59 protein-coding genes and 1 pseudogene (1 of these 60 running past the window's edge) are annotated in these 57,671 nt (G+C 30.3%); 33 read left to right on the plus strand and 27 right to left on the minus strand.

The features are described 5' to 3' along the window. Positions 1–37: 37 nt before the first annotated feature. The 9 genes from G9F70_RS24610 to G9F70_RS24650 form a co-directional block, all read right to left on the minus strand. Entirely contained in the window at positions 38–181 is a 144-nt protein-coding gene (locus tag G9F70_RS24610; protein ID WP_224617911.1) for a hypothetical protein, read from the minus strand. Between the two features lie 866 nt (positions 182–1,047). After that, the gene (locus tag G9F70_RS24615; RefSeq protein WP_164947220.1) at positions 1,048–2,181 is read right to left on the minus strand and encodes an ABC transporter permease subunit; all 1,134 of its coding nucleotides are present in this window, start codon (positions 2,179–2,181) and stop codon (positions 1,048–1,050) included. 2 nt (positions 2,182–2,183) lie between these two features. Beyond that, complete coding sequence (locus G9F70_RS24620) at positions 2,184–2,921, minus strand: ABC transporter ATP-binding protein (RefSeq protein ID WP_164947219.1); 738 nt, start codon at positions 2,919–2,921, stop codon at positions 2,184–2,186. After that, positions 2,918–4,267 (minus strand): B12-binding domain-containing radical SAM protein, encoded by a 1,350-nt coding sequence (locus G9F70_RS24625; protein ID WP_164947218.1) that lies wholly within the window; start codon positions 4,265–4,267, stop codon positions 2,918–2,920. Before G9F70_RS24625 ends, G9F70_RS24620 begins: the two co-directional genes overlap by 4 nt. Before the next feature lie 57 nt (positions 4,268–4,324). After that, the gene (locus tag G9F70_RS24630) at positions 4,325–5,272 is read right to left on the minus strand and encodes a S8 family peptidase (RefSeq protein ID WP_164947217.1); all 948 of its coding nucleotides are present in this window, start codon (positions 5,270–5,272) and stop codon (positions 4,325–4,327) included. A 7-nt stretch (positions 5,273–5,279) separates the two neighbouring features. Continuing rightward, the gene (locus G9F70_RS24635) at positions 5,280–6,662 is read right to left on the minus strand and encodes a radical SAM/SPASM domain-containing protein (protein WP_164947216.1); all 1,383 of its coding nucleotides are present in this window, start codon (positions 6,660–6,662) and stop codon (positions 5,280–5,282) included. Next, positions 6,649–8,004 carry a B12-binding domain-containing radical SAM protein gene (locus G9F70_RS24640; RefSeq protein WP_164947215.1) on the minus strand — a complete coding sequence of 452 codons (1,356 nt, stop codon included), beginning with the start codon at positions 8,002–8,004 and terminating at the stop codon, positions 6,649–6,651. Before G9F70_RS24640 ends, G9F70_RS24635 begins: the two co-directional genes overlap by 14 nt. 32 nt (positions 8,005–8,036) lie before the next feature. Beyond that, positions 8,037–8,327 (minus strand): hypothetical protein, encoded by a 291-nt coding sequence (locus G9F70_RS24645; RefSeq protein ID WP_164947214.1) that lies wholly within the window; start codon positions 8,325–8,327, stop codon positions 8,037–8,039. A 121-nt stretch (positions 8,328–8,448) separates the two neighbouring features. After that, positions 8,449–8,619, minus strand: coding sequence for a hypothetical protein (locus G9F70_RS24650; RefSeq protein ID WP_164947213.1), 171 nt, complete (start codon positions 8,617–8,619; stop codon positions 8,449–8,451). Between the two features lie 562 nt (positions 8,620–9,181). Here G9F70_RS24650 and G9F70_RS24655 point away from each other — a divergent pair. From G9F70_RS24655 to G9F70_RS24690, 8 genes are all read left to right on the plus strand, one after another. Beyond that, a complete protein-coding gene (locus G9F70_RS24655; protein ID WP_164947212.1) occupies positions 9,182–9,775 on the plus strand; it encodes a GNAT family N-acetyltransferase in 594 nt (197 codons plus the stop codon). 261 nt (positions 9,776–10,036) lie between these two features. Continuing rightward, positions 10,037–11,671 carry an ABC transporter ATP-binding protein gene (locus G9F70_RS24660; RefSeq protein ID WP_164947211.1) on the plus strand — a complete coding sequence of 545 codons (1,635 nt, stop codon included), beginning with the start codon at positions 10,037–10,039 and terminating at the stop codon, positions 11,669–11,671. A 697-nt stretch (positions 11,672–12,368) separates the two neighbouring features. Beyond that, the gene (locus tag G9F70_RS24665) at positions 12,369–12,656 is read left to right on the plus strand and encodes a hypothetical protein (protein WP_164947210.1); all 288 of its coding nucleotides are present in this window, start codon (positions 12,369–12,371) and stop codon (positions 12,654–12,656) included. After that, positions 12,656–14,875 carry a hypothetical protein gene (locus tag G9F70_RS24670; RefSeq protein WP_164947209.1) on the plus strand — a complete coding sequence of 740 codons (2,220 nt, stop codon included), beginning with the start codon at positions 12,656–12,658 and terminating at the stop codon, positions 14,873–14,875. Before G9F70_RS24665 ends, G9F70_RS24670 begins: the two co-directional genes overlap by 1 nt. A gap of 4 nt (positions 14,876–14,879) precedes the next feature. Continuing rightward, positions 14,880–15,530, plus strand: a complete 651-nt coding sequence (locus G9F70_RS24675; RefSeq protein WP_164947208.1) for an ABC transporter ATP-binding protein — start codon at positions 14,880–14,882, stop codon at positions 15,528–15,530. Between the two features lie 911 nt (positions 15,531–16,441). After that, positions 16,442–16,918 carry a hypothetical protein gene (locus G9F70_RS24680; RefSeq protein ID WP_164947207.1) on the plus strand — a complete coding sequence of 159 codons (477 nt, stop codon included), beginning with the start codon at positions 16,442–16,444 and terminating at the stop codon, positions 16,916–16,918. A gap of 74 nt (positions 16,919–16,992) precedes the next feature. After that, positions 16,993–17,481 carry a hypothetical protein gene (locus G9F70_RS24685; protein WP_164947206.1) on the plus strand — a complete coding sequence of 163 codons (489 nt, stop codon included), beginning with the start codon at positions 16,993–16,995 and terminating at the stop codon, positions 17,479–17,481. Positions 17,482–17,685: 204 nt separating this feature from the next. Beyond that, entirely contained in the window at positions 17,686–18,036 is a 351-nt protein-coding gene (locus G9F70_RS24690) for a hypothetical protein (RefSeq protein ID WP_224617912.1), read from the plus strand. Positions 18,037–18,243: 207 nt separating this feature from the next. Here the strand turns inward: G9F70_RS24690 and G9F70_RS24695 are convergent, their stop codons facing one another. The 5 genes from G9F70_RS24695 to G9F70_RS24715 form a co-directional block, all read right to left on the minus strand. Continuing rightward, entirely contained in the window at positions 18,244–18,798 is a 555-nt protein-coding gene (locus G9F70_RS24695; RefSeq protein ID WP_164947204.1) for a hypothetical protein, read from the minus strand. A gap of 241 nt (positions 18,799–19,039) precedes the next feature. Further along, positions 19,040–19,198 carry a CopG family transcriptional regulator gene (locus G9F70_RS24700; protein WP_164947203.1) on the minus strand — a complete coding sequence of 53 codons (159 nt, stop codon included), beginning with the start codon at positions 19,196–19,198 and terminating at the stop codon, positions 19,040–19,042. A gap of 239 nt (positions 19,199–19,437) precedes the next feature. Further along, complete coding sequence (locus tag G9F70_RS24705; RefSeq protein ID WP_164947202.1) at positions 19,438–19,764, minus strand: FtsX-like permease family protein; 327 nt, start codon at positions 19,762–19,764, stop codon at positions 19,438–19,440. Between the two features lie 12 nt (positions 19,765–19,776). Continuing rightward, positions 19,777–20,112, minus strand: coding sequence for a hypothetical protein (locus G9F70_RS24710; protein ID WP_164947201.1), 336 nt, complete (start codon positions 20,110–20,112; stop codon positions 19,777–19,779). 104 nt (positions 20,113–20,216) lie between these two features. Next, positions 20,217–20,702 carry an ATP-binding protein gene (locus G9F70_RS24715; RefSeq protein ID WP_164947200.1) on the minus strand — a complete coding sequence of 162 codons (486 nt, stop codon included), beginning with the start codon at positions 20,700–20,702 and terminating at the stop codon, positions 20,217–20,219. 361 nt (positions 20,703–21,063) lie between these two features. On the opposite strand from G9F70_RS24715, the gene G9F70_RS24720 reads away from it, so the two are divergent. The 4 genes from G9F70_RS24720 (at position 21,064) to G9F70_RS24735 (ending at position 23,280) form a co-directional block, all read left to right on the plus strand. Beyond that, positions 21,064–22,167: a hypothetical protein gene (locus G9F70_RS24720; RefSeq protein WP_164947199.1), complete on the plus strand. Its 1,104-nt coding sequence runs from the start codon at positions 21,064–21,066 to the stop codon at positions 22,165–22,167. A gap of 266 nt (positions 22,168–22,433) precedes the next feature. Beyond that, entirely contained in the window at positions 22,434–22,748 is a 315-nt protein-coding gene (locus G9F70_RS24725) for a hypothetical protein (RefSeq protein ID WP_164947198.1), read from the plus strand. Positions 22,749–22,905: 157 nt separating this feature from the next. After that, positions 22,906–23,052 carry a Tn3 family transposase gene (locus G9F70_RS27555; protein WP_164947225.1) on the plus strand — a complete coding sequence of 49 codons (147 nt, stop codon included), beginning with the start codon at positions 22,906–22,908 and terminating at the stop codon, positions 23,050–23,052. 6 nt (positions 23,053–23,058) lie between these two features. Beyond that, positions 23,059–23,280 carry a Tn3 family transposase gene (locus G9F70_RS24735; protein WP_164947197.1) on the plus strand — a complete coding sequence of 74 codons (222 nt, stop codon included), beginning with the start codon at positions 23,059–23,061 and terminating at the stop codon, positions 23,278–23,280. 225 nt (positions 23,281–23,505) lie between these two features. Here G9F70_RS24735 and G9F70_RS24740 read toward each other — a convergent pair whose 3' ends face one another. The 4 genes from G9F70_RS24740 to G9F70_RS24755 all read right to left on the minus strand — a co-directional run bounded on the left by G9F70_RS24740 (position 23,506) and on the right by G9F70_RS24755 (position 28,163). Continuing rightward, the gene (locus tag G9F70_RS24740; RefSeq protein ID WP_164947196.1) at positions 23,506–24,525 is read right to left on the minus strand and encodes a sensor histidine kinase; all 1,020 of its coding nucleotides are present in this window, start codon (positions 24,523–24,525) and stop codon (positions 23,506–23,508) included. Then, a complete protein-coding gene (locus G9F70_RS24745; protein ID WP_164947195.1) occupies positions 24,522–25,193 on the minus strand; it encodes a response regulator transcription factor in 672 nt (223 codons plus the stop codon). Before G9F70_RS24745 ends, G9F70_RS24740 begins: the two co-directional genes overlap by 4 nt. A gap of 272 nt (positions 25,194–25,465) precedes the next feature. Continuing rightward, positions 25,466–27,409 carry an FtsX-like permease family protein gene (locus tag G9F70_RS24750; RefSeq protein WP_164947194.1) on the minus strand — a complete coding sequence of 648 codons (1,944 nt, stop codon included), beginning with the start codon at positions 27,407–27,409 and terminating at the stop codon, positions 25,466–25,468. Further along, positions 27,384–28,163 carry an ABC transporter ATP-binding protein gene (locus G9F70_RS24755; RefSeq protein ID WP_164947193.1) on the minus strand — a complete coding sequence of 260 codons (780 nt, stop codon included), beginning with the start codon at positions 28,161–28,163 and terminating at the stop codon, positions 27,384–27,386. The genes G9F70_RS24750 and G9F70_RS24755 overlap by 26 nt, the downstream gene beginning before the upstream one ends. A gap of 747 nt (positions 28,164–28,910) precedes the next feature. Here G9F70_RS24755 and G9F70_RS24760 point away from each other — a divergent pair. After that, the gene (locus G9F70_RS24760; protein ID WP_164947192.1) at positions 28,911–29,345 is read left to right on the plus strand and encodes a DUF3795 domain-containing protein; all 435 of its coding nucleotides are present in this window, start codon (positions 28,911–28,913) and stop codon (positions 29,343–29,345) included. Between the two features lie 575 nt (positions 29,346–29,920). On the opposite strand, the gene G9F70_RS24765 is transcribed toward G9F70_RS24760, so the two are convergent. From G9F70_RS24765 to G9F70_RS24775, 3 genes are all read right to left on the minus strand, one after another. Then, a complete protein-coding gene (locus G9F70_RS24765; RefSeq protein ID WP_164947191.1) occupies positions 29,921–30,436 on the minus strand; it encodes a protease inhibitor I42 family protein in 516 nt (171 codons plus the stop codon). A gap of 76 nt (positions 30,437–30,512) precedes the next feature. Further along, positions 30,513–31,382 carry a papain-like cysteine protease family protein gene (locus tag G9F70_RS24770; protein ID WP_164947190.1) on the minus strand — a complete coding sequence of 290 codons (870 nt, stop codon included), beginning with the start codon at positions 31,380–31,382 and terminating at the stop codon, positions 30,513–30,515. A gap of 81 nt (positions 31,383–31,463) precedes the next feature. Next, complete coding sequence (locus tag G9F70_RS24775) at positions 31,464–31,712, minus strand: hypothetical protein (protein ID WP_164947189.1); 249 nt, start codon at positions 31,710–31,712, stop codon at positions 31,464–31,466. A gap of 544 nt (positions 31,713–32,256) precedes the next feature. On the opposite strand from G9F70_RS24775, the gene G9F70_RS24780 reads away from it, so the two are divergent. From G9F70_RS24780 to G9F70_RS24790, 3 genes and pseudogenes are all read left to right on the plus strand, one after another. After that, entirely contained in the window at positions 32,257–32,811 is a 555-nt protein-coding gene (locus G9F70_RS24780; RefSeq protein WP_164948133.1) for a recombinase family protein, read from the plus strand. A 45-nt stretch (positions 32,812–32,856) separates the two neighbouring features. Next, positions 32,857–33,321: pseudogene (locus G9F70_RS24785) on the plus strand (DUF4158 domain-containing protein); the annotation flags it as partial. Positions 33,322–33,834: 513 nt separating this feature from the next. Beyond that, positions 33,835–35,142, plus strand: coding sequence for a Tn3 family transposase (locus G9F70_RS24790; protein ID WP_224617941.1), 1,308 nt, complete (start codon positions 33,835–33,837; stop codon positions 35,140–35,142). Positions 35,143–35,741: 599 nt separating this feature from the next. On the opposite strand, the gene G9F70_RS24795 is transcribed toward G9F70_RS24790, so the two are convergent. Both G9F70_RS24795 and G9F70_RS24800 read right to left on the minus strand, forming a co-directional pair. Continuing rightward, complete coding sequence (locus G9F70_RS24795) at positions 35,742–35,981, minus strand: nitroreductase family protein (RefSeq protein ID WP_202882671.1); 240 nt, start codon at positions 35,979–35,981, stop codon at positions 35,742–35,744. A gap of 32 nt (positions 35,982–36,013) precedes the next feature. Next, positions 36,014–36,907: a hypothetical protein gene (locus G9F70_RS24800; protein ID WP_164947970.1), complete on the minus strand. Its 894-nt coding sequence runs from the start codon at positions 36,905–36,907 to the stop codon at positions 36,014–36,016. A 653-nt stretch (positions 36,908–37,560) separates the two neighbouring features. Here G9F70_RS24800 and G9F70_RS24805 point away from each other — a divergent pair. From G9F70_RS24805 to tnpC, 7 genes are all read left to right on the plus strand, one after another. Further along, positions 37,561–38,058, plus strand: coding sequence for a hypothetical protein (locus G9F70_RS24805; protein WP_224617915.1), 498 nt, complete (start codon positions 37,561–37,563; stop codon positions 38,056–38,058). A 433-nt stretch (positions 38,059–38,491) separates the two neighbouring features. Beyond that, complete coding sequence (locus G9F70_RS24810) at positions 38,492–38,980, plus strand: RNA polymerase sigma factor (protein WP_164947972.1); 489 nt, start codon at positions 38,492–38,494, stop codon at positions 38,978–38,980. Continuing rightward, complete coding sequence (locus G9F70_RS24815; RefSeq protein ID WP_164947973.1) at positions 38,967–39,737, plus strand: hypothetical protein; 771 nt, start codon at positions 38,967–38,969, stop codon at positions 39,735–39,737. Before G9F70_RS24810 ends, G9F70_RS24815 begins: the two co-directional genes overlap by 14 nt. A 589-nt stretch (positions 39,738–40,326) precedes the next feature. Next, positions 40,327–40,704: a hypothetical protein gene (locus G9F70_RS24820; RefSeq protein ID WP_224617917.1), complete on the plus strand. Its 378-nt coding sequence runs from the start codon at positions 40,327–40,329 to the stop codon at positions 40,702–40,704. Between the two features lie 99 nt (positions 40,705–40,803). Further along, positions 40,804–41,130: an IS66 family insertion sequence element accessory protein TnpA gene (gene tnpA, locus G9F70_RS24825; RefSeq protein ID WP_164948085.1), complete on the plus strand. Its 327-nt coding sequence runs from the start codon at positions 40,804–40,806 to the stop codon at positions 41,128–41,130. Then, positions 41,124–41,474 (plus strand): IS66 family insertion sequence element accessory protein TnpB, encoded by a 351-nt coding sequence (tnpB, locus tag G9F70_RS24830; RefSeq protein ID WP_164948086.1) that lies wholly within the window; start codon positions 41,124–41,126, stop codon positions 41,472–41,474. Before tnpA ends, tnpB begins: the two co-directional genes overlap by 7 nt. An 88-nt stretch (positions 41,475–41,562) precedes the next feature. Beyond that, positions 41,563–43,191, plus strand: a complete 1,629-nt coding sequence (gene tnpC / locus G9F70_RS24835) for an IS66 family transposase (protein WP_164948087.1) — start codon at positions 41,563–41,565, stop codon at positions 43,189–43,191. Positions 43,192–43,526: 335 nt separating this feature from the next. On the opposite strand, the gene ltrA is transcribed toward tnpC, so the two are convergent. The 3 genes from ltrA to G9F70_RS27560 all read right to left on the minus strand — a co-directional run bounded on the left by ltrA (position 43,527) and on the right by G9F70_RS27560 (position 46,184). Then, positions 43,527–44,771 carry a group II intron reverse transcriptase/maturase gene (ltrA, locus tag G9F70_RS24845; protein WP_224617366.1) on the minus strand — a complete coding sequence of 415 codons (1,245 nt, stop codon included), beginning with the start codon at positions 44,769–44,771 and terminating at the stop codon, positions 43,527–43,529. 507 nt (positions 44,772–45,278) lie between these two features. Then, positions 45,279–45,902 carry a reverse transcriptase domain-containing protein gene (locus tag G9F70_RS24850; RefSeq protein ID WP_411956029.1) on the minus strand — a complete coding sequence of 208 codons (624 nt, stop codon included), beginning with the start codon at positions 45,900–45,902 and terminating at the stop codon, positions 45,279–45,281. Positions 45,903–45,965: 63 nt separating this feature from the next. Beyond that, entirely contained in the window at positions 45,966–46,184 is a 219-nt protein-coding gene (locus G9F70_RS27560) for a reverse transcriptase N-terminal domain-containing protein (RefSeq protein WP_263577381.1), read from the minus strand. Positions 46,185–47,288: 1,104 nt separating this feature from the next. Between G9F70_RS27560 and G9F70_RS24855 the strand changes: the two genes are divergently transcribed. From G9F70_RS24855 to G9F70_RS24880, 6 genes are all read left to right on the plus strand, one after another. Then, positions 47,289–47,981 (plus strand): response regulator transcription factor, encoded by a 693-nt coding sequence (locus G9F70_RS24855; protein WP_164947946.1) that lies wholly within the window; start codon positions 47,289–47,291, stop codon positions 47,979–47,981. Continuing rightward, the gene (locus tag G9F70_RS24860; RefSeq protein ID WP_164947945.1) at positions 47,971–49,080 is read left to right on the plus strand and encodes a sensor histidine kinase; all 1,110 of its coding nucleotides are present in this window, start codon (positions 47,971–47,973) and stop codon (positions 49,078–49,080) included. The genes G9F70_RS24855 and G9F70_RS24860 overlap by 11 nt, the downstream gene beginning before the upstream one ends. Before the next feature lie 115 nt (positions 49,081–49,195). Then, a complete protein-coding gene (locus G9F70_RS24865) occupies positions 49,196–50,059 on the plus strand; it encodes an ATP-binding cassette domain-containing protein (RefSeq protein ID WP_164947944.1) in 864 nt (287 codons plus the stop codon). Between the two features lie 2 nt (positions 50,060–50,061). Then, the gene (locus G9F70_RS24870) at positions 50,062–51,279 is read left to right on the plus strand and encodes an ABC transporter permease subunit (protein ID WP_164947943.1); all 1,218 of its coding nucleotides are present in this window, start codon (positions 50,062–50,064) and stop codon (positions 51,277–51,279) included. 4 nt (positions 51,280–51,283) lie between these two features. Continuing rightward, positions 51,284–52,399, plus strand: a complete 1,116-nt coding sequence (locus tag G9F70_RS24875) for a hypothetical protein (protein WP_164947942.1) — start codon at positions 51,284–51,286, stop codon at positions 52,397–52,399. Positions 52,400–52,751: 352 nt separating this feature from the next. Beyond that, complete coding sequence (locus G9F70_RS24880) at positions 52,752–53,117, plus strand: hypothetical protein (RefSeq protein ID WP_164947941.1); 366 nt, start codon at positions 52,752–52,754, stop codon at positions 53,115–53,117. A 426-nt stretch (positions 53,118–53,543) separates the two neighbouring features. Here the strand turns inward: G9F70_RS24880 and G9F70_RS24885 are convergent, their stop codons facing one another. Beyond that, the gene (locus G9F70_RS24885) at positions 53,544–53,981 is read right to left on the minus strand and encodes a hypothetical protein (protein WP_164947940.1); all 438 of its coding nucleotides are present in this window, start codon (positions 53,979–53,981) and stop codon (positions 53,544–53,546) included. A 306-nt stretch (positions 53,982–54,287) separates the two neighbouring features. Between G9F70_RS24885 and G9F70_RS24890 the strand changes: the two genes are divergently transcribed. The 4 genes from G9F70_RS24890 to G9F70_RS24905 all read left to right on the plus strand — a co-directional run. Beyond that, positions 54,288–54,875 (plus strand): DUF6431 domain-containing protein, encoded by a 588-nt coding sequence (locus G9F70_RS24890; RefSeq protein WP_224617393.1) that lies wholly within the window; start codon positions 54,288–54,290, stop codon positions 54,873–54,875. A 106-nt stretch (positions 54,876–54,981) separates the two neighbouring features. Beyond that, positions 54,982–55,584 carry an integrase gene (locus G9F70_RS24895; RefSeq protein WP_224617919.1) on the plus strand — a complete coding sequence of 201 codons (603 nt, stop codon included), beginning with the start codon at positions 54,982–54,984 and terminating at the stop codon, positions 55,582–55,584. Between the two features lie 119 nt (positions 55,585–55,703). Then, positions 55,704–57,074, plus strand: a complete 1,371-nt coding sequence (locus G9F70_RS24900; RefSeq protein ID WP_164948111.1) for an ISNCY family transposase — start codon at positions 55,704–55,706, stop codon at positions 57,072–57,074. Positions 57,075–57,476: 402 nt separating this feature from the next. Next, positions 57,477–57,671, plus strand: the start of a protein-coding gene (locus tag G9F70_RS24905; RefSeq protein ID WP_224617921.1) for a Mu transposase C-terminal domain-containing protein. 504 nt of this gene lie beyond the right edge of the window; 195 of the gene's 699 nt are visible here — the first part of the coding sequence; its start codon is at positions 57,477–57,479; its stop codon lies off the right edge, out of view.

Genomic DNA, 57,671 nt, shown 5'->3' on the forward strand with positions numbered 1-57,671 from the left:
ACTTGATGGCTATGTTGCCGTACCCCATATATGAATATTATTCATTCGGTTCTGATGTCCAATCTTTAATACTATTGTTAATATTAAAAACCAATTTTTCATCTTTTATATAAATCACATTTTCATCAGGATATGTAATAATATCATCTTTTTCACGAGTTCCTATATCAAGTATCTGCAATATTTCTCAAGGTTGCCGTACCCCAATAATATATGCACCATCAACTCATAACTTAGGGGGCAGGCCTTAGAGTATAAAAAATAGGGGTTTTATGGTTTTTAAATCCTTAGAGTATAATTTCCGCGTTATGATGCCTGCTCCCCATCATATGGCTAAAACATTTTTTTACACGAATCGTTTCCATACCCCGAGGTGTCCAAGTTTAATAAGTAAACTTTACATAGCTTGTCCCATTAGGGGTAGTGCTGACAAAACGCGGAATATATATCTAGGGTTTACTCACTAAATGATAAGCTCTTATTTTTTTGCTCATAACAAGTTAGTTAAAGTACGATTATAGTATTGATAACGCTAACTAAAATAATAATAAAAATATTTATTAGCTAATAGGGTAGTTTTGCCTATCCCGCCAAAAAGGTATATTAGTAGATTTTATAGTAGGGCGATTGCCTATCCCACCTCCTAACCACCTACCTGTACCCCGAGTACCATAAACGGTCGTTTATGGGAGAGAGATTTTAATAAAAAGGTCTGAATTGTTACATAAAATGGGAAGTGGCCCATTTTTACATGAATGGTTTCCGTATGCCAATATCTAATTTAAATAATTCGTAACATTATTATTAAAAAAACATCATTTACATTTTAATTATTACTTTAAAATATAAATGATGTTTTTTCTATTATTTTTTCATTCGATTCTTTTTTATTAGCAATCCAACAAATGCTCCAATAATAGCACATACCACAATAGTTATTGGCATAATATAATTTTCCATACATCATCCTCCAATTGTATATTGATTTTATCTAACATTTTAATAGAACTATATTAATTTACATCTGCATATATAAAATACTAAAATTCAATCTTTGAAAAATAAAATTTTCTCCTCTTTCAATGCCCTAACCAAAATAGTAAGAAAAGCTATAATAACTAAAATATTAGTTGTAGTTATTAACAGCATCTTTCTTATATTAAAAATTGAAAGAATGCTCATCTGTATTAAGTCATAAAAATTAATAATAGGAATAAAATCAAGCCAATAGATACTATTTTTGTATACACTCAATAATTTTATATCACTTGCAAAACATACCGTTAGAGGTAAACATAGTAACAAAGGTATATATACAAGATATAGTTGCGCTTTCTTCGCACTTTCAGCTGCAAATCCTAATACAAGCTGTACTAGAGAAAACACTGCTGCAAACCCAAACAAAACTAAAAGCAGTATTGGTATTTTACTCAATAAATTGAGTTCTAATTTAAAAACTGTCTGAAATAATAAAATAAACCCTAAATAAAGTGGTAAAAAAATTATAATTGTTATTGAATAACAAGAAACAAAGTTCGATATCCATTTTCCAAGAGCTATATCTAAACTTCTTAACGGTGTCATCAGCAATACTTCTAAAGTCCCAGAAGACTTTTCTTTTGTAGTTAAATAATAGGCATTAGCATTATTGATTCTCATTACTAAAAGTATCATAACATACGAACAGATTACAGATATAGCTTTCAAGACTATTGTTGTGTAATTTTTCGCTACTGTTATATATGCTGTCTCAACAATTGGCAATTGTATCTTGGAACTTAACGATATCTGTAAAGCTTTTAATATATCATCCTTTAGAATGCTATTATAGGGATTTTCCTCATTATCTTTACTTTCAATAAATGTTATTTTCTGCTTTGATTTATCCCAAATAATTCCGAGATTAGCCTTGTTTTCCTTAATATCTTCAAGCATATCCTTTTGGGACTTTTGTACAAACATATATGATTTTGATAACTTAAGCAGAGGTTGTTTTATAAATGCAGCATTTGCCTCTATAGTAACCTTCGTATCGTGTTTTTTTGCAGTAACGCCTACAATAGCTGAAATACTAGCTATTGCAATAATCATAATTAATGGGAATAAAATATTTAATATAAGATTTTTTTTATCCCTAAATAGTTCCTTAATCTCTTTGAACGCGATATGAAGATATAGCATTTCTACATCTCCTTCTTTTGTAAATTATTTTGAATGGAAATATAAACCTGTTCAAAATCATCTACACCGTATTTTTTTTTCAAATTATTAATCGTATCATCCTCGTTCACACTTCCTTTATTTAAAATCACTACTTTATCACATAATTTTTCTATATCTTCAACTATATGTGAAGTAATGATAACTGTTTTCCCCTCTTCTTTTAGTTTCATAGTATATTCACGTATTGTATTTCTTGAAATAATATCTAATCCACTGGTTGGTTCATCCATTAATATAACTTGTGGATCTGTTACCAGCGCTCGAATAAAAGATATTTTTTGCTTCATTCCCTTTGAATAAGTTTCCACCCTTTGATTTTGAAAATCTACTTCTAACCCACTATAAAAATTTTTCGCTCTTGCCATTGCAGTATTTTTACTTATCCCAGACAACTTAGCAAAATATAAAACATTTTCTTCACCTGTTAATTGGTCATACAAACGAGGCGTTTCAAATACAATGGACAATATTTTGCGAATATCTATTGATTCTTTCACAGTATCATATTGTCCTATTTTCAAGTTTCCTTTATCGGGATGATACAACGTTGCTAGTAGTTTCATCATTGTTGATTTTCCGGCACCATTGTGTCCTAGCAAACCGCATATAGTGTGTTTTTTCACATTAAAACTTATATCAGATACACTATAAAATTCATTTCCATTATATTGCTTAAATACATGACTTACTTCTATCATAAAACACTTCCACTTTTTATAGTAATAGTAGGTGCAACAAACGTCCTACTCTTTCCCAGGAGAACATTAACAAATCGCTGATAATATTCCCTTAAGTCAAGGGCGGTTAAATGTTTTGTGTTGATTATGGCATTGTCCATAGTGAATTTATCCCAATCCTTTGTCAATATTTTAATACCATATTCTTCTGCATTATTATATAATTGAGTCCCAGGATAAGGTGTTAAAATGCTTCCAAATACATTTGCCTTATACATTTCTCTAAGTTTTAATGCAAATATTATAGTTTGCTGTACCGTTTCATGGGTATCAAACGGATGTCCCATTATAAATGAAACATTAATATCAAAGCCTATTTGGGATGCTATTTTCACTGCATTTTCAATTTGTTCAACAGTTACGTGTTTCCCAATTTTCCTCAATATTTCATTGTTCGCGCTTTCCATACCGAACTGTATCTTTCTACAACCTGCATCATATAAACTTTGTAAGAGTATTTCGCTAGCTACATCAGCTCTTGATTCACAGCCCCATATGAACTTCTTATTTGTGGCTTTGAGTAAATCACAAAATTCCATTGCCCTCTTTACATTCATAGTAAACGCATCATCAATTATAAAAAACATGTTAATACTATACTCTTTCTCAACCTGCAAAATTTCGTTTAAAATATTTTGGGGTGATCTAAAATATATTTCTTTTCCCCAAAAAGATTTTGAAGAACAAAATATACATTCTCCTGGACATCCTCTTGAGGTTGATATGGTAATAGGATATACATATTTTTTTAAATCAATTAAATTTCTACTTGGAATCTCTAATTGATCTAGCTCCTTAATTCTTTCCTTATTTTCTGTTAAGTGTATATTTCCTTCTATTAAATAAGAAATTCCTTTTACTTTTCTTATATCCATTTGCTTTTTAATTAAAGCATCACATAAATCTGCAAAAGCATATTCTCCTTCTCCAAAAATCACATAATCATATTTAAACTCTTTTAAAAGTTGCTCATAACAAAAGGTAGCACAGGCTCCCCCTCCAACAATAACCACATTCGGCAAAGCTTGTTTTATTGAATCTCCCAGTACTTTCATAGCAGACCAAGACTCAACAAAAGTTGAAATACCAACTATTTTAGGATTTTTGTCTTTTAAAATAGTTATGAACTCCTCTTTTTTATAAAAATCTACAGCCATATCCATAATTTCAACTTTATATCCTGATTTTTTAATATGAGAAGCTAAATACAGCACCCCTAAAGGTGGCATTGAAATTACGTCAGCTAACTCTTTCTTATATCCTCTATTGGTTGGAACATTTATTAATAAAACATCTATATTTTTCATACTCTTTCCTTCTCCTATCCAAAATCCATATTATATTGGTTTTAAGAATTATATCGATTAAATAGTTTTTAATGCATTAAATGCTTTATCCACATTTAAAAATTTAATACTCTTATTACCAATTTCTATGGTATTTGCATTTTCAAGTAACATTAAATGAATTTGCGTTGATGTCAATTTTATTCTTTTCGCTTTTAATAATGAAACTGCACCAGTTATAAATCCACATGCCATTGAGCTTCCAAAGTCATAGCTATATTTATTTCCTACATCAGTTGTAAAAATATATTCTCCTGGGGCATATATAGTATTTCCATTGCATTTATTATTTTTAGTCGCACAATACAATGTGAAGGGCTTTGAGCAAATCCCACACGAGGCAACAGAAATTACACCAGGGTACGCAGCAGGATACTGCATAGCTTTTCCATATCCATTTCCTACAGAACTTACTACAGTAATATTGTTTTTTAAAGCTCTTTCAATTAATTCTTGCTCCTTATAATAATAAATAGAATTTTTATTTGTTAGAATATCTATTTCATTTCTTTGATATCCTATGCTTAAATTTATAATATCTACTTGATTTTCTATACACCATTCCAATGCCCTTACTACATTTTTTATATCCCCTCTACCTCGTCCATCAATAACCTTTAAAGGAATTAGCTTTACACCACTAGCTACCCCGGCAATTCCTATTCCATTATTTCTTTCCGCTCCGATAATACCTGCAATTCTGGTTCCATGTCCAAAATTGTCCTGTGTATTTGTTGTATTATCAATGAAATTATATCCTTTATGAACCATATTTCTTAAATCTTCATGTTCAGAATCTATTCCTGAATCTACTATGGCAACTTTTACCTTAGAAAGTTCCTCTTGAGTTATGTTTTCCCATGTATCTTCTATATTAATAAGCCGAAGTCCCCATAATAATTCTTTATGAGTGTCATTCATTAAATCATATACAGTTTTTTTATTCTTTAAAATAAAATTTTTCATAAAACTATCATTTCTTCTTTATTGGTTGAAGGGGACTCCATAATATTTCTTCACAATTTGCTTTTTCGTATTCACAAAGTGGATATCTGCCATCTACTTTTTTAGTGTGAAAAAGAGATTGCGCTCTACAGCCACCTAAACAAAAAATTTTATATGAACATTCACCACAACTTTCTACATCATCCGTTTTCACAAATTCTTTTTTGTTTACTGGATAATTTTGAATGTTTCCAATGGAATACTTTTTTATGTGTAAGGCATGGCAGGGATATATATTTCCTGATGTATCTATGCTTAATTCATTTATTCCTGCACCACAGCTTAATTTAGGTATAACACTGAATACGTTATTCATGCATCTTTGTGTATCTTTAACAAAAACTATATTAGACTTATCATTCTTCTCATGCTTTAATTTGTTATTTTTCCATGAATTAATGATTGCTACTCTTTTTCCTAAATGTAATTGCTTGCTTTTTAATTCACTTAAGCTATAGTCGAAATGTTCTGATAAATCTTCTCCATTTTTTCCGATATGTATGGGTTCATTTAACATAAATCCTAATGCTCCAATGCTATGAGCAAAGGTTAGAATTTGCTCTAAATTGTTTATATTGTATTTTGTTGGAGTAGCTACAATTATAAAAGGTATAGATTTTTTAGTACAAATTTCAGCTGCACGCACAGCACCATCATATGCTCCTATTCCACGAATTTTATCATTTTTTTCTTTCTCAAATTCATCCACTGAAATCATTATATAATCACAGTATTCCTTTATTATGTCTGCTTTTTTCTCATCTAATAAAATCCCATTAGTCCATAAAACAATTCTGCAATTATAAGAACGTATAAGTTTGAATATTTCTTCCAAGTTATCATGAAGCAAAGGTTCACCACCAGTAACATTTACCAATATATCTACTCCCTTAGATAACGGTGTAGTTTTATCTAAGATTTCCGTAAGTGTTTCAATTCTTATAAATTCAACTTTATCTGCATCTTTGGAAGAACTTTTATTACAATATATGCACTTTAAATTACATGCATTAGTTATATCTATGAATAAAAACTTTAATCTATCATCAAATTCAGTATCCACACTTTGATTTTTTTCTTCAAAAATAATTTTATTTTCTATGCCAGTTTCACAAAAATTTACAATATCCTTTTCTATCATTTCTTGTGGCATCATATACTCTTCTGCGATCTCTTCTATTACTTCCTCTAGAACCTTTTCACCATCTAATTTTTTTAGTACATCCTGCCCTGTCATACTGGTTTTTACCCATAAAAAATATTTATTTGAAAAGAAAAGACAAAATCCACCTTTTTCTCTTGTAATAAAATTATCTTTATCAAAATATAACTTCTTCTTAAGCATTTGCATATGTTTCATCCTCCACAATATTTGCATCATTTATTGAATTATTCTGCATCATAACATTAATAATCATTTCATGATAATAACGTAATTTTTCTATTGAAATATTTTCAGTACTAATTATAGGATTATCTAATTTGTAATTGTCCCATTTTTTTGTAAATATCTTTATACCTAACTCTTCAGCTCTTTCGTATTGCTCTGTTCCTGGAAATGGAGTATTTACACTTCCCATAACATAAGCTCCATATTTGCTTTGAATATATTTTGCAAATTCAATTGTTTTTTCAATAGTTCCATTAGTATCAAAAGCATGTCCTATAATAAAGGATGCAGAGATGTGCATTCCATATTTATGGGCCAGTTTAATACCATTTTCAATCTGTTCTATGGTAACCAGCTTCTTAAGCTTTCTTAAAATTTCATTATCTGCACTTTCTAATCCGATTTGAAGTTTTTTACATCCAGAATCTGATAATTCTTTCATTAATTCCTCAGTTATTATATCTGCTCTTGACTCACAGCCCCAAACAAAATTTATTTTTGTTTCTTTAATCATTTTACAAAACTCAAAAACTCTTTTTGAAGAAGCAGTAAAAGTATCGTCTGTAATATAAAAAACTGTAGCTCCATATTTGTCATACAAATACATTAATTCATTAAAAACACTTTTGGCTGAACGAATATAAACTTTTTTTCCCCAGAAAGCTCTTGAAGAGCAAAATATACAAGCTCCAGGACACCCTCTAGCAGTACTAATTGTGTAGGGTAATAAATATTTTTCTATATCCACAAGCTCTCTATCGGGAAAAGGTAACTGATCTAAATCTTCTATTCTTTTCATATTTTCATTTATGCATATCTCATTATCCATTTTTTTATATACAATACCTGATACACTCATTATATTTAATTGTGCCTTGCCAAAAATAATGTTACATAAATCTAAAACTGGATATTCTCCTTCTCCACGAATAACATAGTCAGTCTCACTCTCATTTAGTATATCCTCATAGCAAAACGTTGCAAATGCACCGCCTGCAAAAATTTTCACTTCAGGAAGTACTTGTTTTATTAAACTGCATATGATTTTCTGTGCTTTCCAGGATTCATTATAAGTACTCATTCCTATTACTTTAGGATTTGTTTTTTTTAAAGTAGCAATGAAAGACTCTTTCAAAAAATTTTCTACAGCAAAATCTATAATTTTAACTGTATAGTTATTCTTTTTTAACACTGTTCCTATATACAAAAGGCCTAATGGCGGCATACTATTACTTTTAGCAAATTTATCTTTATACCAACTTGTTGTTGGTAGATTTAGCATCAAAACATCAATTTCATTCATTATATTAACTCCTTTGTTTAAGTAAAATTTTCCTAACCAAAAATTGAGTCAAACTCATTTTCTACATCGACCAATTGCACTAAATTGTATAAATGCAATTGCTCCACGGCACTTGACAATTCTTCCCAAGATACTATAGACCTAACTTTATTCCAAAGTTCTTCTATTGAAGTTTCATAATCTATGCTTATCCATATTTTCGCAATAGTTTTATTTAAAATTACATTTCCTCCATTTTGAGTGCATATCTGAATAAAATTATCTTCTCTTAAATACCAATTATTACATTCCCATTTGATAACTTGATTTTTATCTAATATCATAACAACCCCCCTATCAATAATAATTTATAAAATATATTATGAAAAAGCGCTAGTTTTTTATATAACTGAGATACTGCCCTCAATACAAAGGCAGTATTCCTTCAGTATTTAAGTATTGAGCTTAGCCTGGAACTGCTGGTCCTGGAATTGAATCAGCAACAATTGCACCCACAACTCCGCTTGAAACTCCACTGGCAACAGAACCAACTACAGTTTCTAACCAAGAAGCTGGAGTGTACATTTCTGTATCTGCATTGGATGTAACTAGCTCAGGATTCATGTAAATTTTCATATAATCCCATCCTCCCTTTTATAAATCTTATATTCCAATAAGCGTTCATTTATCATTAGAACCCTTATAATGAAAATCTTACTACTTTTTCAAAAAAAAAGCAACAAGAATACAAAAAAAGGTAAATTATTTCAACATAATAATCCTATTTTCAGACTCTTTCTCATATTGTGTGGATTCCTTATACGGGTACAGCCGACATACGTGTAAAAATAGGCCACATGGTGGAATTAATATCCAACATGTGGCTATATATAGTTTTATAGGTGTTGCACCAAGTCTATTTATATTTGAAACATTCTATATATCCTTTTTATAACCCCAGTGAAACATATTCTGATAGTGTCATTAGGGTATACCTTATTACGACAGTTTTCATATATAGTCCATATTAGTAGAATCTATAAAAATAGTATATTATGGTATAATATTGCTAAGTAGTAAATTATATTGGTAGCTTCGGATGAATTTTCCTAATTAAAAAGCAAAACTGAAGGGGTGGGGTTAACAGCAGGTAAGAAGTACAAGCAAGTACACTAGATATAAAGAGGAGTGATACTAAATGATAAATAGTAATGTTACGCAGGAAATGAAAATCAACAAATCTTATTTTGACATATTTCCAGAATTAGAATCTGAAAGAGTGATATATAGGGAAGTAACGCTAGAGGATGTAGAAGATATATTTAAAATTTATAGTGATCCTCAAGTTGCTAAATATGATTGGTACAAACCAATGGCTACTAAAGAGGATGCACTTTCCAAAATAAATCAGTACAAAGAGGAATTTCAAAATAAAGAAGAGATTACCTGGGGAATTGCAAGGAAGAATGATGATAAGATTATTGGATATTGCTGCTTCTTTGCTTTTGATAATGATTCAAGAAGAAGTGAGATTGGGTATGGCTTTAATCGTGATGAATGGAATAAAGGCTATGCAACTGAAGCTATAAAGATTTTAGTGAAATTTGGATTTGAGGTTATGAACCTTAATAGGGTAGAAGCTACTGTAACCCTCGGTAATGATGCTTCTGTAAAAGCTTTAAAGAAGGCTAACTTTCTTCAAGAGGGTATTGTTAGAGAAAGAAGCATTATGAAAGGCAAGTTTGAGGATGATGTTATATTAGCTATAATAAAAAAAGATTATAAACTATAAGTGACAATGGCAATAGCCCCAATGTGAAAGTAACACAATTACACTTGTGTTACTTTCGGAATATCAATAATAGGAATGAGTCATTGCAAAATGAGTTGAATTGTCAACATTATAATCTACCTGTAAAAATTGAGTAATTATTTTTGAAAATTTGAAATGTATGTGGTTATTCTGTATGATTCAATATGTATATAATGTAAATTAGTTTCAGTTCAGAAAAAAGATTAATTTGATTTTATTGTTATTTAAAGGAGAGATATTATGGGCAAAATAAGTAGTTTATTAAAGTTAACACCGTTTATAAAAAAACATAGGTTGATTTTTATAGCAGGAATTATAGGTATGTTATTAGGTTCAATTATTGCTACCCCAATTCCATATATAATAGGAATTATTATGGATAAGGTGCTCGTAGCGAAAAAGGGATATAATCAACTCTATAATTATATTGGTATAATAGCTGTATTATATGTTTTGCGTTATTTTATTTCAATCTTTTCAAACTACATGTTTGTAAAGATTAACAATTTAGTGGTTAATGAGCTTAGATGTACTGTAATGGATAAAGTTATGGACCTACCTATGAGTTATCTTGCAAATACTGAGAAAGGATATGTTCAGAGTCGAATAGCAGAATGTAGTACTGTTGGTAGTATATTTTCACCATCTTATGTTGGTATAGTTTTAAGCCTAACCGATGCTGTGCTTGCATTGGTAACAATGTTTGCTATAAATTATAAACTATCTATAGTAATACTCATATTGACACCATTATTTTTCTTTTCTTCTAAGATGTCCATGGGGAATTTCATGAAGAATACAAGAGAAATGCTAGAATATAATGCAACTCTAAATGGAGAATGTTTTGAAATAATCAATGGAATTGAAGACATAAAGATACTGAATGGAAAAAGTAATCATCTTAAAAAGTTTAATGATAAACTATCTAAATTTGTAAAGAGTAGCTTAAAGCAAAGCAAATCTATGATTATATTCATGGGTAATATAACGTTTATTAATAATTTTGGTTCTCTTTTGGTATTACTTTTTGCAGGAATCTTGATTTTAAAGGGAGAATTTACAGTAGGACTATATACATCTTTTTCTTTATATATAACTAAGGTTTTTAGTAGCCTTCAAGGAATAGGTACTGTGGGAACTATGATAAAGCCAGTATGTCTCAGTATTGAGAGGGTTTACGAACTTTTAGATATGGATGATGAAAATAGTGGTAAAAATCAAAACTTAAATGAAGAAATTAAGAGTATTAAACTTGAAAATGTAGCTTTTAAATATAAAAACAATATAGAAAATGTGCTTAATAATATAAATTTTGAAATAATTAAAGGCGAAAAAGTTCTTATTAAAGGTGAAAATGGTTCGGGTAAATCTACAATTATAAAATTACTGCTAGGATTGTATAATCCAGTAGAGGGTAGGATATTGTGCAACAATATAGATTTTTCTATAATTAATACCAAAAGTTTAAGAGAAAGAATAGGAATTGTTTCTCAGAGTATATTTTTATTTAAGGGAACTGTTTTAGATAATATATTGTATGGACAAACTAAAAAGAAACTTAAAGATGTGGAAGAACTTATAAAAAAATTAGGACTTCAGGAATATATCAATAGATTACCTAAAGGGTTGTTTACTGAAATAACCCAGAACAATTCTGGAATTTCAGGTGGACAAGCACAGGTTATAGCTTTCATAAGAGTTATTCTTTCTAATAAGGAGGCAATCATTTTAGATGAACCAATTTCAAATGTAGATGCTGAAACAAGAGACTTAATTCTAGGTATTTTAAGGAACAAGGATTTTGAGGGAACGTTGATTGTTGTTTCTCACGTCATAGAAGGTATGGATTTTCTTAATAGAGTTATTGAAATATGATAATGATTTGAAACCTGAATTCCCGGAAAATTATACCTAAGATGTTAAAGACACCCTTAAGGATTCTAAGCCCAAAACCCCGCATTTTTTGAAACTTGAATATATTGTAAAAATATTATATTATTCTCAAAAACATTCCCGAAAGTACCATATTTCGGGAATGTTTTAATTTATGTTTTCTGAAAATACAGGTTTTAAAGGTCTTAATAATATAAGATCCAACCATCATTTATAGGAAAATTAATATAAAATGGTTATTTTTGCCTATAACCTTCAAAAGGTATGTTAGGCGGATGGAATACCTATTGAAGGTATTTATTTTAACCTTTTTAGAATATTTGAAAGTTACACAATGTACTTATGTAACTTTCACTTTCCTTAGTTACCAACGATTTTTTGTGTTTTGATATAGAATATCAATTTGAATGTTACTTAATACTAATATTTACTTATATTATGTAACATATTACTTTTAAGTACTAACGGCTGCCGTTACAGCCTCATATTAACACACTAACATACTTTTCGGGGGAATAGGTAAAAACACCCAACTTCGGAAAGAACCTATTTTTGTTATTAATTACAAATAAAAATAAAAGGGGTAAATGTTGACAAAAGAAATAAAATGGTACATAATCATATAGACAAGCTTGTTGAAAATAGAATATTAATAATATGAAAAGAGGGGGAATTTAACATGAAAAAAAATATTATAGCAGGGTTAACACTTTCATTATGTCTTATAAGTGTAATTCCAGCAATGGCTGAAACGGTTTATTACAATAATGATACGGTAAATGTTATAAGTTGGGATCATGGAAGAACTTTGGGAGTTTACAGTTATTCTGATGTTCAGACAGGTAAATATACGCACTCATCTACAGCTAATACAACATCTTCTGGATGGAAAGAACCTGGAGTTCGAGCACATGCAAAACAGTTCATTGGAACAGATACAGCTACAGCTTATTGGAATTGTAAATAATGCGTAAAACACATCTTATTGGTAATATTCGCTATTTTGGCGCTATATTAATAGTAATGCAGGGCATTTTAATTGCCTTGCTTTCTATTTTCATGCTAAATAACACGTATCATGATCAATGGAATAAATATTTGAAAACAGATTCTTCACTTGATGTGCATCTTCAAAATATCTCTGAGAGTCATAAAGACAATATTGAAGAATTCCTACATAGTGAAGCATCTAAAAAAAATCTATTTATAGCCAGAAAAGATTTAGCGTTAAATGATAAATCTATGTTTTCAGGCTATACTTTTGGCATATATGGTGATGTTGAAAATAATGAGGTTTCATTTGAATTTTATGGTAAAAAAGTTATTGATAAAGATATGCTTAATAAGCTCCTTTTATCAAAAATGGATGAAAGTACTCTTGGTATAGATAAAGGTAGCATTTACAGTGTTGGTGAAATTCCTTCATTCAGATTTGGAGAAAGAACGGTTTTTAAAAAGTTGAACCGCTTAATAGAAGAAAGTGGTACTATCAATGGAGACTACGTTGTTCTTGGATTAAAGGATAGTGATAAAAATGCTTTTGTACAAGGATTGGCCTCAGCCTGTAATGTGCCCGCTGATAATCTACTAAGGGAAATGAAAGGTTCTAGTGTAGATAATAGTTTAATGAGAACAATAATACTTGTACTTATTTTTGCACTGATAATTTTAAATGCTGTGTATTTTATGATTATAACTATAAGTAACATAAGTAAAAGTGGTAAATTGGCACTTTTAGGATGGTCAAAAACCGCATATTGTACTGAAACCTTAGGAATATTTATTGGGTATGCACTGCTAAATATTCCAATTCAAATCCTTATAGGAATTTTGCTTTCTGGTTGGAGCAAAATAACAGGTTTATTTATTGGTTATTTCATATTATTTGCAGTTATAAATGTTATATTGGTAACATTAGAAATCACAATTTCTGTTATAATTCAGATATCAGTTAATCCACTGGATGCAATTAAGGGCAGAATACCTAAAAATATATTATATATTTTTGGGGTACTGGCGTATATTGGAGTAAGTGTGGGGATTGTGTTTTGTTGTATTTATGTAGACGCTCCTATGAAGAACGTATCAGAAAATGCAAAACTTTCACAAATGTGGAGTAATGTATCAGAGTATCAGATTTTAAAAAGCTTTTCTGTTGGGTATGATCAAAGTTCCATTACTGGAAATTCAAAAGATCTTGATCAAAGTTTCTATGACTGGTACAAAGGGATGTATGATGATAATGGAGTATATCTAATAAATACAACCTATTATGATAATGAACAGTTAGATGGATGGAAACAAAATAATGCATATGAAAATATTCCTGAAAAACCATTTTGGTATTTTTCATATTCCGCAAATTATATAAAATCTCTAAATATTAATATTGATAGTAGAATTATAAATGAGGCGAAATCTGGAATAAGAGTTTACCTTATCCCAAAATCTTATTCAGAAAATGAGAAAGTTAAGTTGAAAAACTGGCTCACAGAATCATCAACAAAAAAACCACATGAAGGAGATATAAGTACTGTATTTAATAAAGAAAAGAATGTGAAATTTGTAGAATATACTCCTAAAGATAACATGTTTACATGGAATCCAAATTCAACATATGAAAATGCATGTACTAATCCGGTTATTTATATATGTACACCGGAAAATATGACATATTTTGAATCAGAGAGTCTTAAAGCAAATGGCTTTAATGGTTATATAAAATTTGTTAATAAAGCGGTAGCAGAAAAACATTTGGATACAAATATACTTAAAAAATATAAATTAAATGACAACAATCTTAAATTTGTAAATACAGAAAAATATATCGATGGATTACAGAAAGATTTAAGGACTACAATTGCATTGTTTGGAGTGGTATTTTTAATATTAATGCTTATCCTTCTAGGGATATTAATTGCTCTTGCAACAGTTTTTAGAATTGCAAATCAGGAAAAAATTAATGTTAAGAAATTTTTAGGCTATGGATTTATTAATTTATATCGCCTGCCAATTATTATGCTTATTTCTGTTATATGTATTGAGTTGATTATTATGCTTATTATGCATTCTAAGTTTGGTTTTCTACTAATGCTTATCTTGGCAGTTATTCAGATACTTATTTTTTCAAAGTATATGACTAAATGTGAAATTGAAAAAATACGTATGGCTTTTAAAGGAGATTAGAATTATGGAAAAAGCAATAGAAGTATTAAATGTTACAAAGAAATTTGGGAAAAGATATATATTTAAAAGTCTAAATTTGTCCGTTGAAGAAGGAGAGTTTATTTCAATTGTTGGACCAAGTGGTTGTGGAAAATCAACGCTCCTAAATATGATAGGCCTTTTAGAATCAATCGATGCAGGTCAGATTAAGCTAAAAGGAAAAGAAATTCCTAAAATAAAAAGTAACCAATCTACAATGCTAAGGCGCAATACAATTAATTACTTATTTCAATCATTTGCGTTAATCAATGATATGACAATCTATCATAACCTTTTTCTGGCAATGAAATTCTCTAATATCACTACAAAGGAAAAGGATACAAGAATAGAGGAAATATTAAAAAAGGTTCATTTAGAAAAAGTTAAAGATGAAAAAGTTAATACACTCTCAGGTGGTGAACAGCAAAGAGTAGCCCTGGCAAGAACAATACTCAAGCCAGGTGATATCATTCTTGCAGATGAGCCAACTGGATCTTTAGATTCTGCGGCTGCTGAAATAGCATTTAATCTAATTAAGGATTTAAGCAAACAGTATAGAAAAACTGTAATGATGGTTACGCATAGTAAACATTTAGCAAATCAAACGGATAGAATAATTAACATTGTGGAGTGTTAATATGATGGTAAATTGCGTAGTGACAGGGTAGCTACCGTGTACTGCAAATTAGATGTAAATTAATCACAAAACTACCCCTCTAAAAAGGTATATTAGGGTCAAAATATATTATTAATGTGGATTTTGAGTGTTTTGAAAGTTACACAATGTATTTGTGTAATTTTCACTTTCCTTATTTAGCGATTTTGAATGTTTTGAATAAAAAGCATAACTTGAATGTTACTTAATACTAACAATTGACGTTATTATGTAACCTAATCTTTACTTTGATTTTAACTCGGGTACAGCCGATATACGTGTAAAAACCGGCCACATTATGGAATTATTATCCATAATGTGGCTATATCTTGTTTCATAGGTATTGAAACAGCCATATCTATGGCATTTGGTATGTTTTTTAAATCAATTACATAATCACCAAATCGTTTTATGTGCCTAGTGAGGTATGGACTAAGAGCTGCTACATCTGACTTGGTAAACTCAACACCACTGGCAGACTTTTGTAGCTACTGAACAAACTGATTTTGCAAGATCATATAATGGACGTAAATACATAGTATCAGAAAATCATAATTCCTCCCGTGTTATCTCTTTTTCTGCTCTTAAAACTTTAATTTTAGTCTTAAAAATTTTGTTTTTCATCAAAAAAAATTCACCTCATTGTTAAAATGTATTATATATTTGCCTTTTTCAACTAACTATATAAACTAAAAATCATTTAACATAGTAAGGCCACATTCCTGGGGCTCTATTTTTCTTAGCATGCGAAATAGCATTATTGCATACTCTACCCCAAATAAAATGAAAAATATGTAAAAAAATAGTTAACGATAACAATTGATAACACTCTTCCTAAGTGTTAATATATGTAATTGGAAGACGCTATTAACTCTTAAAAAGGAGGGAGTGTTGTGAAAAGAAAATTATTATCCAGTATTATTACAATTGCATTAGTAGCCGCAAGTTCATTTCCTGCAACTGCTTATAACGGATCTGGACAGACAGGGCCAGTATATCATTTAGAAAAAGAGAGTAATGATTCACGGGTTAACGCCAATGATATATCCAATTTACCTGGTACATCCAATGGTCATGCCTCTATGGCAGGAATACTTGGGACTGTAAGAGCAGGCGACACGGATTTCTATAAAGTGGGTGGCGAAGAAGCTGCGAAATACTACTCAAGTATAAATATTCATGTCTCAAATGTATCTGATTTTATTACTTATGATTTAGTTGATACAAATGGAAATCCAACACCTATTAAACCAGGATCAACAATTGAATTAGATGTTTCCAAAGGACAAGAATATTATATTAGAGCTACAACTGGTTCATCTCAAAGTGACTTTGATTATTCAATTACAGCTTATCGTATATTTAAATAACAATTTATTTATGGGTAGTGTCAAGATTATATGAAAAACTATCAATCAGTAAGATTATTGTAAGGAGTGATATTATGAATAAAAAGTTTATATCAAAAGTTTTAGGTGTTGCTTTAGTAGCATCAATGTTAATGCCTCAGGTTGCTCATGCCAATGGTAGAGACGGCGGACAGCGATATCCAGTATGGTATAATGAAGTAGAGACCAATGATTCACGTGATACAGCCAATAAGTTTTCGGTAGATATGGCAGGTGTTAACGACCTTAACAGCTTATTTGGCATGAAAGGAAATCTTAAATGTGGAGATACTGACTTTTTTAAATTGCAAGGAGCTGGAGAATATAATACATTAAGAATAGATGTTGATGTATCCCAGAATGTAACCTTTAACATAATTGATGAAGAAGGAAATCCAGTTGATACAGGCGTAGAACGAGATTCTTATGGTAATGGAAAAATAAACTTAGACCTTTCTAATAAAAAAATCTATTATTTAAGACTTACTACAGGTATACAAGGTAATTCTAAATATGTTCTTGTAGGATATGCTTCAACAAAATAATAATCTGTACCTTTGTCAAGGAAATTAGATATTGTGTATCTTTTTTTGAATTTATATAAGCACTAATCCATAGGGTACAAAAGTTATTAATTATAATCATAAATCAAAATAATATTAATGTTTAAGAATGTTGTTGAAATTTAAGAATACATTATTTATGTCATCATATATATTTAATAATGCTTTAGGATGGAGATGATATTTATGAAATTTAAATCAATAACATTGATATTAGAAATACTTTTATTTATTGTTAGTGTGGCTGGATGCATAATGATGTTTATGCAATTGGAATTACCAACAGCCATGCTAACAATAACTACACTACTTTTAATTATTGTTAGCACCTTTGAATTTATAAAAACTCGAAAACTGCGAAAATTAGTATACCCTTTAATTATAACTTATTTTTTAGTTGGAATGCCTATTGTAGAGAAAGTTACAGATAATGGAGGTTTCTTTATGGGATTTGCTGTATTAGGTTGTGTTATTACTATTATATTTACTTATAAGGACTTAGCGATAACCAACAAAGAAAAGGAATTACCACATTAAGAAAACCCCCTCTTCCTCCACATATATGAGGGGTACAGCCGACATACGTTTAAAAATAAGTCACATATTGGATATTAATGCCATAAAGTTTTTTTGTTTTGATAGCAACATTCCCTGGGAAACATTTCAAGTACTAACTGCTATTTTTGATTATACTTATTTGGGGTGTGGCCAATGTTCATGACTTGTTGGCACGCCCCATAACAATTATTCAGTACTAGTAAAATCTTTAATCTCAATATCTTCTTGTGTTTTAATTGATATATATACCTTTGCAGTAGCATTATTTCCAATAGCTACTACCCTATTTACACCTTTTGCTATATCTATTGTTAGCTCATTCTTTTCAGTACTGTCACCTGAGGTATGCTCGAATATTTTTATAAGCTTTTTATCCGGAGTACATAAAAGTAGCTTATACTTTCCTTCTTTACCAAATTCCAAATTATAATTTAAAGTTATCTTTCCAGCCTCCTTTGCATCTAAAATCCAATAGTTTAGTTCTCCATAAAACCCCCCAATTTCCCCACTAATAATATCCTTCTGCATATCCATCGCATATCTTGAATAATAGGCTCCTCCAGAATTACTAGCTATTCTCTCTTCATCATCATAGATACTTTTATAGGTCTCACTTATTTCTTTAGTGTCTTTATTTATACTTTGCTTATTGTTGCTTACTTCACTATTATTGCAGCCATTAAAAATTACTAAAATTGAAATAACTATAGGGACAAAAATTAGTATGTAATGTTTTTTCATTGATATTAGCTCCTTTTATTTTCTATTAGGTATGGTAACTGCAAAGTGTAAATTTACGAGCACTCCCACCTTATACCATTATATACTATTTTTATGAACATATAGAATATATTAATACAAGGCTGTATATGAAAACTGTCACAATTAGATAAATCTCCTTTTGAAGTCGTCAATATTACAGCATCCCAGATGATAATTTAAACAGATATGCAAAACCACAGGAGCAACGATGGTTTTGTTATTATTTAAGGACGTTCTCCAGTAGAAGTCTTACTGCTTCACTCTTAGTTATATTGTTTGCACTGCAGAAGCTCCCTAAGGATTTAGATAATTCCTCACTTATCCTTATATGGATCAATTCACTTTTAGAGTTTTCAATTTTCTTTCTTCCTCTTTCCACAATATCACCTCATAATATTTGTGTTACATAAAATAAGCTTATGGATAGTCAATTTAATTATGTAACACAGTAACTATTATAATACATATTTACAAAAATTACCATAAATATAAATCTTAGTGTGGAAATAACAATTTGGTTCATTCCTTCACTTACAGTCGTGATTATAGGGACCCAACATATTAGATATGTTTTCAAATGTTAATTCATTCAATCACCACCAGTGGCATATTCCTATACTACTTATTCATTTTTTTAGCACCTGCATAAGTCAGTACTAAATATACTCCATATATGCAGCATACAATAGCAGAAACAATGACAATATTTGTCATCATATTCGTTGTGCCCATCTGTTTAACAAGCTTACCGATAACTTTTAATGCGATACATGAATGTAAGAATGCCATTGCAAATGGAACTAAAAAGTAAACCAAAATTTGTACTAATATACTATTGTTAACCTGTTTTCTTCCAACACCAAGTTTTCGAAGCATTTCATATCTTCTTTTACTATCACTCGCTTCTGACAACTCTTGAATTGCAAGCACTGCTCCACTTGACACTAAAAAGATTATTCATACATATATTCCCACAAAAGAAGCCAACATTGACGTTGTTAAATTTCCAATCTGCCTCATTACACGATATGAGGCAATGTAAGCACCATGATTTAATAATTCCTTATCATAGCTATCAATAACAGCAATGTCTAAATCCTTAAAAGTATTAATTACAAGGCCACCCATGCTGGCATTAAAGTTTTTCACCTGATCATCGGCTAAAATAATCATTGCTGTTGAGGCTACATCATTTATATTACTAAAATTGCGATATAAACACTCCTTTTTTTCTGCCTGAAACTGTTTTCCATTTATTGAGAGCGTAGTAGCTCTTTCTCCTAATCCATTCACAACAACTTTATTGTTAGAACAGATTACATAATCTTATATTGATTTACATTTCAGTAACCTTTCATTTTTGAAAGATTACTGAGCAAAAAAATGAGTCATGATTATCATGACTCAAAATGCATTGTTCCGCCTACAGGGAATACTATATTTAATTTTGTACCTTTTCCTCTATTTGACTCTATACTAAGAGCTATATTTAACTTATCTGATAATTTTTTACATATATACAGCCCCATACCTGTAGACTTACCGTGAATTCTGCCATTCTCACCAGTAAACCCATGATTAAAAACCTGTTCAATATCCGATTCTGATATACCAATTCCATTATCTTCAACAGTAAGTATTACTTGCTTATCTCTTTTTTTTGCTGAAACTCTTATGATTTTCTCGTCCTTATCTAAATATTTAATAGCATTTGTTACAATCTGCTGTAAAATAAAATCAAGCCATTTTTCATCCGAATATACAAAAACCTCAAGATTGTCAAATTCTAAATGTATTCTACTGTAAATAAAGGATTTTGCAAAGGTCTTAAAACACTTTTTTACAACGCGTTCTAATGAAAGCTTTTTAATTGAATAATACAATACTTGACTGAGTAAACATTCTTCTCTCTATATTTTTATTTTATGATCTATACTTTGCTAATACTGCAGACTTTTGATGCATCCACTGATACTATATTATTTATAAATAATCTTACTACCACTTCTAATGGTTGTTTATTATATGCAGTATATTTTACCAATAAAAAACACTAATAGCAACAGATGATGATTTAACCCTCTTTTCTCTATTAATGAAGGATTTTTTTCATATATAACCTTGAGCTTGTTTTACATATTTATGTTTAAATGCTTAATTATTTATAATTTATTGACTTATTGAATTTATGTAAATATAATAATTATTATACAAAGTGTCTTATTAGTAAGGAGCCGATATATCTTGAAAAAAAAGCATGTTATAATTATATTAACTATCATTAGTTTAATTTTGTTATTTTTAACAATTTTAAATTACCATAATGCTAAACAAACAAATACACACCAAAGTCTTGATATTATAAAGGAAACTACTACAAAAGAAATTAAAGATACTGATAAAGGATATTTATCAATATGCGTAACTGATTATAATGATGGTAAAGGTCCTGAAAATGGAATGACTACATATTTTTATTGTTATGATATAAATACAGAAAAAGCAACAAAAATTACAGGAATTCCATATACTTCACAATATCCACTTGGTGTTTACAGTAGAAAAGAAAATACAATCTACTATACATCGCAGGTTAAGGTTAATGAAAAAAGCAAAGGCGACCAACTATTTTCTTATGACTTAAATACGAAAAAAACACATCAGCTTTCACAAGATGTATTTGCTATAAACTATATAGTTCCTATGAATGATATCATTGCAGTAGAAGCAGTTAAAAAAGGGGTTAGGGAACTTAAAATGGCTTTTTATGATAAGAAAAAAAACAGTTTTGAATACGTAAATATAGAAAATGACCTGGAGGCTGATATATTATCTTATAACCCTTTTATAGACAAGCTTGCAGTGTCTTTTCGTTACAAATCACAGGATTATAAATCTACAATGGATTTTAATGAAGGAAAAACGAGTAAACCTATTCCGCCTAATCATTATTTATATATTTTTGATGAAAATTATAGAAATCCCAAAAAAGTATTTTCAACCAAAAATATGGTTTTAAGTCAAATCGCATTAGACAATCATGAAAATTTATTTTTGTGTCAAAGTGATACTACACGAAACTTTAATCCTAAATCTTCTAATTGTATATTTTATCCAAAGGAAAACAAAATAGAGCAGCTTGAGACTATCGGTAAAAATATCAGTATTTCAGACTTCATGTTCTATAACAATGATAAAACCCAAGTATTCTTTATAGGTGCAAATCCAAAAGATGAGGTTAATTTTCCTAGAGGAATTTATATTTACGATTTTGATACTAAACAAATGAAGTTAATATTTACAAGTAAGACAGGTTTTATTAATAATTTTATGTTGTTAAAAAATTAAATAAGGATACCTCACTTAGAGCACCACCTATTACGGAATCTTGCAAATTAGAGATTTGCGACGTGAACCACGAGATAAGAGTATCTTAGGAATTTAGATTAAGCCACGGTGGAAAATTGTATTCAGGATGTGTTTGAAAAAATAGCTTCAATATAGTATTTTCAATTTTGATAAACTATAAATTAAGAATGGAGCTACTGACTTGTGGCTACTATGACATTAAAGTAAAATTAGACGAATTTAATGAATTTAAAAGGAGGTATAATGTGAACGAAGAAAAGATTAATAAAAAATCAAGTGCGTTTGACAAGACAGCCTTTATTATAAGATATATTTTTTTTGGTTTTTTAATTTGGTCATATTACAGTTCAATACTTACGATTGGTAGAAAGGGTGCTATTGGCGTTGTTATTGGACTTATTGCATTAGCCATGTTCTTTATTTTTAAGGAGGGCATAAATCCTATTAAAATGAACCAAAAGGAATTTGGAAAATATACAGATATTATAGGAATACTAATCAGTATTCTTTTTATGTTGTGTTGTTTAGCACCACTTTTTGGAATAGGTTTTTACAAATGATTTATGGGTATAGCCGACATACGTGCAAAAATAGGCCACATGATACCAACATGTGGCTATATATAGTTTTATAAGTAGCTTACTTTTTATTTACAATATTTGTTTTCAATTATATAATTGATTTAACCTATTATGTTTAACAACTAAAGCTGTATTCATCGGACTACTTGGTTATCAATTTAGCCCCCGTATTGCAGATGTGGGATCAACGAGATTTTGGAAACTTGATCCGGATGTCGATTACGGAGTATTGAATAAATTGGTAAAAAATGAAATCCGTAAAGATGTTATTGCTCGTTATTGAGATTATATGCTGAGAGTCGCTGGATCTTTGAAACTTGGAACTGTAAACTCGACACAACTTATTCACACATTGCAACGTGACGGAAAACCTTCAATGCTAGGACGTGCACTAGTTGTATGGAATACAAGATATATGGAAGTTGCTATTGATTCATTGAGGAAAACTGGTCATGATATACCTAATGCCGATATACAAAGATTATCACCATTAGATTATATGTGTAAATAAATGGGCCTAAATTCTAATTTCTGTTACGTTACTACAGAGACCCCTTATTCATAAATTAAAAACTTATTTATAATTCTATTCTTAATTCAACATCAGCTTTAATAAATCCATTTTATGTAAATACGTATTCCCCTTGAGTGTGTTTTGATAAAAAGATACAAAAATAACGGGATTAGCCCCCCCATTTTAGAAACATGAACTCTTATAGATTTTAATAATTTATCCTTAGTCATCTGTAAAATTTACCATACTAGACAAAGGAAATATTAATGTAACTTTAGTTCCTTTATTCTCCTCAGAATCAATAGTAATTTTTAAGCCCAGTTTTGAACATAGTTTTTCACATAAATACAATCCCATTCCTGTACTTTTACTAAATTTTCTTCCGTTTTCACCAGTAAATCCTTTTTCAAACACTCTATTTATATCTTTATCTATTATACCTACCCCATTATCCTCTATGGTTAACATTACTGAATTAGCTTTCTTAATTAAATATATACTTATTATGGGCTCTTTACTACTTGAGTACTTTATAGAGTTTCCTATTATCTGATTAATAATAAATTCAGTCCATTTCTTATCACTATATACAATTTCATTTATATCTTTTATATCTAATTTTATTTTCTTATGAATAAAATCTCTATAATTTCTTTTAACTACATTCCTTACTACATTATCAAGATTAATTTGTTTTATAATATAGTCTTTACTAACATCATCGCTTCGAGAATAATAAAGCACCTGTTCTACAAACTCCTCAATTCTATTTATCTGGAAGTCTATTTTATTAGTTACTTCATCTCGATTATTTTCAATTATTAGCTTTGTAGAAGCTATTGGTGTTTTAATTTCATGTACCCAGGTCTCTATGTATTCTCTATATTCTACCTGTATATCCTTATAATATTTTACATTTTCGTGCATATCTCTGCTTATCTCTTTAAGTATAGAATTTAACTTTTTCGCTTGTGTAAAGTTCGCTTCTTTTATTACCACTGGAAGTAGATATTTCTTATCTAAATTTTCTAATATGTTATTAATTTCATCATAATAATTTTTGAATTTTATAAAGTCTAAAGCCATATAAGAAATTAATGGCAAAAACCAAATACAAAAAACAAATAAAATTATAACGGAATTAACATTAATAGTAATCATTATAGCTACTAATACGATAAATAGCAGCATGTTAGATATTATTATCACCATTTTTTCTTTAATAAATTCACCTATACTCATGGCATTATATACCCTAACCCTCTTCTTGTTTCTATTGTATTTTCTATGCCTATCTCTTCAAGTTTTTTTCTTAATCTATTAATATTAACAGTTAAGGTACTATCATCTACAAAATAATCTGATTTCCATAGATATTCCATAAGCGAATCTCGTTTTACTATATTCCCCTTATTGTTTATTAAGTAAGAGAGTATCTTAACCTCATTTTTCGTTAATTCCAAACATTTATCCTTATAAATAACCGTTGAATTTGAAAGATTTAAATTAAAATGTTTATAGCTTAATATATTATTAGTTTTTGAACTTCCACCTGTTCTTCTTAAAATATTAGTTATCCTTGCTAATAATATTTCTATATTATAAGGCTTTGTTATAAAATCATCTGCTCCTAAATTCATACTCATTAATTCATCTAAATCACTATCTCTACTTGTAACTATTATAATTGGAACCCCTGAAGTTTTTCGTATTTCTCTACATATATAATAACCATCAAACACTGGAAGATTAATATCTAACAATATAAGTTCTGCATTCTCATTTTCAACATATTGTATTATATTATTAAAATTCATAGGAGCTTTTACTTCGTATCCATATCTTTTTAAAAAATTTTGTAATTCTTCTCTTATAACTTCATCATCTTCAATAATAATAATTTTTTTCATATGTACTCGTGCCTCCCTACTTATTTTATTCTGTACCCTAATATCATAACATATTCTAAATTTTATAAAATATAAGACTTCCTATATATCTTAAATATTAAAGTACATATTCAGCTCTATCAACTCATAATCGGGACTTTTACCCGTTAGACTGTGCCCATTTTGGGAGCACCTTGAAGAGGTACTTACTTTTCAGTAAATACCTCTTTAATTTATTACTTATTTTATTTTTATCATATGCCTTTAGATTATATACATACTATCCATTCTCTTTATAAGTTATTCTTAACAATATTTTTATATCCTACATATGTTGTATAGAAGTATCCTGCATAAATTACAATAAATATTAAAGCTGCTACTAATGCTGAAGAGTTAATATTTGTTTCTTGTAAGCTATTTATTAAATCGCTAGTTACTTTAATTCCAACCACTGAATGAATTAATGCAAGACTAACTGGAAGACTAAAATATATCAATGTTTGAACAAAAATTGTTTTATCTATCATTTTTTCGTTTGCACCAAGTCTCCTTAAAGCTTTATATCTTTCTATACTGTCACTAGCTTCTGATAATTGTTGAAGAGCGAGTACTGCCATGCTAGTTATTAAAAATACAATACCTAAATATATTACGATAAATATTAATACATTTGTTGTTTCCATATTTTCTGAATAAATCCCATCCTTTGAGATACCGAGTATATTACCACCTTTACCATAGGCTTCGCGTATTTGATATTTTTTATTATATTTTTCTCTATTTTTATCTAAATAATTTACATTAAGTACTGATTTACTAATTTTGTAACCTGATAAAAACTCATCATTTATAACTATTGTAAAAAAACTACTTGTAAAATAAGCGGTTTGAAGATTTTCTTCTATAGCTTTAGGGTTTTTTATTAGGTATACTTTCCCTTTAATGTTAATTTTATTATTATTTTTTATTTTTTCATTTATTGGTTTCATAAACTCATTAGTATTTGATAAAATTAAAACTTCATCCTTAGTTAAATTTACTTCTTTTTCATTCTTAAATTTTAAAATTTTATTATAATCAGATAGTTTAACAAAAGTTACAGCGTCTTTTTTAAAATCTCCTGTTATTAAAAACTCACTAGCGTTCATACCTATAAGATATTCATTATGAGCTACGGATTTTTCATTTTTACTTATTTTCAAATTAATTTTATTTAGAACATCTTCTATATTGTAGCCTCCATACTCTTTTTTTACTGATATGCTGGCATCAAAGGGCGTTGCCTTTTCAATTCCTGCATCCATAACTGTTTTAAAGCCTATTCCCATAGATAAACTTACTATTGTGAAGAATAACATTAAGCAAATTAAAGACATTGATATGAAATTTGTATTAACTTTACTATTTATCTGTTTTACTACAAATATATTTAACCCTTTAAAATAAACCTTTTTATTTTTCTTTACCACATATAATATAAGTCCAGATAAGCTAAAGAAAAATAACACTGTACCTAATATTCCCAAAGCTATTGATATTAAGACCATAGGGTCTAGTAGATTTAAACCTACTTTTAGTATTGATTTATATGCAAACCCAAGTGATACTACGCATAAAATAAATGCTATTAAATATATAATAGAATTTTTGAATTTAACATCTTGATTTTTTTTACCTGCTGTTAATAAATCGATTATCTTGTATTTAGATATAACAAATACATTAAATATCATAACAAGTAAAAACATTATTCCAAAGTATAATACAGTTTTACCTATTGCACCTGTTGAAACTGTAAACTTATATTCATTAATCGGTACATCAAATAACTTTAATGCAAAGGTGGCTAACCCTTGTGATGCTCCAATTCCTAGTATAAGTCCACTAATTAAAGATATAACTCCAACTAGAAAAGTCTCCATTACTAATATTATAGATATTTTTCTTTTTCCCATACCTAAAGTCATATATATTCCTAATTCTTTTTTACGTTTTTTTATCAAGAAATTATTTGCATATAATATTAAACTACCTAATATTATAGATATAAATACTGACACATAAGACATAATTTTCATTAATTTAGATACAGATTTCATTTCTATAAGTGCCTTTTGTGACCCAATTGAGTTGAAGCTATAAAATATACAAACTGCTAAAGTTAGTGTTAAAAAATATATAGCATAGTCCTTAAAACTCTTCTTTACATTACCTACAGCTATTTTGGAATACATTATCATCACCTCCAAGTAGAGTTATAACTTCTATAATTTTATTAAAGAATTCTTTTCTAGTATCCTTACCTCTTACTACCTCACTAAAGATTTTTCCATCTTTAATAAAAAGGATTCTATGAGCATAGCTTGCTGTAAAAGCATCATGGGTAACCATAAGTATTGTGGTCTTTAAATCTTTGTTTAGACTTTCAAATTTTTCAAGTAATAATCTAGCTGTTTTGGAATCCAGCGCCCCTGTTGGTTCATCAGCAAGTACTAAGGATGGATCTGTTACTATTGCTCTTGCAGAAGCAACTCTTTGCTTTTGTCCACCTGACATTTGATAAGGATATTTATTTAGTTCTGGTTCAATGTCTAAATATTTTGCTACTGATTTTATTTTCCCATCTATTTCTGAACTTTTCTCACCTTTTATTGTTAATGCTAAAGCTATATTTTCATAAGCAGTAAGAGTATCTAGTAGGTTAAAATCTTGAAATATAAAACCTAACTCATTTTGTCTAAACTTATCTAATGCTTTTGATTTCAACCTAGTAATATCACTATTATTTATTATTATTTTTCCTGTAGTGACATTATCAATAGTTGATATACAATTAAGCAATGTTGTTTTACCACTTCCTGAAGGTCCCATTATCCCAACAAACTCACCCTCATCTACCTTAAAACTGATGCTGTCTATAGCTTTTGTGACATTATCTTTATTTCCATAATACTTTTCAATTTTTTCTACACTTAATATATTTTTCATTTATAACTCTCCCTTTATTTTAAATTTAATTGTTTTAACTCCATCTGATGTACTTATTATATACAATTTTATTTGCAGCAACCATCGAAGTATATTTCATTAACATTACATTTTTGTTATGTTAACATAAGTTTGATTATTTCAATGATAAAAAGTCGCAAAAAAATTTCCTCGGACACTTTAAGTCTGAGGAAACATAAAACACACTTCAATATTTACTTTAAAACCTTCAAAGCCTTTGATATTAGCTTATTTCTTTACTATCTTCACCTCCGTCTCCACATGATCTGTATATGGAAACATAATTTATTTAAGTTCTTGTCTTCTTTTTCGAGTTCACACTTCATTATACTAATCCAACTAAATTAGGGCATAAGAAAACCCTCGACTAAATAATGTGGGTTTTTAACATATGATATTCTGAATGTAACATTGAATGCATTATAACAGGTTCTTTATCACTCAACCTTAAATTGGGGCTTTATTGCAATGTGTATCATAAAACATATAATACTGCATGAGACACTTTTACAACCTATTAAGTGGGTTTATGCTACCTATTTTCTTTGCTTATTAATGTATCATTTAACTATAGATTTTTGAGTCACTAACAAGTAATGGAATATGATATGTGTATATCTATATATTTTACAATAAAGTATTAAATGGTATAATCTATACACAAGTTGCTTCATACTTATATTATAAATACGGAGTAAATATTAGTTATACGGGGGTGGAAGGATAATGAATATGGAAAAGACCTTTTCTATAAGCCAGATAGCAGATAGCATTGGCTATTGTGGATTGGTATGTAAATTTTGTCATGAAGCTAATAAATGTGAAGGTTGTAAATCAAAAATAAATTGTTGTGGAAGGCATTTGTCAGAAAACGGATGTTATCAACATAATTGTTGCGTAGAAAAAGGAATAAAAGGTTGTTGGGAATGTGATATAGCGCCTTGTGACAAAGATATGTATAGCAATCAACATGATATAAGAAATAGGGCTTTTGTAAAATGTGCAAAACTTGATGGGATTGAAAAACTTGCAGAATATGTTTTGAGAAATCAAGAAAATGGAATTATATATGGTTGGAACAAAGATTATGATAATTTAGATAGTGAAGAAGCCGTGTTAGACTTATTACATAATGGAGTAAATAGTAAATATGTTAAATGAGTATAATCTTTGTTTGTAGGGTTTTGCTCATATTATTCTTTTTATATGTCACAATCTACTAAGGGCAATAGCCCTTTTTTAATGCTATTTTCTAGGAGGTTATTTTTACATTAGTCGTTGCCGTACCCCTATACCCCAAGTACAAACCTTACTTGAGGGTATTACTATAGGTGGTCATAAAGTAAGCGACGAGCAACAAATTTATAATATTAGAAATGGGTGGAATTATTTATTTGAGACAGTGAGCAAAAACAATGTAGGACTTGACATAAATATCTTCAATAAATTTAATAATATGGGTGTTTTTGCCCATCACCTCCAAAAGGCGAATAAGGACTATTTCAAAAAGTATACTTTTTGAAATAGCCCTTATTCGTTGTTTTTATATGTCAAAAGGACATCATATTTACTTTTGACATATTTCAGATGGTTACCACACATTTTGTTTATTCCACCTTTTCGGGGGGATGGTCAAAAATACCCTAATTCCACCATGGGGCCGTTTCTCGTGTGTCGGCTGTACCCGTTTACTAAAAAATATGAGTTTACATTTAAAATATTAATTTTCAAAAAACTTATTTAACCCCAATATTAAGTATCAATTCACTTTCTACCTCTGAACTATCAATATTCATATATTTCAATACAATTTTCTCATTACCAATAGCTTTAGCTTTAAATGAAATGTTTTGTCTTCTATTTGAATTACCCTTTAAAGAAGTAAACTTAAAATCATAAGGCTCTATAAAATTATCTCCTTTGTACTCTAGAATTTTATTATCTTTCACCTGAGCTATTCTCCATTTGTATGGTCTAGAAATGCTAGAAGATAGTGACACTATAAATTCAGTGTCTTTTGGTATAATCAAATCAACATTTTCATTTTTGTTTAATTGATACTGTCCAAACTCTGTGAAAGGTGTTTGAAATCTTATAATGTATACTAATTGTGAATTATACTTATGATTTTTCAAAATGGAATTACTCTTCCCCATATATATTACGGTTTTAGAATTATAATAGAGTATATATATAAATAATAAAACTACTATAAATACTAAAGGAAGTATTTTTTTCATAAATTTTTTCATAAATTCATACTCCTATAAATTCATATTTTGATGAGGTGAAATTTATTATTTATAACACAAAAAACTATTTATAAATTTAAAAGCTTAATAAAGACTCGCACCAGTACCATGTTTTTCCATTTAATATATATGTAACATCGTTTGTATTATCATATGCAGTTACTGAAACATATGAACTTTTATTTGGATCAATTAAACTAAAGTATTTGCTTCCATTTTCATATTCAACAAATCCTCTACAAGTCATAGCATGACCATAGTTTTGAACTATATTCTTATATGCATAGAATCCACAGTCTATAGGGCTTCCTGCTTGTAATTGCTCTACTGCCTTACTGTAAGATATAGAATTTGAATAATATGTTGGATATAATCCCCAATGGTTATAGGCCTTCAACTCCTCCTTTATTCCTCCACCTTTATTCCAATTAGTACCATATACATATTTTGCAACATCTATATCACTTAAGGACGTTCTTGTTTTGTAATTAATTATTGCTGCACAAGTAGCTGCCCAACAAGTATCTCCACTTTGTCTCACTATACTAACATCCAAATATTTATTTTCTGGAACAGAAGGCGATTTAACTATTACGTCACTACTATTCTTTTTTATATTTTCTTTTGTTGAGTCTTTACAAATTATAGATGTTTTTTCCATATCTGTTATTGATTTTTTTTCGATAATTGATTTATTTATTTTTTTTAATTCTGAAGATGATAGTTCAAAATCTTCACTATAATCATCTTTTGATAATTTGACTGAATTTTCTGAATTAACCGCATATACACTATTTTCTGTTGCTAAAATTCTAAATCTACTGTATTGAGAGTTTTCTTTTAAATTTTCTAATTGATTAGCAAATCCTTTTTCTAAAGTTGCAGAATATTTTCCGTCTTGAGTCTTAGTTACTGCATATGTTCCACGAATTTTATCTTCGAACATAATAGGATAATAGAAAATGTCTCCTGTTTTTACATCATTATTTTCATAAGTATAACAACTAAATGGTTCACCTAAATAGAATCAGTTTAATTCAACTTTGTTAAATCCATAGTGATTTGCCTCATTATAAATACTTTGAATTTGTGTATCAAAGTTCTTTGTAGCAAAATCATTTAATGTATTGGGAATTTCTACTGACATAATTTCTAATTTCGGTTGTAACTTAAAGTTTTGAGCATAGACTTGTCCATTAAAAGCAGAGGATAAAGTTAAATATGATATAAGCATAACACTTGCAATTCTGGTAAGAAATATTGATCGTTTAGTCATAATATCTACCCCTTTGTATAATTTTTTCTAATCCAATACTAAATAATTGTTTACCACATGTATATACTATATTATACATTAATTATATTATCTTGCAACTCTATATACATTAAACATAAATGTTATATTTTAAAATTTTAATAAATACCGGCAATTTATTTACTTGAAAAAGTTTATTTTTCTATATTATCATTGATTATGGTTTTTGATGCCTCTTTAAATGGCATAAGCTGAGCAATATATTTCAAGATACTTATTATGGAACCTATAACCTCTTGCTACAACGTCTGCAGAATACGGGTACAGCCGACATACATGTAAAAACCGGCCACATCGTGGATAATATTTCCATGATGTGCTTTTTAAGCTTTTAATCTGAATTCTAATAATATATTTCATCAAGTAGGGTATTTGTGTTAGTACAATTCTATGTCACAAAAGTACCTATTTTATATTTTGTGATAGCACAAAAGTAATGAGGGTGTTTTTGTGACAGATACGGTATAATCTAGCTATAAAATTTTTATGAAAGAGGAATTACGCTATGTCTAAAATAGGTTATGTACGAGTATCTACAATAAATCAAAACACAGACAGACAGGAAATAGCATTATCAGAGTTAGGGATTCAAACAATTTTTATTGAAAAAGCTTCAGGTAAAAATACTGAACGGTCACAATTTAAAAAGATGATGGGATATATTAGAGAAGGAGATATATTGTATATAGAAAGTATATCAAGGCTTGCTCGCAGTACACGTGACTTGCTTTCCATAGTGCAGCAACTTCAGGATAAAAAGGTAGATCTAGTTTCTTTAAAAGAAAACATAGATACTGCTACCCCTCAAGGACGATTTGTTTTAACTATATTTGGAGCATTATCTGAGCTAGAAAGAGAAAGCATTCTTCAACGTCAGAGTGAAGGTATTGCAGCAGCCCGTCTAAAGGGTAAGAAATTTGGAAGACCACGAGTTGAAAATCCTAAAGATTGGGATAAGGTAATAAAACTGTGGAAGGACGGGGAAATTTCTGCAGTTGAAGCAATGAATAAGTTGAATATGAATCGTGGCACATTCTACCGAAGAGTCAAAGAAATATAAATTTTACAATTAATTTTACGAAAGAGGTGATTATTTTTGCCTGCAATGCACGAAACTGTATATCCAAGATTTAAAAGCAGTATTTCTGAAAAGGAATTAAATGATATATATACTCCCACACAAGAGGAAATTAAATTTTCTTGGAAAGTTACCCGTGGTGAAAATGCAAACTTTTGTTTTCTAATTATGCTTAAAAGTTTTCAAAGACTGGGCTATTTTGTATCTCCGTCAAATATTCCACAGACTGTAATACAGCATATTTCTAAGACAACGAATATCTCTATTTCTTCAGAGGTTATTGAGAATTAAAATAAATCAGGAACAAGACTCAGGCATGCTCAAATTATTAGAGAATATTTAAATATAAAACCTTATGGATCAGATGCCAGGCATCTACTAGTAAGAGCAATTGGGGCCGCCGCAAGAACAAAGGATGAGCCTTCTGATCTTATAAATGTTGCTATTGAAGAATTAATACGTCAACATTATGAATTGCCAGCATTTGATACGTTAGTAAGGGCATCAAATAGAATAAGAGTATCTGTATATAAATCTTTTTACCGTCAGATAAATACTCTACTTAGCGAAGAAGATAGAAGTAAAATAGATAACCTTTTAGAATCTGAACAAGATAATATATATACTTCATGGAACTTTTTAAAACAAGAGCCTGGCACACCAACACTTACGCATCTAAAAGATTTAGTTAATTACTTAAGGTGGTTATCCATGCAAAGTGTTGGTACTGAGGTGCTTTCCAATATTCCAGACATTAAAATTAAACAGTTTGCAGCTGAGGCAAAGACTCTTAATGCTGCACAAATGAAAGTAATAGAACCTAATAAAAGATATACTCTTGCAGTAGCATTATTGGCTGTTCAATCTTCAAAAGCATTAGATGATTTAGCTGAAATGTTTATTAAAAGAATGTCAAGTGTGCATAGAAAAGGAACAGAAGGACTTGAACTTTATAGAACCAAAAATATTCAAATCACTGATAAATTAGTGGTGACACTACGTGATATGATTTTAGCTTATAAAAAAGATGGAAGCGTAGAAGAAAAATTTGCAGCAATCCAATCCGTAATTGAAGAAAAAAGCGATGAAGTATTAAGCCATTGTGAAGCGCATGCAGCTCATGCGGGCAACAATTATTATTTATTTCTTTGGAAATACTACAAGAGCCATAGAGTGACTTTGTTTAGGATATTAAAAACCGTTACGCTCCACTCCACAAACCAAGATATATCCCTAGAACAGTCATTACAGTTTCTTCAGAAAAATGAAACTGTACGCAAAGAATTACTGGATGCAGTTAAAATTGAAAACAAGGGGAAGGCCACTGAAAATAAAATTAAGCTTTTAGACCTTTCATGGATACCGGATGATTGGTGGAAACTCATAACGGGATACAGTAACAGAAATATTTACCCTGATAAAATAAATCGCAGACACTTTGAAGTATGTGTGTTTACACAAATATTGCGGGATTTAAAATCTGGTGATTTATATGTTAAAGGTAGTGATAAATTTTCTGATTATAGAGATCAGCTTATAAGTTGGGAAGAATATGAGGAAGAGAAAGAGTTATATGGTCAGCAAGTAGGGCTTCCTGTAGATAGCCATGGGTTTATTGAACACGTGAAAAATTGGCTTAATGAGGAGATTTTAAGTACAGACAAGTCCTTTACTTCTAATCAATACCTAAGAATAGAAAAAGGTATACCGATTTTAGGGAAGCCTGAAAAAAAGAAGTATCCTGATCAGTTAAAATTAATTGAATCATTGATTTCAGAGCGATTAAAGCCTATTAATATTCTTGATGTGCTTACTGATACGGAGCACTGGATTAACTGGACAAAGGACTTTGGCTCCATTTCTGGTCATGATACAAAGATTGAAAACCCAATTGAAAGGTACCTTATAACATCTTTTTGTTATGGTTGCAATTTAGGACCTACTCAAACTTCTCAATCTCTAGAAGGCATTAATCGTAAACAAGTAGCATGGATAAATAATCGTCATATAACAGAAGAAAAAATAGAGCTCGCCATAAAAAACATTATAAATGCCTACAATTGCTTTTCACTTCCTAAGTTTTGGGGTTCTGGTAAAAGGGTCTCAGCAGACGGTACAAAATGGGATTTATACGAGCAAAATTTATTATCTGAATACCACATAAGATATGGAGGATACGGAGGTATTGGATATTATCATGTTTCAGATACTTACATAGCTCTATTCAGCCATTTTGGGGTAGTGCTCGCAAAACGCGGAAAATATACGTTAAGACAGTTATTACTAAAAATATATTTTATCAAAACATTCTGAGTTAGAATTAATACCTAATAGTTCTAACTCGAAAAAGCATATAACATCAGTGTAAAGCATTGATAAATCTAGGGTTTAATCACTAAATGATAAAGTTCTTATTCTTTTGCTCAAAATAAGTTAGTTAAAATACAATTATAGTATTGATAATGCTAACTAAAATAGTAATAAAAAATATTTATTAACTAAGACTAAATTAAAAGATGAATGTTGCAGTACCTTAATAAAATGTTATATTTAATGGCAGTGAGTAAGATTGTCCAAAGCTTCCTTTTGGACCAGGCGCAGTGAAAGAGCTTGTGCCACATCAGATTTTCGCATGAAGCATGAAGGAGAAAATCTGATGTGGACTAGCATTTGACTGCGACGTCTTAGTATTATAATTATCGATTTATAATACATTCAAAGTAAAGAGTCAACATATTATGTTACATTCAAATTGAAATTTTAAAAGAATAGGCAATAGCACCAATATGAAAGTAACACAATTATACTTGTATTACTTTCAGAATATAATATATTAAAACCCACATCTAATGATATGGGTTTAATTGCGACGGTTTATATTAATATTAAGACATAAAGACTAATAAATGATTTTATAACCAACTTACAATACTTTCAGAGATATCTCTCCTCTTAGATTTTAAATCCTCTCTACTCGAATATCCAACAGATATAACAGCCATTAACTGTAAGTCACTCGGAACCTCTAATAATTCTCGTACTTTATTTTCATTTTTTAATATTTCGCCAATCCAGCAAGTCCCTAAACCAATCTCTTGTGCAGCAAGTAGTATGTTTTGTATCGCAGCCCCAATCGATTGAGTATGCTTCAAGTAAATGCTTGGGAATTTACAGTAATACGCATTTATTTTAAATAGTAATAAACTCCATCAGCAGGAGACGTGGCTTCATCACTGATGTGTGATGCAAATCCAAAACCAACTCCTACAGAAAAAGGAATTCCTATACTTAAAGAAGGTTCAATGCTGCTTTGCGTATGACCATATTTAAATTTTATAGCCATCATAGTAACTTTACTTTGTCTAAATAATGTTACTGAGCCAAAACCATCTTTAGCATACTTAGCATCACTTTCATCAGGCTTAGATCCCGATATAAGCATAGGGAATTTCGATTCTGCTGTAGAATTTCCTAGTGTTGTAGAGAATTTGTAGCTAATTAGCTTAGTATCAGTTGGCACATATGGATTTATATAAGTGACTTTATGATAACTACTAGATATATTAATATAAAGCTGTTCCGTCCATCCTAAACCAATAATATCTTTATGTTCATAATAAGGCTCTGATGACCAGTTCCAATCAAAGTTGACTTTATAAGTTGTTGTTGCTCCAGCATAATTACTTGTATCGTAATAACAATTTAATGTAAGTGTTGCTGATAATAAATAAAGTTCCTTTTCAGTTCCTGTAAAATTTTTCATTATAGTTATTTGCTCATCAGTGTATCCCATATTTCCTAAAACATCTGTATCAAGTGTACCACGCTTTTCTATTTCTTTCTTATAATCAAGTTTCGCAATTTCTTGCACTTGTAAATCTGTGTAACCTTGTATATACAAATTTTTTTTATCACTTGATTTTAGTTTTTTAATTAAGTCATATTCGTTAAACTTTTGTACCATTTTTTTATCATTAGTTCTTGTTGTATCTGGCGACTCATATGCAAACGCACCAGTTGGAAATAAAGCAGTAATTAAAAAAGTTAATAACAACATACTAGAAAAAATTTTTTTCATGATTTTAACCCTCCTTACATAAATAAAATTATAACATTATTTCTAATTATTATTAATATAAACAAAATATTACAATTAACTTTAATGTATGATATACTATTAATGTAAAATAATTGTTTTATATGAAAGGATAATGAATATGTACACTTCAGGAGGATTATTATATTTACTATTTCAATTGATTGTTGTTGTATGCGTACTCTATTTTATTTTAAAGTATATAAATTTTTCACAAACGAAAGTAATGTTGTTAGGAATCGGCATATTAATTTTTTTAGATGCTTCTTTGAAAAATATGATTCCATTTGTATTTTTTGATAAACTTTCAATATTAGGATTTAGTTTAGTTATAGTTGGTTTTATCAGTAAAAAGAAGAGTTAAAGAAAAATTAAATTTTTCTTTAACTCTTCTTTTTTTATTTTTCAATGGCAAAATATTTTTAAAGCAGGGGATGGTGACTTTCTGAGTTGGGTGGTAACTTTATTTTTAGTGTCTAGTCAAGGAATTTAATAGTTTAAAGAATTATGTTAAAACAAACAAAAGTACATTTAATTTAGATAAGAATCATATATCTTATATTGAAAAATTTCAAAATATTAGAAACAAGTTAGTACATTTGAACTATAATTTTACCAAAAAAAAATTTGAAACAATGAAGAAAGATTTAATTTTCGTGATTGTACATATAATTATAAAATTATTGGCAGACGATGCTAAGTGTCTATCTTCTGTCTTTTATATAAGCAATCTTGATCACGATGAATTCCAAAAATTAATTAGTAATGGGCTTTACCGAGCAGAGATGCGAGAACTTGCAAAACAATCGGCATCAACAATATATTTTTGCCCTATATGTGACAATGATTCCTTAAATTTCGATGATAAATATTGTTATACATGTGTATCTAGTTTTGACGATTATAATAGTTTTGGATTTTTAGACTGTGATTGTTGCAAATCTAAAGAATCTGTTATATATGATAAGTTGAACATTCACATTAATGACCATATTAGTAGAAGTTTATGCTTAGCATGCAAAGAGGATGGTTTGATTTATGAATGTCCAATATGTGGTTATAGCTACGATATAGAGAAAAATTTTGATGAGAAAAATTGTAGTAATGGTGTATGTAGAGCAAACAACCCTTAATTTATTACATCAACTTAAAGGTTGTTTGTTCTATAGGGGGAATAGGAAAAATAAAAACGACGTGAAAAAATAATTTCACGACATTGTGTTACCCTATATAACTAGCCTATACCCTCATTCATGCTATTTCAATATACAATAAGGCTCTATTTAACTGCATAAAACCTATCTAATTGAGAAAATCCCCACCATTTATGCATTATTATTTAGTTATAATAACTTTATTAGGAAATAATATTTACCAACTATAGCCATTACAATAAAAATAATAAATACTATAATTAAAAATTTTATAACAGCTTTATTCAACAAGAATAAAGCTGTTATAAAAAATTGTTAAAATTAAATGAACCATTTAGCAGATATATCTATCTAATTAGTGTAAAGCAAAAAAAGTAGCGCTACAGTTTGCAAAGAAAGGTAGGAAAATCAATTGAACAAGGCTATATTTACAGACAAAGTTCTTGAAATTCAATCTATTTTATATCATGTGTCTAAATCAATTTTGATTCATGAGCAAGATTGTGAAGATGCAGTTCAGGGGTCAATTTTAAAAGCCTATAACAACTTAGATACACTAAAGAAAGAACAATATTTTAAAACATGGTTAGTAAGGATACTAATAAATGAATGTTATAGTTTGAAAAATAAAGAACATACACAAGTACCTTATGAAGAATACTTTGAGTCTGACAAGGCTGATGATAAAAAGGATTATAGTGAATTATATATGGCCATTCAGAATTTACCAGAGCGTATTCGTATTACAATTGTTCTTTATTATGTAGATGGATATTCAGTAAAAGAAATTAAACAGATTTTAGGAATACCCACTGGAACTGTAAAAAGCAGGTTATCAAAAGGACGAAAATCAATAAAAATAAAATTAGAGAATATGGAGGCAAATTATGAATGCCTATAATTGGAATAATATCTTTCCAGATATACCTAAAAGTTTTAAAAGTAAGGTAAATGCAACATTAAGCAGTTTACCGGAAGAAAAGGAGAATGATGAAATGAAAAATATAAAACTATATAAAATAGGATCAATGAGGAAAAAAATTATTATTATATTAGCAGCTACTATGGTAATAGGAACGACTGTATTCGCCACAGGAAAAATACAGTATATATATGGAAGTTCAAGTACTATACCAACATATACTACTATACCTACAGTAGAACAAGTGAAGAATGATTTTAAATTTAATCCTAAATTAGTTGATAAATTTGACAACGGATACACTTTTGCAGATGGATATGCCGTCAATAATAAAGGAGTTGATGAGAAAGGCAATTCTGTAAAAAAAACAAAATCCCTTGATTTTACGTATACAAAAGGTAATGACAAATTAGATCTTTCTATGGAAAACGGAATGTTAGCTGAAAGATCAAATAAAGAGACTGTTGTTGATACTTGTAACGGTATAGATTTATATTATAGTTCATCTGTTTATAAGTTTGTACCAGCAAATTATAAATTGACAGAGCAGGATAAGCAGGATAAATTGTCCGATAAATATGTATTCAGCTATGGAAGTGACAAGGTAAAAATCTCTCAGGTTCAATATTTAGATTGGATGCAAGGTGGAATTCATTATTCTTTATTGGCAATGAATTCTCATATATCGAAAGATGAATTAGTTAAAATGGCACCTCAAATTATCCGTACCAAATAAAAATAGTCACTTTATACGTGATTTTCAGTTCCAAAACTATTACCAAAACAACTCTAATATAATATTTAATGTGTTACAGATAAGAAGCATACAATATAATAAGATGTTATAGGAATGCTCCTTCAATCTATCAGTATTGGAGATAAATAAAAGGCATACAATATAACGAAAATTATATTATGCTTGGAATATTGTGTATTGGGCAGAATAAAGATTATAATAGTAACAGAAGCCTCGTACTACCAATACGAAAGCTTCTGTGAGAGTGTCTATAAACTCCTAAATACATAGGAACTTGTAGATATGCAGATGGTTAGGTGGCCAATTTTAATATCTTTCTTAAATAGCTTATGTTCTATTACATGGTTATTACTAGAATTAGGCATTGGAGCTGTAGGAAGCTCTGGTGCTTTTTCTTTTTTAAAAGGTTTAATTATAGCCCAATTAATAATAAAACGTAATAGATCCCTAATAGGGGTACCGCCACATAGCCATCAAGCTAAGAAAACTCTATAAAAATAAATCCCCCCATTTGTAAAAATGTTATTATTAAAGAGACAATAAAAAGATACAGTGGGGGGAATTATACATGACAGGAGGAAAAAATTTAAAATTGGATGGAGATATAAAGCTTTTTGCAGATGAACTTAAACTCTGTTTTTCAAAAGACGAGATTGAAGAAGTCGCGAGAGAGACGGGTTTTGTGAAAAGAAAAAGTAAAATTCGCGCATGGGAATTCGTTTGCTTATGCTGCTTTATGGATGTAGAGGTTGCGAATAATACACTTGTGATCTTATGCACAAAACTTAGTGAAAATACAGGCATACTTGTTTCCAATCAGGCATTAGACCAACGTTTAAATGAAAGATGTGTAAAGTTTTTGAAGAAGATCTTCGAAAATTACGCCAAACAATCACAAATAATACCCGTATACCAAGTAAATGGGATGAATATTTTAAACGAATAAGAATACTTGATTCTACGTAAGCGTAAAAGAATTGACGCCTAGATAGTTAAAGTTACCTTTGCTAAAATTACAGATAGTAAGAATAGGAGGTTATCTGTAATGGCAAAAAAAAATAATGATATAACCTGGAGAGGATTTTTAGAAAAGTTTTCTTCTTATGAAGGGACTGTAACCAGCTTTTGTAAAGAAAATAATATTAGCAAGAGTCAGTTCTACTATTATAAAAATAAATTTAAACAATCAAATAAGCCAACATTTCATGCTATAGCAATTAATAATGAAAAATCCAACCCCAAAGCAGTAAACAAAAGTGTAAAAGGATGTAGTGATATAAGAATCGAGATCGGTAAAATTAATATATTTATACCTGCAAATGAACTAGAACTATTATCAAATATACTTAAGGAACTAAGTAAATCATGCTAAATATTGATAAGGTTAACACTGTATATTTAGCTTGCGGCGTAACAGATTTAAGAAGAAGCATAGATGGATTATCAATGGTAGTACAAACAGACTTAAAATTAGACCCCTTTGAAAAAGCATTATTTGTGTTTTGCAATAAACAAATGAATAAGCTTAAAATACTACATTTTGATAATGGATTTTGGTTATATTATTATAGATTAGAAAAAAGTAGGTTTAAATGGCCAATGACAAAGGCGGAAGCCTTAAAAGTAAATATAGAAGAACTAGGTTGGCTACTAAAAGGTTATGAGGTAAGAACAACCTCAAAATTCAAGCCGATTAAGGAAAAAAACTACTATTAAAACCACATAAAAAAACCTCTTGACCCTTGATAAATCAAGGGTTTTCTGCTATAATATAAGTATAAAAACTTTAGAAGAGGTAATTGAAATGAATGACTTAAATATTGAAGAACAATTAGATTATAAAACAAAAAACATAATTTCTAAGATGGAAAAAGAGATAGAATTAAAGGATAAAGAAATTAGAGAGCTTAAAAATGAACTTTCATTTTTAAAAAATCAAGTTCTTAATAAGAATAAAAAAATATTCGGTAAGTCTAGCGAGCAGATGGATAGCAACCAAATATCTCTTTTTGACGAAGCAGAAAAGTTTTGTGATTCAAAAGTGGCGGAGCCAACCATTGAAGAAATAACATATAAGAGAAAAAAGGCCTCTTCTTATGTAGGAAAGAAAGATAATCTAGCTAATTTGGAAAGAGTAATTATCGAGCATAAATTGGACGAGGATAAGGCTAATTGCGATAAGTGCAATGGGCAATTTGTTGTTATAGGATCAAAATCAAAAGAAATTCTAAAATATAAACCAGCAGAGCTATATATAGAGGAACATGTAACCTATAGCTACGCTTGTAAATCCTGTGAAGAAGCTGAAGGTAAAGCAAATATAATTACTACAAAAGCGCCTAACAGCTTGCTATATAAAAGTATGGCATCTAACGAATTAATAAGCCATGTAATAAATCTTAAATATCAATATGCGCTACCGCTTTATAGACAGGAAACGTATTTTGATATGCTTGGTGCAAATCTTTCTAGGCAAACATTGTCCAATTGGATAATCGGTGCTGCAAAAGAGTTTGAACCTGTCTACGACATGATGAAGGAAGAACTATTAAAAAGCCATTATATCCAGGCTGATGAAACCACTGTAGTAGTTGTGGACTCTAAAGGAGAAGATTCCAAGGCTAAAAAATATATGTGGTTATACAAAACTGGTGAATATAAAGATCCAATTATTTTGTATGACTATCAAAAGACAAGATCAAGCTCCTGCCCTAAAGGATTTTTAAAGGGATTTTCTGGGATAATCCAAACAGATGGCTACGCCGGCTATAATTCTGTAGAGAATGTAAAAAGGCTGTACTGTTTGGCTCATATTAGGAGAAAATACTTTGATATAGTTACAAAGCTAGATAAAGAAGCCCTAAAAAATTCTCGAGCAGTTATAGGGTTTAATTTTTGCGAGCAACTTTATAAAATCGAAAAAGATTTAAGAGAGAACTATGCTGGTGAAGATGATTACTACGAAAAGCGCTATGAAACAAGACTTGAAAAATCAACACCAATTATTGAAGAATTTATAAAGTATGTGGATATAGAAATAAATAGTGCATTGCCAAGAAGTCCATTGGGCGCAGCCTTAGAATATAGCCGAAAGCTATTACCGAGCTTCAGAATTTTTTTAACTGATGGATCCTTAGAAATCGATAATAATGCATCCGAAAGATCAATAAAACCTTTCGTTATTGGTAGAAAAAACTGGCTTATGTGTAATACTCCTAAGGGAGCAAGAGCAAGTGCAACAATATATAGCGTAGTAGAAACGGCTAAGGCAAATGGGTTAGTGGTAGAAAAGTATTTAGTGTATTTAATGGATGTGTTGTGTAATTTAGAAAACAAGGATAACAATACGCTATTAAAATACATGCCTTGGTCCAAGGAATTACCTGAAACCGTAAAACTTCAAAATAGGAATCTTCATGGCAAAAAAGATTAAAATAAAATCCAGTAGAAAAGCACTTGCTGCTTACTACTGGATTTAGTTTATCAAAGAATTTCCTGAAAATACATACGGAGAATTTTTGACGCTTACTCTTATACTGTCTTAGATTGAATCCAAGAAAATCGAATCCTTCACTAATGTGTGTGACCTTAGTTTTATCATCCGCAAGTGTTAGCCCTCTTTTATTAAGGTATGGTTTAAGTTTTTCATACATATTTATAGCATCTTCTTCTGTTTTGCATACAACTACAAAGTAAGTAAACCAAGGGAACTTCCCCCTTAGTTTCTCTCAGAACCGTACGTGAACCTCTCGGCTCATACGGCTCCCATTATTCGGCTGTTGGTAATATTCCCATTTTCCAGTGTGCAAACAAATTTCTATCTCTTTTCGCAATACATCCTAACCAATATTCTGCTCTTCGTCTGTGTTTTCTTTTCTTATACTTTCTTCGAACCCATTTGACTAAAGCATTATTGATATACCTTAATACTGCATACATTTCTGTTTTATAGAAATGTGTATAATAGTTTATCCAACCCTGTATCTTTTTGTTAAACATATTTGATATATCCCACAAATTTTTGTCTACCTTCAACTGTACTCTCCAACTTCTAACTTCTTTTCGGATTGATTTCTTTGCCTTGTCTGCTATCGCTGGTAAGAAACTTGTAAAATACTTTTCGTATTTACTCTTAGCACCTCTAGGCTTAAATGTATATCCTAGAAAATCAAATGATATATTTGGATAATCTCCCTTTCTATCATCATCTTTACAGTATACAATCTTTGTTTTATCAAGGTTCAGCTGTAATCCGTATTCTTCGAATCTTTCTTGCAAGCGTCTTTGTAGATATTTAGCCTGTTTTAGGGATACACAGTGTGTTACTGCATCATCTGCGTATCTTGCCCACGGAATTGTTTTGAATTCTTTTGTTATAAAGTCATCAAATACATAGTGTAGAAACAGATTCGCAAGTACCGAACTAATGACACCCCCTTGCGGGGTACCGGAAATTCTTGGAACTAATTCTCCATTTTCCATTTGAAATGGTGCAGTTAACCACCTTTGAATATATAGAATAATCCATTCTTCATTTGTATGTTTCTTTACCATTTTCATTAGAATGTCATGTCTGATATTATCGAATAGTCCCCTTATATCGAATTCAAGAACCCAATCTTTTCTCCAACACCTTTTTCTTGTGATTTCAACTGCTTGTATTGAAGATTTATTAGGTCTATATCCGTAAGAATCCTCATAAAACATAGTCTCCACTTCCGGCTCAAAATATAGTTTAACTACCGTCTGAGCAATTCTATCTTCAATAGTAGGTATTCCTAGTAATCTAGTCCCTCCACTTTTCTTTGGAATTGCCACAGCTCTTACAGGTTGGGGTATGTAACTTCCTGATGACATCCTATTCCAAACTTTGTATAAATTATTTTTCAAATTCTTTTCAAAATCTTCGATTGACTGTTCATCAACTCCATACGTTCCTTTGTTTGCTTTAACTTTCTCATAAGCTGTAACTACAGCTCTTTTAGAAATATTAAACGGCTTTGTTTCTGTCATAAGTTCCTCCTCCTTTTCAAAGTTGACTTATTTCTGAAACTGAATAACTCGAAGTCCTTCGCTCCACTTCCATTGCAGAAGTTTCTTCACTACTACGACTCAATCTGCCCCTATGCTTGCATCGATACTCTTTTCTCACAGTTCTTCTGCTTGAAATACTCTCTTAACATCAAGCCGTAGGTTCCCACGTTCCATACAAATGCCTGTACTAAATTCATGCCACCTTTATGCCGCCCACCGCCTAGCCAGTAAACAGGTTTCCTCTAGGCTTATCCCAAGTTAACGATCACCCCCTGGTTTTGATGGAATCTCTACGCTTTCGACATTTTCGTAAGTGGTTCACATGCTCATTCATCTCTTTAGTACATACTTGACAGATTACCTCTGCCTTTTCCTTAACGCTCAATACCATAACTTTTGATTACAGCACCTTAAGGTAGTTTGAAATCTCCACCTGCATGGCGATTTCGGAGGGCCCTCCTCCATCATCTGTATAGCATAGCTATATTAAGCCACTCGTGCGAGTTGCTTAATACGCTTTCGTGGCGCACAATCATCAGCATAAATTACTACTCCAACCGAATTCCTAGCTAATGTATGGTTTCCACCATCGATGTGGTATCTTACTCCAAGTTCTTCCTCCATACCATGCAAGGCTATATTAGCTAATAAAGGTGAGACAAGCCCACCTTGCGGGGTTCCAGAATGTGTATCATTGAATGAATTATTATCAATATATCCTGCTTTCAACCATTTGTATATAGTATTTTTAGCAGGAAATCCCTTTAAACAGTCCATAATGTATTTATGATTGAGATTATCAAAGCAACCCTTAAAATCGCCCTCGAATATCCACTGTCTTGTACTTCTTGATGACAGCTTAGTGAATAAGTTGACAATGGCATCTTGAGTTCTTCGCTTAGGTCTAAATCCATATGAAGAAGGTCCAAATTTCGCTTCCCATTGTGGCTCAAGAGCATTTTTAACTATGTTTTGAAATATCCTGTCTTTTATAACTGGTATTCCTAAAGGTCGCATCTTACCCTTTTTCTTAGGGATATATACTCTCTTTACTGGCTTCGGTCTAATATGTTTAATGCTATATTTCTTGAGAAGATTATACAATCTCAATCTATCACTTGAAGTGATTGCAATTTGACCGTCGACCCCAGCTGTTTTTTTACCTTTATTAATTTATGTAACTCTTTTTATTGAAAGTAGCAAATTAGCATTACTTCTAATCATTAGCCTTTGAAGTTTTCTTACTTTTCTTTTGTTTCCCAACTGTTCGGCACGAAAAATCCGTTGGCGAAGTTTCTTCACATATTCGTATATTTTTTTACAGTCTATTAATGACCAGCTCTCTATATGTGGAGAAACAGCCGACGTATTAAATTTATTAATAGTTTTCATAACATGTCTCTCCTTAAAAAAAAGATTCTTCTTTACGTTTTCTCTCATGTTGATGACCACGTGGAAGTCTGCCCTCTTTCGAGTGAGTTATGAAACTCTATCCAGCGGGTTATCTTTTTCCCTGAACTTTCGTCCTACTGGCATTCGCTTTCTCCACAATCCCTTACCCCCTGGTATTGTAGCTTTCTTTCGATTGCCCTACCTCTATCGAGGAACACAAAGGGTTTATCAAGTTCCACTATTAGTAGATTCAAATGGGGAAGCATCCCTCTATACTCCGATGGATATATGGGTTACTGCACGATTGGAATGCGATACAATCTTTCCTATCCATAGTAAGCTTGTTATTCCGCAGTACACTTATCGTAAATCACGAAGATTACAAAGGTTCAACTTTCGTTTATACTTTCCATTTTTCCCCTAACCCAGCATTGCTTCTGCGTAAAGCAATGACCTTAGATAATTAACTCTCATGCAACCTACAAACCAATTACTTGGAATGCAGGTTCGAGGGGGGATACGTTTAGTAACTAACGCAGTTTCTCACGAAACACTACTAATTAGCGACTTCTTGTCGCACCGTATTTTTATACAATTTTGCGACAATATATAGTAAATTATACCATAATGAGCAATTAATCACTATTTTTTATAGTGATTTATTAAGTATAACAAAAAAGACCCTATAAAATAGAGTCAGTTAAATTTGGGGCTTGTGGTCTCTTCCGTTCCTTGACGCCGAAGAAATACTCCTCACTTCTATGTTGTCTTTGATTTCCAACCCTACATCGCATAGATAGTCTTCATTATGAAGTTTTCTGATTTCTACATATTTCTTTGAGTTCTTCAAAATTTCCAAAACCTCCTATAGTTCAGCCCTTCCCAAAACAGTTATAACCGCTTTGGTACTATGGCGTCTACGGCATTTTTAGTTATAAAAAATGAGAACAATCAAAAAAAGTGACATATCATTGTGATGAAGCCATATTGAACTTAGCAGAAAGTATAAATGAGCATGAATATACTAGTTTTATTTGGTATATTATGCTTAAATGGAATTGAGAATATTATACGTTTTTTAATATAAACATATGGAGGAATTAAATGGAGAGAATTTTGATTGTGGAAGATGATAAAGATATTCGAGATATATTAAAAATCTATTTGAAAGCTGAATCTTTTGAAATATTGGAAGCTGAAAATGGTAAGAGAGCTTTTGAAATTCTTGAAGATATAGAGCTAGATTTAGTTATTTTGGACTTAATGCTACCAGATATAAGTGGGCTAAACATTTGTAAAAATATACGCACTAAATACAAATTTCCTATAATAATGCTCACTGCAAAAACAGCTGATCAAGAAAAAATAATAGGTCTTACTTATGGTGCAGATGATTATATCACTAAGCCTTTTAATCCCTTGGAAGTTATGGCAAGGGTTAAAGCTCAGCTTAGGCGATACAAGGAATATGGGGAAGGTACAAAGGAAGATGATAATACTATATATTATAAAGGGTTAATTTTAGATAAAAATAGTAGGCATGTTAATTTAAATGGCAAGGAACTAAAACTAACACCTACAGAATTTAACCTTATTGAAATATTACTATTAAACAAAGGACATGTTTTAAATGGAGAAAAGTTGTTTCATTTGTTGAGAGATGATGAGTATTATTCAAAATCTACAAATACAATAACAGTTCATATTCGAAACTTAAGAGAAAAAATGGAGGAGTCTTTTGAACATCCGGAATATATTAAAACTGTTTGGGGGGTAGGCTATATCATTGAAGATTAAAAAATGGAAATGGAATTATTATATTTTAGCTTTTTTTATATTTAGAGGATTAATGTTATTTTTTGATTTTAAAATACAAGGACCTGTGAAAGAATTTTTTGAGAGGCGAATATTATTTGATATAGAAAAGGTGATGTTTTCTGGCATGGAGGTTACCAGGGGAACCTTTTATTGGCAACGACTTAGAGATATATTGATGGATATGGTTATTGGAGGTTTTGTTCTTTTAGAGATTGTTGTTTACTTTACATCAAGATACTCACAAAATAAGCAGCGAAAAAAGATAATAACTCAGTTAGAGCAAAGAATATCTGTGCTCAGCAAGGGAGAGGTACCTGAAAAAGTTCAAGAACTAAAACTAATTGATTCTGAGATAAATGAAATTAGACATGAAAATGAACTTGTAAGGCAGGAGATATTAATGGAGATGAGCAAGAAAAATGACCTTGTAACCTATTTAGCACACGATTTAAAAACTCCATTAACAAGCATCGTTGGCTATCTTACAATTTTAGATGAATCTGAGGTACCAGAGGAGGTTCGTAAGGACTATATAAAGAAACTTTTGGAAAAATCCTATAGAATGGAAGATTTAACAAATCAGTTTTTTGATATTACTCGCTTTAGTCTTCAGGAAATTCCTTTGAATAAAAGTTTACTAGATGCAGAGTTTTTCCTAGAACAGTTGACTGAGGAACTATATCCTTTACTTAAGGAGAAAAACTTAAAATTTGATATAAACCTTACTCCGAGTATTAAGATTTATGCCGACGGATCACTATTTGCCAGGGTGTTAAACAATTTATTAAAGAATGCTATAGCATATAGCCACAAGGATTCTGTCATAAAAATAAAGGCCGAAATGGGAAAATGTAGTATGCAATTGTTTGTAGAAAATGATGGTGACGTAATAAGTCAGCAGGAATTAAAACTTATATTTGAAAAGTTCTATCGAAGAGATCAGTCAAGAAGTCAATCAAACGGGGCAGGACTTGGTTTGGCTATTGCAAGGGAAATTGTACAAAAGCATCAAGGCTCAATAGACGCGGAAAGTCAGGATGGACATACTGTATTTATTATTACTCTACCCAATTCTTAATAAAATCTTTATAAATACTAAATAATTTATGAATAAACCTTTCTTTTATCTCAGTTATACTGAAGACAGAAGAAAGGTTTTTTATTGCTTTTGCTTTAATAAGGAGGAAAAAAATATGAAATTATTTGCTTATAATATTTCTAAGGAGTTTAAAGATTTAAAAGCTGCTTACAATATAAATCTTGAATTTACTCCAGGGATTTGGGGACTTTTAGGACCAAATGGTGCGGGGAAAACCACATTAATGAGAATGCTAGCTGGGAGTACAGCTCCAAGTAAGGGTAAAGTAATGTTAGACGATGTAAATATCGCCAGCCTTAAGGATTCGTATCTAGATAAAATAGGATATTTGCCTCAGCACTTTGGATATGATAAAAATCAATCTGTTGAAGATTTTCTCCATTATATTGGAACTTTAAAGGGGCTTAATAAAGAAATTAGAAATAAAAGAATCAGTGAATTATTAAATGAATTTAATTTATCAGAAGTTAGAAAGAAAAAGATTGATAAGCTTTCAGGAGGTATGAAGCGTAGAGTCGGAATATGCCAAGCTATGTTAAATAATCCTGATATTTTAATTGTAGACGAGCCTACCGCTGGTTTAGATATTGAAGAGAGAAGAAATTTTCGTAAGTATTTGACCACAATAGGCAAAGAAAAAATCGTTATTTTCTCTACACATATTGTTTCAGACATTGAGTTTATTGCCAATTTCCTTGTGCTTATGGAAAAAGGTAAAGTAATTGCAGTAGGAGAAAGCCATTCTTTAATTGGAACACTCGTTGGCAATGTATTTGAGACAGTTGTTTTGGAGAATGATATGGAAAGGCTCCAAAAGGAATATAGAATTATGAATTTTCGTAATGAATCTAGTGGGAAGGTTTCAATTCGTTATGTTGCAGATATTCCATTAGCAAATAGTAAATTAGTTTCACCTTCTCTTAATGATTTTTATCTTTCAAAAGTGAAGGAGGTATAAAAATGGATGTATTTTTTCAAGAGTTAAAAAGACAACTAAATTTTAAAAGGCTACTAACATATGTTTTAATTGCAATTGCTTTGGCAGGATTATGGACATGGTTTATTGTAGGGGGAGCTACTGAAGACTTTTTGCAGCAAGGAGTTTACAAAAAATATAAAGGTAGATCAGCAATAGAAGCGGCAGGTAAGGATAGAGTAGGCGCTGAAGGAGAAATGACTTTAGATAAATTTCAAAGTGGCTGTGATATTTTTCTAAAGTCATTAAAAGGTGATAATGAAAGTGATTTAGTAATTACTAAAGACTTGTTGAAATATACTGTCTATGCTGACAATTTAATTACCCAGGAGTTTCGCTTGAGGACTATGATAGGAGAATCAACAAGTGACCTTTTGCATATTCCTAAGGGTGCAGGAATGAATTTTTATGAAAATGAAAATTTATTCTATGGTAAATATATTGATAAAAATGCACTTAATGAAAATGAAAAGACCTTAGCTCTCTCTCTATTGGATAAAGTGAAAAAACCTTATACTTATTATACTGGATTTAACCAATGGGATACTGGAATTAGTCATATTGTATTTTTCTCATTTGTACTTATGGTTATGTTAGGAATTTTTTCAAGTTCCATAATAACCAATGATAAAGAAAATGGAATGGATGAAATTATAACTACTACAGTAAAAGGCAGGAAAAGCCTCACTATAGCAAAAATTAGTATACCTTTAATTATGGCATCTATTATATATCTTTGTGGAGTTGGTCTTTATGTTTTGCTATTAAAGTATTTATTACCTGCTGATGCTTTAAATACTTCAATACAGGTTTTAAGTAGAAGTTTTCTTCCATATACTCAAGGTGACTTACTTAGAAATGTATTTATCCTAGGCTGGATAGGAATTTTAATAGTGTCAAGCTTTTCTACTTGGATTTCATCTGTATCTAAAAAATCCTCAAAAGCCATCCAATTCTCGATACTTACAATATTAGGTTCTTTTATTTTAGGAACATTTATCACTAGTCACTCTAGGAATATGGATATAATTAAGATGCTTATACCAGGAGGAATAGGATTTTCATATTTCCAATCTATAGACTTCCCATTCATTACAATTTTAGGGAAGACTCTATGGATGCCATCCATTTTGCTCATAGCAAGCGCATTTATATTTTTACTTAGTACCATTTTTACAACACTTAACTATAGAAGGAGGTAAGGAGATGATATATCAAGAATTAAAGCGTCGCCTTTTTACAAGATATGTTTTCGTTTCAATAATAGGTCTACTTTTGCTCACATGTGTATTAAATCTACGCATTATAGCAATAAATGAAAATCTACATGAAGTCATTAAAGAAGAGTCTGTATATGCTGGTGAAATGACTGAAGATAAATTATGGCTAGGTCTAGAAAAAGTGCGGGACGAAAAGTCAGATGAAATAAAATATAAACCACTCATAGCTTTTATAAGTCGGTTAGTTTATTCTCATCCCGGAATACTATACAATGAAGATAAACTAACCGAATTTCCTGATTATTATGCCAAAAATTTTTATTCGTGTTGGGAAAAAAAATCTACTGCACTTATAGAAAAAACACCTAAAAATAATCAAGCAAAAGCATTGGAAGAACTAGATAAGGTGAAAACACCTTTTTATCAATATGAAGGCTATTATCTTTGGACTGAAAGCTTTAATATGCTTAAGGTTCTTTATCTAATAATTATATTTATGGTAACATTTTTTGCGGCATCCACCTATTCTGATAGCATGGAAGACGGTAGTATGGAAATTATGTATGCAACAGTTTTTGGCAAAAAGATGATGGGCATTCGCCTTTTTCCTGTTATGATATATGGTTTGCTTTTAACTTTGGCAGCAACACTTTGCAGCGTATTAATTTTAGGTTCAGCTACTGGACTTCAGACTTTAAAGAGTAGTTTAAAGGTATTTGCATTATTTTCTATAGGTAACGCTACATTAGGAAGTGGAATACTCTTAATGTTTGCATGTGAACTTTTAGGGGTGCTATCGTTAACAACTATTATGGGATGGATATCCTACAAAACAGCAAGTACAAGCCTTGCTACATCAATAGGAATAGGAATAAATATTTTCTATATCATCATGGCTTTATTTATTAAGCTTCCGTGGAAATCTTTCCAATTTATCTTAAATACATTGCCACTGGCATCATCACAAATTATAAATGAAGTGTCTGGATTTCAGTTTGACATGGGGATTTGGAGACCATATGCAGTTATGGTAAGTATGGTTTTGGTGTTTATTGCATTCGGTATGTTGCTTAGTCACGCAATTTGCAGAGAGGAAATATAATTAAATGATTTTGTATAAAATACGAGTTAAGCCGACATACTTGGGGTAGTGCTCTCTTTTCGTGCAAAAGTACCGCCAACGAAAATCAACTAACATATTTTCAAATTACTGTAAAAGCAAATACTAAATAAGGCTTTTTAATATGCTCCAAGATATATTTCACATAAAAATATTAATGTACTATTTTAGTTAGAGTTTGAACTAAAACATTACATTAAAACTATAAACTTAATTTAAATTAGTTTTAATTCCTTTAATAATCAAGTAATATCAAGGGTTAACAACCGATTACCTAATGTAATATTTATTCTATAATAGGCAAGATCAATTAATAGGTGTATCTATAAAATTAATGGATAATATACTAAAAGGCGGAGCAATTGCATTAAATAGCGCTATAGACAACGAGTTTGTAAAGTTGCCTGATCCTATATATTTATTTTATAAAAATTGTTTATATATGGTAATTGAAGGTAAAAGTCCAAAACAATTAAACCTATTAATGGAATTTGAAAAAATATCATGGATAGGTGACAAAACAAGTAAGGATGATTTGAAAATAATTGCTATAATACAATCACTAATTCCGGCTATACAAGAGCTTGATATATCAAATTTTATTGATATTATTTATTGCTTACTACCCAAAAGAAAATTTGATGAAATTTCAGGAAATACAAATTTTATAAAAGAATATATAGAGCTAACCTTCGGCTAAATGAATTACGATACATTTTTCATATTTTACGTCATACAAGCAGCTACAATATGTTACTAACTATTTAATTCCTAAAACAAAATTTGGAGTGAATTTTAATATATCGAAGTTTTGCTAGTGTAGCACCTAGGTTTATACTTATAAGTATATATTATATTCTCAAATTGTAAACTTCTTAACTTCTTAACTTCTTAACTTTTTAAGAACTTATATTCTTTATTAAACCATCATCTGCCATGCAGCAATATTATTGACAATTACCACAGGTCTACTATTAATACCTATATTAATCCATGATATGCAATGAAAAAGGTGGTTATCATTAATCTTAAGAAAAAGAAAAAAGGCATTTCTGCCTTTGGGGCTGGTGTACAATGTATGAAAGTTAAGAATAAATTTATCTGAATATATTGCCTAATTATAAGATCAATTTCGCTTGTCATGATAAAAATAACTACTTATCTCAGCAATAAACATAATCGAAGTAGTTATGCCGAAACAACAAAAAATGCTGAGATACACATCATTTTTTGTTACTCCCCCTGCAACCATTGATAGTAGTGAAATAGTAACGCAAATGAACAGTGTAATATTAAAAGCACTGGTTTTTGATTTCATATTAACTAAATTTACTCGTTCATCATCATTTTGCTTATCTTCTTTTGTACATTTGCTACTCAAACTTCTACATACTTCCGTCACTCCAAATAGGATACAAAAAACATCCACTATAATAGACTTGGCAATTCTTAAAGCATTTAAATCATTAAAACGTGTAATTGTATTTGGAATGCTAATTACTGCTAATAATAAAAATACAATACCACTCGCAAATTTCCTTTTATTATATATTTTTCTCTTCATTTTCTAAATTCTCCTTTAAATAATATAAATTTTCAATATCTGTATGTAGTGCGTCAAAATATAGCTTTATGAAACTGCATTCCTAAGTCAAATTATAACTATAATACTAATAATTATCTAGTTATTAATTGCTTTTTTAATAAGCACATTATTTCTATTACAAAAGCTCCTAATGACTTGACATCATCAGGAGCTTATTTTATGATTATTATTAAAATTAGAGAAAGGAAAAGGAAGAACCCCAAGCCGACCAAAGCAAAAGTTCTTCCCTTAAGATAAGAGCAATAGCTCTTACAACTAATTATTATGATAAGATTATTTTCACAACTATGCAAGTGTTATAAGCAAATTTCTTTTAAAAATGAGATAAATATTTTTGATGAGCATATGAAAACGTTGAATATAGCGGCGTTGGTATGCCCAGTTTGTGGAGCTAAACATGCGTTATCTCCATTTGCATCTTACAACCGCCATCTTGTGACTTATAATAATAATAATAATAATAATACTGCTCAAGATAATATAATCATCATTTCTAGATATATTTGTTCATCATGTAAACGTACCCACGCCCTCCTACCTTCGGTAATTGTGCCGTATATGTCATTTAGTTTTAAATTCACCGTTTACCTCATCCATGACTATCTTGTACATAAATATCACTCGGTGGAAGCTATGTGCGAACATTATGGCATTGCTATATCTACATTCTATCGAATTTTAAAGAAGTTTAAAGAACATAAACAGATATGGCTTGGACTTTTAGAGGACAAGCTCATTTCAAACTTAAGTTTTGTGCAGCATATCATAAATAGTTCCTTTGATAAACTTGAGGACTTCATAATACAATTTTTCAAGCAAAATGGTTCATCGTTTTTTCAAGGAACGTCATAGTTTAGCTATAAGCATATATTTTTAATTTTAATTTAGGCAGACCACTTAATACGATAATGGTCATTGAAATACCTATATGATAACATTTTTCTAGAGGTGATAATAAATGAATAACAAAGAAATAATCGAAATAGCATCTATTAGATTAGCACTAATAGCCCCTGCTATAAATAATACTTTTACTGAGCAATCTAAAATCGCTTATTATAGACGTGTTTCTATTAACCCTGTAAAATTACCTAACGGTAATTCAGTTTTGTATAGCCCAGGAACACTTTCTAATTGGGAATCAGAATATAATAGATTTGGTTTTGATTCCCTCCTTCCGAAGACGCGTAGCGATATAGGTCAAACCAGAAAACTAAGTGATGTAGCCATAGAGCAGATATACAATTTAAAAAACAACTTTCCTAAAATTAATGCTACGCTTATATATTATAAACTCATCGAAGATGGCTTTATTAAAGAAAAGGATGTATCAATTTCAACAGTTCAGCGGTTTATAAAAAACAAGGACCTTAAATCTGCTAGATGTATCAACATGAAAGACAGAAAAGCTTTTGAAGAAGAGTTTGCAACTGGAATGTTTCAGGGAGACACATGCTACGGGCCATTTATAACTGAAAATGGTGAGCGTAGACGTACGTATGTAATTATGCTAATAGATGATAAGTCAAGGCTAATAGTAGGCGGTAGATTCTTTTTATGATCCGTTTATGATAATGTCTTACTATACCACATTTGATTATGTCCCAAATATGAAAACATTGTATAATAAACCTCATGACTAGAAATGAGGTGCTGATAATAAGAAAGGTGAATTTAACTATGGAAGAAATGGATAAGTACTCTACTATAAAAAAATTAATAGAAACAGATGCCAATAAAAAGCGAGCAGCTATTGCTCTCAATTGTTCGGTTAGGCATATTAACAGAATGATTAAGGGGTATAAAGAAAGTGGAAAGGAATTCTTTATTCATGGTAATCGAGGGCGAAAGCCCGCACATGCTCTTGATGCTAATACCAAGCAGTTAATCCTAGATTTATATTGCACCAAATACCCTGAAGCTAATATTACCCATTTTTGCGAATTGCTAAAAAAGCACGAGAATATAACGGTTTCTACTAGCACCATTCGTTCTATCCTTATGCAAGATTTCATCCTGTCCCCTAAGGCGAAGCGTGCTACAAGAAAAAGGATTAAGGCTGAATTAAAAGAACTGCAAAAAGCAACTAATTCTATAAAAGAAATTGCTAAAATTCAAAGTTCCATAATTGCTGCCGAGGATGCACATCCTAGACGTCCAAGATGTGCTTATGCAGGCGAAATGCTTCAAATGGATGCTTCGGTACATCTTTGGTTCGGTAACGATAAAAGTCAGTTGCATATCGCAGTAGATGATGCTACTGGTGCTATTGTGGGTGCTTATTTCGATCCGCAAGAAACTTTAAATGGGTACTATCATGTACTACACCAAGTACTTACTAACTATGGTATTCCCTACATGTTATTCACTGATAGGCGTACGGTCTTTGAATATAAACAAAAAAATTCCCCTTCAGTTGAAGAGGACACATTTACACAATTTAGCTATGCATGCAAACAATTAGGTATTGAAATTAAAACCAGTAGTGTTCCACAAGCCAAGGGACGCGTAGAAAGAATGTTTCAGACGTTACAATCACGCCTCCCCTTGGAAATGCGGATAAGTGGTATAAACACAATTGAGCAAGCAAACGAATTCTTAAACTCCTACATAAAAGAATTCAATGCTCAGTTTGCATTACCTGTTGATAATATCAAATCTGTCTTTGAAATGCAACCAGATATTGAAAAAATCAACTTAACTCTTGCCGTATTGACCAGTAGGAAGGTGGATAACGGAAGTTGTATCAAATTTAAAAAGAATTATTATTTGCCTGTTGATTGCAATGGATATCCTGTACATTATCGCAAAGGAACAGTTGGAACGGTAATTCAATCATTTAATGGCGAGATTTTCTTGTGTGTAGATGAGAAAGTTTATGCGCTAGATTTATTACCTGGACATGAACTCTCCTCCAAAAACTTTGATTTAGCAGTTCCCAATACCCAACCTAGCAAACGCTACATACCACCAATGAATCACCCTTGGAAACAAGATTCGTTTGAGCGGTATCTAAAGAAACAGGCTCACCGGAACAATAATGTAGCATAGAAACACTAAAAATCTGTTCATTTTAGATCTTTGAAAAAGACAATCTTCAAAGGTTTATTAAGTGAACCCAAAATATACTTTGATAATAGATTAAGAAACTGACCAATGGAAGTCATAAATAATAAAATCAAATTAATAAAAAGAAATGGATTCTCATCCATTAGCTACGCTAATATAAATAGAAGGATTCATACACATTTTCAAAAATGACCTTTAAGCTTTAATGGACCCCCAATTATAAGCCTACGGCTAAAAGATATTTAGAAAAGATTTTAGGAAAATTTCAAAGTAATTAAATAATCTTATAGCCACTTTGTGCAATATTCATTAAGTAACCCAAATTAATAAAAGCACCAGAAAAACTGGTGCTAATGTTTTAAATATTTGAGGACATTTTCAAAAATGCTTGACAGGCTAATAGTAGGCGGTAGATTCTTTTACAATGATAATTCTTATAACTTTCAAAAAGTACTTAAAGAGGCGGTAGCCAGGTATGGAATTCCCAATAAGATTTACTTGGATAACGGTTCTCCCTACAAAAATGAGCAATTAAGCCTTATCTGCGGTTCCCTTGGAATAGTAGAACTTCACACAATG

The sequence above is a fragment of the Clostridium sp. FP1 genome (genome assembly GCF_011065975.2).
Classification (GTDB): domain Bacteria; phylum Bacillota; class Clostridia; order Clostridiales; family Clostridiaceae; genus Clostridium_AD; species Clostridium_AD tagluense.

What these genes read in the sequence shown, in the direction of transcription:
- G9F70_RS24615 (WP_164947220.1), bottom strand. Translation starts at nt 2,181, where the DNA reads ATGCTATATCTTCATATCGCGTTCAAAGAGATTAAGGAACTATTTAGG.
- G9F70_RS24620 (WP_164947219.1), bottom strand. Translation starts at nt 2,921, where the DNA reads ATGATAGAAGTAAGTCATGTATTTAAGCAATATAATGGAAATGAATTT.
- G9F70_RS24625 (WP_164947218.1), bottom strand. Translation starts at nt 4,267, where the DNA reads ATGAAAAATATAGATGTTTTATTAATAAATGTTCCAACCAATAGAGGA.
- G9F70_RS24630 (WP_164947217.1), bottom strand. Translation starts at nt 5,272, where the DNA reads ATGAAAAATTTTATTTTAAAGAATAAAAAAACTGTATATGATTTAATG.
- G9F70_RS24635 (WP_164947216.1), bottom strand. Translation starts at nt 6,662, where the DNA reads ATGCAAATGCTTAAGAAGAAGTTATATTTTGATAAAGATAATTTTATT.
- G9F70_RS24640 (WP_164947215.1), bottom strand. Translation starts at nt 8,004, where the DNA reads ATGAATGAAATTGATGTTTTGATGCTAAATCTACCAACAACAAGTTGG.
- G9F70_RS24645 (WP_164947214.1), bottom strand. Translation starts at nt 8,327, where the DNA reads ATGATATTAGATAAAAATCAAGTTATCAAATGGGAATGTAATAATTGG.
- G9F70_RS24650 (WP_164947213.1), bottom strand. Translation starts at nt 8,619, where the DNA reads ATGAAAATTTACATGAATCCTGAGCTAGTTACATCCAATGCAGATACA.
- G9F70_RS24655 (WP_164947212.1), top strand. Translation starts at nt 9,182, where the DNA reads ATGATAAATAGTAATGTTACGCAGGAAATGAAAATCAACAAATCTTAT.
- G9F70_RS24660 (WP_164947211.1), top strand. Translation starts at nt 10,037, where the DNA reads ATGGGCAAAATAAGTAGTTTATTAAAGTTAACACCGTTTATAAAAAAA.
- G9F70_RS24665 (WP_164947210.1), top strand. Translation starts at nt 12,369, where the DNA reads ATGAAAAAAAATATTATAGCAGGGTTAACACTTTCATTATGTCTTATA.
- G9F70_RS24670 (WP_164947209.1), top strand. Translation starts at nt 12,656, where the DNA reads ATGCGTAAAACACATCTTATTGGTAATATTCGCTATTTTGGCGCTATA.
- G9F70_RS24675 (WP_164947208.1), top strand. Translation starts at nt 14,880, where the DNA reads ATGGAAAAAGCAATAGAAGTATTAAATGTTACAAAGAAATTTGGGAAA.
- G9F70_RS24685 (WP_164947206.1), top strand. Translation starts at nt 16,993, where the DNA reads ATGAATAAAAAGTTTATATCAAAAGTTTTAGGTGTTGCTTTAGTAGCA.
- G9F70_RS24690 (WP_224617912.1), top strand. Translation starts at nt 17,686, where the DNA reads ATGAAATTTAAATCAATAACATTGATATTAGAAATACTTTTATTTATT.
- G9F70_RS24695 (WP_164947204.1), bottom strand. Translation starts at nt 18,798, where the DNA reads ATGAAAAAACATTACATACTAATTTTTGTCCCTATAGTTATTTCAATT.
- G9F70_RS24735 (WP_164947197.1), top strand. Translation starts at nt 23,059, where the DNA reads ATGCTGAGAGTCGCTGGATCTTTGAAACTTGGAACTGTAAACTCGACA.
- G9F70_RS24740 (WP_164947196.1), bottom strand. Translation starts at nt 24,525, where the DNA reads ATGAGTATAGGTGAATTTATTAAAGAAAAAATGGTGATAATAATATCT.
- G9F70_RS24745 (WP_164947195.1), bottom strand. Translation starts at nt 25,193, where the DNA reads ATGAAAAAAATTATTATTATTGAAGATGATGAAGTTATAAGAGAAGAA.
- G9F70_RS24750 (WP_164947194.1), bottom strand. Translation starts at nt 27,409, where the DNA reads ATGTATTCCAAAATAGCTGTAGGTAATGTAAAGAAGAGTTTTAAGGAC.
- G9F70_RS24755 (WP_164947193.1), bottom strand. Translation starts at nt 28,163, where the DNA reads ATGAAAAATATATTAAGTGTAGAAAAAATTGAAAAGTATTATGGAAAT.
- G9F70_RS24760 (WP_164947192.1), top strand. Translation starts at nt 28,911, where the DNA reads ATGAATATGGAAAAGACCTTTTCTATAAGCCAGATAGCAGATAGCATT.
- G9F70_RS24765 (WP_164947191.1), bottom strand. Translation starts at nt 30,436, where the DNA reads ATGAAAAAATTTATGAAAAAAATACTTCCTTTAGTATTTATAGTAGTT.
- G9F70_RS24770 (WP_164947190.1), bottom strand. Translation starts at nt 31,382, where the DNA reads ATGTTCGAAGATAAAATTCGTGGAACATATGCAGTAACTAAGACTCAA.
- G9F70_RS24775 (WP_164947189.1), bottom strand. Translation starts at nt 31,712, where the DNA reads ATGACTAAACGATCAATATTTCTTACCAGAATTGCAAGTGTTATGCTT.
- G9F70_RS24780 (WP_164948133.1), top strand. Translation starts at nt 32,257, where the DNA reads ATGTCTAAAATAGGTTATGTACGAGTATCTACAATAAATCAAAACACA.
- G9F70_RS24790 (WP_224617941.1), top strand. Translation starts at nt 33,835, where the DNA reads ATGATTTTAGCTTATAAAAAAGATGGAAGCGTAGAAGAAAAATTTGCA.
- G9F70_RS24800 (WP_164947970.1), bottom strand. Translation starts at nt 36,907, where the DNA reads ATGAAAAAAATTTTTTCTAGTATGTTGTTATTAACTTTTTTAATTACT.
- G9F70_RS24805 (WP_224617915.1), top strand. Translation starts at nt 37,561, where the DNA reads ATGAAGAAAGATTTAATTTTCGTGATTGTACATATAATTATAAAATTA.
- G9F70_RS24815 (WP_164947973.1), top strand. Translation starts at nt 38,967, where the DNA reads ATGAATGCCTATAATTGGAATAATATCTTTCCAGATATACCTAAAAGT.
- G9F70_RS24820 (WP_224617917.1), top strand. Translation starts at nt 40,327, where the DNA reads ATGACAGGAGGAAAAAATTTAAAATTGGATGGAGATATAAAGCTTTTT.
- tnpA (WP_164948085.1), top strand. Translation starts at nt 40,804, where the DNA reads ATGGCAAAAAAAAATAATGATATAACCTGGAGAGGATTTTTAGAAAAG.
- tnpB (WP_164948086.1), top strand. Translation starts at nt 41,124, where the DNA reads ATGCTAAATATTGATAAGGTTAACACTGTATATTTAGCTTGCGGCGTA.
- tnpC (WP_164948087.1), top strand. Translation starts at nt 41,563, where the DNA reads ATGAATGACTTAAATATTGAAGAACAATTAGATTATAAAACAAAAAAC.
- ltrA (WP_224617366.1), bottom strand. Translation starts at nt 44,771, where the DNA reads ATGACAGAAACAAAGCCGTTTAATATTTCTAAAAGAGCTGTAGTTACA.
- G9F70_RS27560 (WP_263577381.1), bottom strand. Translation starts at nt 46,184, where the DNA reads ATGAAAACTATTAATAAATTTAATACGTCGGCTGTTTCTCCACATATA.
- G9F70_RS24855 (WP_164947946.1), top strand. Translation starts at nt 47,289, where the DNA reads ATGGAGAGAATTTTGATTGTGGAAGATGATAAAGATATTCGAGATATA.
- G9F70_RS24865 (WP_164947944.1), top strand. Translation starts at nt 49,196, where the DNA reads ATGAAATTATTTGCTTATAATATTTCTAAGGAGTTTAAAGATTTAAAA.
- G9F70_RS24870 (WP_164947943.1), top strand. Translation starts at nt 50,062, where the DNA reads ATGGATGTATTTTTTCAAGAGTTAAAAAGACAACTAAATTTTAAAAGG.
- G9F70_RS24875 (WP_164947942.1), top strand. Translation starts at nt 51,284, where the DNA reads ATGATATATCAAGAATTAAAGCGTCGCCTTTTTACAAGATATGTTTTC.
- G9F70_RS24880 (WP_164947941.1), top strand. Translation starts at nt 52,752, where the DNA reads ATGGATAATATACTAAAAGGCGGAGCAATTGCATTAAATAGCGCTATA.
- G9F70_RS24885 (WP_164947940.1), bottom strand. Translation starts at nt 53,981, where the DNA reads ATGAAGAGAAAAATATATAATAAAAGGAAATTTGCGAGTGGTATTGTA.
- G9F70_RS24890 (WP_224617393.1), top strand. Translation starts at nt 54,288, where the DNA reads ATGATAAGATTATTTTCACAACTATGCAAGTGTTATAAGCAAATTTCT.
- G9F70_RS24895 (WP_224617919.1), top strand. Translation starts at nt 54,982, where the DNA reads ATGAATAACAAAGAAATAATCGAAATAGCATCTATTAGATTAGCACTA.
- G9F70_RS24900 (WP_164948111.1), top strand. Translation starts at nt 55,704, where the DNA reads ATGGAAGAAATGGATAAGTACTCTACTATAAAAAAATTAATAGAAACA.